Source organism: Cobetia sp. BL01 (assembly GCF_056493605.1).
In genome coordinates, this window is sequence record NZ_JBVBEE010000003.1 from 460,586 (window position 1) to 517,953 (window position 57,368).

General features: G+C 62.4%; 54 protein-coding genes (2 of these 54 running past the window's edge). 29 read left to right on the forward strand and 25 right to left on the reverse strand.

Going from position 1 to position 57,368, the window contains the following annotated elements; translation table 11 throughout:
• From ACZYGA_RS08295 to ACZYGA_RS08315, 5 genes are all read right to left on the reverse strand, one after another.
• Positions 1-538, reverse strand: partial view of an EAL domain-containing protein gene (locus ACZYGA_RS08295; RefSeq protein WP_404627087.1) — the 5' end (the start) only. It extends 2,231 nt beyond the left edge of the window; the window shows 538 of its 2,769 coding nt (coding positions 1-538); its start codon is at positions 536-538; its stop codon lies beyond the left edge, outside the window.
• A gap of 121 nt (positions 539-659) precedes the next feature.
• Positions 660-1,427, reverse strand: coding sequence for a TatD family hydrolase (locus ACZYGA_RS08300; RefSeq protein ID WP_404627088.1), 768 nt, complete (start codon positions 1,425-1,427; stop codon positions 660-662).
• Between the two features lie 135 nt (positions 1,428-1,562).
• Entirely contained in the window at positions 1,563-2,045 is a 483-nt protein-coding gene (gene mscL, locus ACZYGA_RS08305) for a large conductance mechanosensitive channel protein MscL (RefSeq protein ID WP_404627090.1), read from the reverse strand.
• 329 nt (positions 2,046-2,374) lie between these two features.
• Positions 2,375-3,964, reverse strand: a complete 1,590-nt coding sequence (locus ACZYGA_RS08310; protein ID WP_077375880.1) for a peptide chain release factor 3 — start codon at positions 3,962-3,964, stop codon at positions 2,375-2,377.
• A 132-nt stretch (positions 3,965-4,096) separates the two neighbouring features.
• Entirely contained in the window at positions 4,097-4,927 is an 831-nt protein-coding gene (locus tag ACZYGA_RS08315; RefSeq protein WP_404627092.1) for a helix-turn-helix domain-containing protein, read from the reverse strand.
• Between the two features lie 204 nt (positions 4,928-5,131).
• Between ACZYGA_RS08315 and ACZYGA_RS08320 the strand changes: the two genes are divergently transcribed.
• Together ACZYGA_RS08320 and ACZYGA_RS08325 are read left to right on the forward strand one after the other, a co-directional pair.
• A complete protein-coding gene (locus ACZYGA_RS08320) occupies positions 5,132-6,607 on the forward strand; it encodes a Na+/H+ antiporter NhaC family protein (RefSeq protein ID WP_479398853.1) in 1,476 nt (491 codons plus the stop codon).
• 107 nt (positions 6,608-6,714) lie between these two features.
• A complete protein-coding gene (locus ACZYGA_RS08325; RefSeq protein WP_404627095.1) occupies positions 6,715-7,455 on the forward strand; it encodes an aspartate/glutamate racemase family protein in 741 nt (246 codons plus the stop codon).
• An 81-nt stretch (positions 7,456-7,536) separates the two neighbouring features.
• Here ACZYGA_RS08325 and ACZYGA_RS08330 read toward each other — a convergent pair whose 3' ends face one another.
• Positions 7,537-7,932, reverse strand: coding sequence for a MerR family transcriptional regulator (locus ACZYGA_RS08330; protein WP_191237110.1), 396 nt, complete (start codon positions 7,930-7,932; stop codon positions 7,537-7,539).
• Positions 7,933-8,116: 184 nt separating this feature from the next.
• Between ACZYGA_RS08330 and ACZYGA_RS08335 the strand changes: the two genes are divergently transcribed.
• Complete coding sequence (locus ACZYGA_RS08335) at positions 8,117-8,899, forward strand: cation efflux transmembrane domain-containing protein (protein WP_404627099.1); 783 nt, start codon at positions 8,117-8,119, stop codon at positions 8,897-8,899.
• A 139-nt stretch (positions 8,900-9,038) separates the two neighbouring features.
• On the opposite strand, the gene maiA is transcribed toward ACZYGA_RS08335, so the two are convergent.
• The 3 genes from maiA to hmgA form a co-directional block, all read right to left on the reverse strand.
• Entirely contained in the window at positions 9,039-9,689 is a 651-nt protein-coding gene (gene maiA / locus ACZYGA_RS08340; protein ID WP_404627136.1) for a maleylacetoacetate isomerase, read from the reverse strand.
• A gap of 145 nt (positions 9,690-9,834) precedes the next feature.
• Complete coding sequence (locus tag ACZYGA_RS08345; protein WP_479398854.1) at positions 9,835-10,854, reverse strand: fumarylacetoacetate hydrolase family protein; 1,020 nt, start codon at positions 10,852-10,854, stop codon at positions 9,835-9,837.
• Positions 10,855-10,929: 75 nt separating this feature from the next.
• Positions 10,930-12,243, reverse strand: a complete 1,314-nt coding sequence (gene hmgA, locus ACZYGA_RS08350) for a homogentisate 1,2-dioxygenase (protein ID WP_479398855.1) — start codon at positions 12,241-12,243, stop codon at positions 10,930-10,932.
• Positions 12,244-12,490: 247 nt separating this feature from the next.
• Between hmgA and ACZYGA_RS08355 the strand changes: the two genes are divergently transcribed.
• The 5 genes from ACZYGA_RS08355 to ACZYGA_RS08375 all read left to right on the forward strand — a co-directional run bounded on the left by ACZYGA_RS08355 (position 12,491) and on the right by ACZYGA_RS08375 (position 16,802).
• On the forward strand, positions 12,491-13,009 hold the full coding sequence (locus tag ACZYGA_RS08355) for a MarR family winged helix-turn-helix transcriptional regulator (protein WP_404627105.1): 519 nt from the start codon (positions 12,491-12,493) through the stop codon (positions 13,007-13,009).
• Positions 13,010-13,126: 117 nt separating this feature from the next.
• A complete protein-coding gene (locus tag ACZYGA_RS08360) occupies positions 13,127-13,294 on the forward strand; it encodes a DUF2256 domain-containing protein (RefSeq protein WP_404627106.1) in 168 nt (55 codons plus the stop codon).
• Positions 13,281-14,849: a DASH family cryptochrome gene (locus tag ACZYGA_RS08365; protein WP_404627108.1), complete on the forward strand. Its 1,569-nt coding sequence runs from the start codon at positions 13,281-13,283 to the stop codon at positions 14,847-14,849. Before ACZYGA_RS08360 ends, ACZYGA_RS08365 begins: the two co-directional genes overlap by 14 nt.
• A 113-nt stretch (positions 14,850-14,962) precedes the next feature.
• The gene (locus tag ACZYGA_RS08370) at positions 14,963-16,234 is read left to right on the forward strand and encodes an ATP-binding protein (protein WP_404627110.1); all 1,272 of its coding nucleotides are present in this window, start codon (positions 14,963-14,965) and stop codon (positions 16,232-16,234) included.
• A gap of 31 nt (positions 16,235-16,265) precedes the next feature.
• The gene (locus ACZYGA_RS08375; protein ID WP_404627112.1) at positions 16,266-16,802 is read left to right on the forward strand and encodes a response regulator transcription factor; all 537 of its coding nucleotides are present in this window, start codon (positions 16,266-16,268) and stop codon (positions 16,800-16,802) included.
• On the opposite strand, the gene ACZYGA_RS08380 is transcribed toward ACZYGA_RS08375, so the two are convergent.
• The 7 genes from ACZYGA_RS08380 to ACZYGA_RS08410 form a co-directional block, all read right to left on the reverse strand.
• Positions 16,799-17,587 carry an enoyl-CoA hydratase-related protein gene (locus tag ACZYGA_RS08380; RefSeq protein WP_479398857.1) on the reverse strand — a complete coding sequence of 263 codons (789 nt, stop codon included), beginning with the start codon at positions 17,585-17,587 and terminating at the stop codon, positions 16,799-16,801. The two genes, ACZYGA_RS08375 and ACZYGA_RS08380, sit on opposite strands and share 4 nt — an antisense overlap.
• 318 nt (positions 17,588-17,905) lie before the next feature.
• Positions 17,906-18,679, reverse strand: coding sequence for a 3-hydroxybutyrate dehydrogenase (locus tag ACZYGA_RS08385; protein ID WP_404627116.1), 774 nt, complete (start codon positions 18,677-18,679; stop codon positions 17,906-17,908).
• Between the two features lie 251 nt (positions 18,680-18,930).
• A complete protein-coding gene (locus tag ACZYGA_RS08390; RefSeq protein WP_479398859.1) occupies positions 18,931-20,358 on the reverse strand; it encodes an ATP-binding protein in 1,428 nt (475 codons plus the stop codon).
• Positions 20,355-21,017 carry a response regulator gene (locus ACZYGA_RS08395; protein ID WP_404627119.1) on the reverse strand — a complete coding sequence of 221 codons (663 nt, stop codon included), beginning with the start codon at positions 21,015-21,017 and terminating at the stop codon, positions 20,355-20,357. The genes ACZYGA_RS08390 and ACZYGA_RS08395 overlap by 4 nt, the downstream gene beginning before the upstream one ends.
• A gap of 97 nt (positions 21,018-21,114) precedes the next feature.
• The gene (locus ACZYGA_RS08400) at positions 21,115-21,999 is read right to left on the reverse strand and encodes a hypothetical protein (RefSeq protein ID WP_404627121.1); all 885 of its coding nucleotides are present in this window, start codon (positions 21,997-21,999) and stop codon (positions 21,115-21,117) included.
• Between the two features lie 163 nt (positions 22,000-22,162).
• Positions 22,163-22,891 (reverse strand): LrgB family protein, encoded by a 729-nt coding sequence (locus tag ACZYGA_RS08405; RefSeq protein ID WP_404627123.1) that lies wholly within the window; start codon positions 22,889-22,891, stop codon positions 22,163-22,165.
• Positions 22,888-23,382 carry a CidA/LrgA family protein gene (locus tag ACZYGA_RS08410; protein WP_404627125.1) on the reverse strand — a complete coding sequence of 165 codons (495 nt, stop codon included), beginning with the start codon at positions 23,380-23,382 and terminating at the stop codon, positions 22,888-22,890. The genes ACZYGA_RS08405 and ACZYGA_RS08410 overlap by 4 nt, the downstream gene beginning before the upstream one ends.
• Before the next feature lie 255 nt (positions 23,383-23,637).
• On the opposite strand from ACZYGA_RS08410, the gene ACZYGA_RS08415 reads away from it, so the two are divergent.
• A complete protein-coding gene (locus tag ACZYGA_RS08415; RefSeq protein WP_404627127.1) occupies positions 23,638-26,814 on the forward strand; it encodes an EAL domain-containing protein in 3,177 nt (1,058 codons plus the stop codon).
• A 184-nt stretch (positions 26,815-26,998) separates the two neighbouring features.
• Here the strand turns inward: ACZYGA_RS08415 and ACZYGA_RS08420 are convergent, their stop codons facing one another.
• Complete coding sequence (locus ACZYGA_RS08420; protein WP_077375822.1) at positions 26,999-27,439, reverse strand: arsenate reductase/protein-tyrosine-phosphatase family protein; 441 nt, start codon at positions 27,437-27,439, stop codon at positions 26,999-27,001.
• 348 nt (positions 27,440-27,787) lie between these two features.
• Between ACZYGA_RS08420 and ACZYGA_RS08425 the strand changes: the two genes are divergently transcribed.
• Positions 27,788-29,170, forward strand: coding sequence for an NAD-dependent succinate-semialdehyde dehydrogenase (locus ACZYGA_RS08425; protein ID WP_404627128.1), 1,383 nt, complete (start codon positions 27,788-27,790; stop codon positions 29,168-29,170).
• Positions 29,171-29,357: 187 nt separating this feature from the next.
• Here the strand turns inward: ACZYGA_RS08425 and ACZYGA_RS08430 are convergent, their stop codons facing one another.
• Positions 29,358-30,197 (reverse strand): cation diffusion facilitator family transporter, encoded by an 840-nt coding sequence (locus tag ACZYGA_RS08430; protein ID WP_240704330.1) that lies wholly within the window; start codon positions 30,195-30,197, stop codon positions 29,358-29,360.
• Positions 30,198-30,607: 410 nt separating this feature from the next.
• On the opposite strand from ACZYGA_RS08430, the gene ACZYGA_RS08435 reads away from it, so the two are divergent.
• The 3 genes from ACZYGA_RS08435 (at position 30,608) to ACZYGA_RS08445 (ending at position 33,420) form a co-directional block, all read left to right on the forward strand.
• A complete protein-coding gene (locus tag ACZYGA_RS08435) occupies positions 30,608-31,537 on the forward strand; it encodes a DMT family transporter (protein ID WP_084208522.1) in 930 nt (309 codons plus the stop codon).
• Between the two features lie 94 nt (positions 31,538-31,631).
• Positions 31,632-32,738: an endonuclease/exonuclease/phosphatase family protein gene (locus ACZYGA_RS08440; protein WP_479398860.1), complete on the forward strand. Its 1,107-nt coding sequence runs from the start codon at positions 31,632-31,634 to the stop codon at positions 32,736-32,738.
• 181 nt (positions 32,739-32,919) lie between these two features.
• A complete protein-coding gene (locus tag ACZYGA_RS08445) occupies positions 32,920-33,420 on the forward strand; it encodes a YehS family protein (protein ID WP_479398861.1) in 501 nt (166 codons plus the stop codon).
• A 108-nt stretch (positions 33,421-33,528) separates the two neighbouring features.
• Here ACZYGA_RS08445 and ACZYGA_RS08450 read toward each other — a convergent pair whose 3' ends face one another.
• The gene (locus ACZYGA_RS08450; RefSeq protein ID WP_084208521.1) at positions 33,529-34,392 is read right to left on the reverse strand and encodes a PA4780 family RIO1-like protein kinase; all 864 of its coding nucleotides are present in this window, start codon (positions 34,390-34,392) and stop codon (positions 33,529-33,531) included.
• 150 nt (positions 34,393-34,542) lie between these two features.
• Complete coding sequence (locus ACZYGA_RS08455) at positions 34,543-35,613, reverse strand: NAD(P)-dependent alcohol dehydrogenase (RefSeq protein WP_077375804.1); 1,071 nt, start codon at positions 35,611-35,613, stop codon at positions 34,543-34,545.
• Positions 35,614-35,631: 18 nt separating this feature from the next.
• On the opposite strand from ACZYGA_RS08455, the gene ACZYGA_RS08460 reads away from it, so the two are divergent.
• The 3 genes from ACZYGA_RS08460 (at position 35,632) to ACZYGA_RS08470 (ending at position 38,491) form a co-directional block, all read left to right on the forward strand.
• A complete protein-coding gene (locus tag ACZYGA_RS08460; protein WP_479398863.1) occupies positions 35,632-36,066 on the forward strand; it encodes a hypothetical protein in 435 nt (144 codons plus the stop codon).
• Between the two features lie 402 nt (positions 36,067-36,468).
• Positions 36,469-36,963 carry an NYN domain-containing protein gene (locus tag ACZYGA_RS08465; RefSeq protein ID WP_404627424.1) on the forward strand — a complete coding sequence of 165 codons (495 nt, stop codon included), beginning with the start codon at positions 36,469-36,471 and terminating at the stop codon, positions 36,961-36,963.
• A gap of 175 nt (positions 36,964-37,138) precedes the next feature.
• Complete coding sequence (locus ACZYGA_RS08470; RefSeq protein ID WP_271302459.1) at positions 37,139-38,491, forward strand: MFS transporter; 1,353 nt, start codon at positions 37,139-37,141, stop codon at positions 38,489-38,491.
• Positions 38,492-38,686: 195 nt separating this feature from the next.
• Here the strand turns inward: ACZYGA_RS08470 and ACZYGA_RS08475 are convergent, their stop codons facing one another.
• Positions 38,687-39,457, reverse strand: a complete 771-nt coding sequence (locus ACZYGA_RS08475) for a UTRA domain-containing protein (RefSeq protein WP_404627422.1) — start codon at positions 39,455-39,457, stop codon at positions 38,687-38,689.
• Between the two features lie 574 nt (positions 39,458-40,031).
• Here ACZYGA_RS08475 and ACZYGA_RS08480 point away from each other — a divergent pair.
• The 7 genes from ACZYGA_RS08480 to ACZYGA_RS08510 all read left to right on the forward strand — a co-directional run bounded on the left by ACZYGA_RS08480 (position 40,032) and on the right by ACZYGA_RS08510 (position 47,102).
• Positions 40,032-41,120, forward strand: coding sequence for an ABC transporter substrate-binding protein (locus ACZYGA_RS08480; RefSeq protein WP_404627420.1), 1,089 nt, complete (start codon positions 40,032-40,034; stop codon positions 41,118-41,120).
• A 92-nt stretch (positions 41,121-41,212) separates the two neighbouring features.
• Entirely contained in the window at positions 41,213-42,037 is an 825-nt protein-coding gene (locus ACZYGA_RS08485) for an alkaline phosphatase family protein (protein ID WP_404627419.1), read from the forward strand.
• Positions 42,034-42,885 carry an ABC transporter permease gene (locus ACZYGA_RS08490; protein WP_404627417.1) on the forward strand — a complete coding sequence of 284 codons (852 nt, stop codon included), beginning with the start codon at positions 42,034-42,036 and terminating at the stop codon, positions 42,883-42,885. The genes ACZYGA_RS08485 and ACZYGA_RS08490 overlap by 4 nt, the downstream gene beginning before the upstream one ends.
• Positions 42,869-43,834, forward strand: coding sequence for an ABC transporter permease (locus tag ACZYGA_RS08495; protein ID WP_404627415.1), 966 nt, complete (start codon positions 42,869-42,871; stop codon positions 43,832-43,834). The genes ACZYGA_RS08490 and ACZYGA_RS08495 overlap by 17 nt, the downstream gene beginning before the upstream one ends.
• A complete protein-coding gene (locus tag ACZYGA_RS08500; RefSeq protein WP_404627413.1) occupies positions 43,834-45,033 on the forward strand; it encodes an ABC transporter ATP-binding protein in 1,200 nt (399 codons plus the stop codon). Before ACZYGA_RS08495 ends, ACZYGA_RS08500 begins: the two co-directional genes overlap by 1 nt.
• A 7-nt stretch (positions 45,034-45,040) precedes the next feature.
• Positions 45,041-45,742 carry an HAD family hydrolase gene (locus ACZYGA_RS08505; RefSeq protein ID WP_479398864.1) on the forward strand — a complete coding sequence of 234 codons (702 nt, stop codon included), beginning with the start codon at positions 45,041-45,043 and terminating at the stop codon, positions 45,740-45,742.
• A gap of 91 nt (positions 45,743-45,833) precedes the next feature.
• A complete protein-coding gene (locus ACZYGA_RS08510; RefSeq protein ID WP_404627410.1) occupies positions 45,834-47,102 on the forward strand; it encodes a GAK system CofD-like protein in 1,269 nt (422 codons plus the stop codon).
• A gap of 92 nt (positions 47,103-47,194) precedes the next feature.
• On the opposite strand, the gene chrA is transcribed toward ACZYGA_RS08510, so the two are convergent.
• The 4 genes from chrA to ACZYGA_RS08530 all read right to left on the reverse strand — a co-directional run bounded on the left by chrA (position 47,195) and on the right by ACZYGA_RS08530 (position 51,552).
• Entirely contained in the window at positions 47,195-48,403 is a 1,209-nt protein-coding gene (chrA, locus tag ACZYGA_RS08515; protein ID WP_479398866.1) for a chromate efflux transporter, read from the reverse strand.
• A 170-nt stretch (positions 48,404-48,573) separates the two neighbouring features.
• Positions 48,574-49,893 (reverse strand): organoarsenical effux MFS transporter ArsJ, encoded by a 1,320-nt coding sequence (gene arsJ, locus ACZYGA_RS08520; protein ID WP_404627406.1) that lies wholly within the window; start codon positions 49,891-49,893, stop codon positions 48,574-48,576.
• Between the two features lies 1 nt (position 49,894).
• Entirely contained in the window at positions 49,895-50,998 is a 1,104-nt protein-coding gene (locus ACZYGA_RS08525; RefSeq protein ID WP_404627404.1) for an ArsJ-associated glyceraldehyde-3-phosphate dehydrogenase, read from the reverse strand.
• 104 nt (positions 50,999-51,102) lie between these two features.
• Complete coding sequence (locus tag ACZYGA_RS08530) at positions 51,103-51,552, reverse strand: ArsR family transcriptional regulator (RefSeq protein WP_404627402.1); 450 nt, start codon at positions 51,550-51,552, stop codon at positions 51,103-51,105.
• Between the two features lie 374 nt (positions 51,553-51,926).
• On the opposite strand from ACZYGA_RS08530, the gene trxA reads away from it, so the two are divergent.
• The 6 genes from trxA to dkgB form a co-directional block, all read left to right on the forward strand.
• Positions 51,927-52,250 (forward strand): thioredoxin, encoded by a 324-nt coding sequence (gene trxA / locus ACZYGA_RS08535; protein ID WP_077375765.1) that lies wholly within the window; start codon positions 51,927-51,929, stop codon positions 52,248-52,250.
• Positions 52,251-52,442: 192 nt separating this feature from the next.
• The gene (locus ACZYGA_RS08540) at positions 52,443-53,561 is read left to right on the forward strand and encodes an L-dopachrome tautomerase-related protein (RefSeq protein WP_404627400.1); all 1,119 of its coding nucleotides are present in this window, start codon (positions 52,443-52,445) and stop codon (positions 53,559-53,561) included.
• A gap of 212 nt (positions 53,562-53,773) precedes the next feature.
• Positions 53,774-54,955, forward strand: a complete 1,182-nt coding sequence (locus tag ACZYGA_RS08545; protein WP_404627398.1) for an MFS transporter — start codon at positions 53,774-53,776, stop codon at positions 54,953-54,955.
• A gap of 108 nt (positions 54,956-55,063) precedes the next feature.
• Complete coding sequence (locus ACZYGA_RS08550; protein ID WP_404627396.1) at positions 55,064-55,978, forward strand: TIGR03571 family LLM class oxidoreductase; 915 nt, start codon at positions 55,064-55,066, stop codon at positions 55,976-55,978.
• Positions 55,979-56,051: 73 nt separating this feature from the next.
• A complete protein-coding gene (locus ACZYGA_RS08555; RefSeq protein ID WP_479398867.1) occupies positions 56,052-57,062 on the forward strand; it encodes an alcohol dehydrogenase catalytic domain-containing protein in 1,011 nt (336 codons plus the stop codon).
• A gap of 164 nt (positions 57,063-57,226) precedes the next feature.
• Positions 57,227-57,368, forward strand: the 5' portion of a protein-coding gene (gene dkgB / locus ACZYGA_RS08560; protein WP_213114452.1) for a 2,5-didehydrogluconate reductase DkgB. 665 nt of this gene lie beyond the right edge of the window; only the first 142 of its 807 coding nucleotides appear in the window; it begins with the start codon at positions 57,227-57,229; its stop codon lies beyond the right edge, outside the window.

The window sequence follows — 57,368 nt, forward strand, 5'->3', positions numbered from 1 at the left end:
AGAGCCCGTGCACGCCCACCAGCCAGGCCCGCCCGTTCAGCACCATCCAGGCGATGACGGATCGCGTCGGGGTCTGGCGAGCCTTCTCGATCAAGGGGGCCATGGCGCGGCGCCACGCAAGCGGCTGAGCCCCCTGCCAATCATCGGACTCAAGCCCCGGACGTCGCTCCTGCCAGACAGCGGCCTTGCCATTTCCTCTGATGGCCCCGACGAGATGGATCCCCGTATTGATCGAGAACTCGGGCCCGTACATGTAGTCCAGCCACTCAGGGTTCGGGGCAGGCAAACGCAGGAACTCCTCGGTGGCCTCTTGCCAATCACCATGCTCGCGCAACTGACCTTCCAGGGCTCGCTGGCTGGCCTGGGCCCACATGGTGACGCGCTGACGCGCCGCATCCTGCTCTCCTGCTCGCAGTTGCTGTATTTGACTGATACCCAGCCAGGCGGTGGCAAGAACAGAGGCAATCAGCAGAAGCGGTATCAGCCACAGACGATGGCGGGGCTCCCGGGGCGGGCCTTGCCTCAAGGAGGCGCGCACGGACTTGTCAGAATCCGGTCGCGGATGGGCAGACGTTCTACGAGGCATTGAGTTACCGATGATGACGCGATCTCCTGAATCCCGTGGCACAGTGCTGCCGAGGTGCTGAGTTCAGTCTAGATCAGGCGCTCAGTTGAAGAATACGCTGCACGGTGCGGCTGGTCGTCTCGCTGATGGCCTCCAGAGTGGACTCACGCAGCGATGCCACACTCCTTGCCACCTCCGCCACCCTGGCCGGTTCATTGCGTTGCCCCTGAAAGCCCTGCAACGGCATGTCGGGGCTGTCGGTCTCCAGCACAAAGCCATCCTCCGGCAGCGACGCCACGACTCCCCGCAGTTTGCGGGCACGCGGGTAGGTCACGCTGCCGCCCAGCCCCAGCACGAAACCGAGCTCGAGAAAGCGCTCAGCCTGAACCTGACTGCCCGCAAAGGCATGAATGATGCCGCCCCGGGTGAGGCGCGCGTTCTTGAGCCGCTTGGCCACTTCGTCATTGGCACGCACGCAATGCACGATGACAGGCAGGGAGAATTCGCGTGCCATGCTCAGCTGGGCCTCGAACAGCTGCCATTGGGCGTCATGATCGGCCAGTCGCGCATCGAAGCCGCATTCGCCCAACGCGACGATCTCGCCAGCATGCTGACCGAGGGCCTGATGAAGCTCCGCCAGCGCGCTCTCGCCATGCTCGGACAGAAAATAGGGATGCAGCCCCAGGGCACCGAAGATACGCGGGGATGACTGCACGAGTTCCAGCACGTCCGCGAAGCTGGCCACCGTGGTGGATGGCACCACGAACCTCGACACACTCTCATTCACGGCACGCGAGATGACCGCGTCACGATCCTGATCGAAGACGGGAAAATCCAGATGGCAATGGCTGTCGATCAACATGCAATATCCCGGTGATGGTCGTACTGCCATCGTGCTATATCAGCCAGTGACAGACAAACGAAGGGACCGGCCTGGTGGCCGGTCCCTTCGTTTGTCGATGTTGCTCTGTCAGCCATCGTGACTGGCAAAGCTGGCCTAGGTCGCCTCCACCGGCGCTACCGGCGCCAGCTCGGAGGTGCAATGACCACAACGGGTCGCCGCCAGCGGCACCTTGGAAAGACAGTACGGGCAGTCCTTGTCGGTGATCTCTTCCGGCGCTTCTTCGGCTTCCTTCTTGAGCTTGTTGATCTGACGGATCAACACGAAGACGGCCAGCGCCACCAGCGCGAAGCTGATGATGGCATTGATGAACAGTCCATAGTTCAGTGTCACGGCCCCCGCATCCCTCGCAGCCTCCAGACTGACATAGGGAGCCGCCTGAGCCCCTTCCTTGAGCACGAAGAAGAAGTTGGAGAAATCGACGCCCCCGATCAAGAGTCCGATCAAGGGATTGAGCATGTCACCCACCAGGCTCTTCACGATCAGCGTGAAAGCCCCCCCGATGATGATGCCCACCGCCATGTCGACGACATTGCCCTTGACCGCGAAATCGCGGAATTCCTTCATGAAACCGGCCATAGCCCCACCTCCTGATGATTGTTGTTGTCCTGTCGCGACCGACGCGTCCCTTTGGGTCATGCGTCTGTCAGGCCAAGGCATGCGCCCTGTGACTGCCTGCGTCGCTGGCCATCCCCATGTCTTTCGCAAGGGAGTATGCGGCCAAAGTCATCGATCTTGAGTTGGTGTGGCTAACGCTTGAGGACACGTTCAGCCCGAAAGCACGAACGCCGCCCCAAGGGGCGGCGCTCGTATCAATCCTGAATCGGTCAAGGGGCCTCGGAGATGGCCTCGTCAGGCACCAGAGCCACTCGGATGCGAGCCACTCGGGCATCCCCCCCTGAACCGTATCAATGCTCGCGGGTGGCGCGGAAGGTGATGTCCGGCCAACGCTCCTGCGTCAACTGCAGGTTGACGCGAGTCGGCGCGATGTAGGTCAGGAAGCCGCCGCCATCGTAGGCGAGATTGGCGCTGGCCTTGCGCTTGAAGTCCTCAAGCATCTTGGTGTCATCGCAATAGATCCAGCGCGCCGTCTGCACGTTCACCGCTTCATACATGCACTCGACCTTGTACTCTTCCTTCAGACGGTGAGCGACCACATCGAACTGCAGGGTGCCCACGGCGCCCACGATCAGGTCATTGTTGTCGAACGGCTGGAAGACCTGGGTCGCCCCCTCTTCGGAGAGCTGCTGAAGCCCTTTCTGCAGCGCCTTCATCTTCAGCGGGTCCTTCAGGCGTACCCGCTTGAACAGTTCCGGCGCGAAGTGAGGGATGCCGGTGAAGCGCATGTCTTCCCCCATGGTGAAGGTATCGCCGATCTGGATGGTGCCGTGGTTGTGCAGACCGATGATGTCACCCGGCCAGGCCTCTTCCACGTGGGAGCGGTCCGCCGCCATGAAGGTCAGGGCGTCAGGAATCTTGACGTCCTTGTTGATGCGCACGTGACGCATCTTCATGTTCTTCTCGTACTTGCCGGAACAGACGCGCAGGAAGGCCACGCGGTCACGGTGTTTCGGGTCCATGTTGGCCTGAATCTTGAACACGAAGCCGGTGAAGCGCTCGTCATGGGCCGTGACTTCACGGGTATCGGTATCACGCGACTGGGGCGGCGGCGCGTATTCGACGAAGCCATCCAGCATCTCGCGTACGCCGAAGTTGCCCATGGCGGTCCCGAAGTAGACCGGCGTCAGATCACCGCGACGATAGGCCTCGAGATCGAATTCGTGAGAAGCGCCGCGCACCAGCTCGACTTCCATGCTCAGTTCTTCGATGAGATCTTCGCCCAGCACTTCAATGGCTTCGGGGCTGTCGAGGCCCTTGATGCGCACATCATCTGGGATGCGGTTGCCCTGGCCCTGCTTGTAGAGATGGATCTCGTCATTGAGCAGGTGATAGACCCCCTTGAAACCCTTGCCGACGCCGATCGGCCAGGTCATCGGGGCACACTGGATGTTGAGGACCGTCTCGACTTCATCCATCACCTCGATGGGATCGCGCGTCTCGCGGTCCATCTTGTTGACGAAGGTCAGGATCGGCGTGGTGCGCAGGCGGCAGACTTCCATCAGCTTGATGGTACGGTCCTCGACACCCTTGGCACCGTCAATGACCATCAGCGCCGAGTCGACGGCCGTCAGCGTCCGGTAGGTATCTTCCGAGAAGTCCTCGTGCCCGGGCGTATCCAGCAGATTGACCATGCGGTCCTTGTAGGGGAACTGCATCACGGAGGTGGTCACGGAGATGCCACGCTCCTGCTCCATCTTCATCCAGTCGGAGGTCGCGTGGCGATCGGCCCGCTTGCTCTTGACCGAGCCGGCCATCTGGATGGCATTCCCGAACAGCAGCAGCTTCTCGGTGATGGTGGTCTTGCCCGCATCCGGGTGAGAGATGATGGCGAATGTACGGCGAACATCCGCCGCCTTGGCAATCTGGGAATCTGACATGGGCTGAAAGGCATCCGGCTCGACGTGAGGCACGCCGCGCGCACTGTTAGGTGAATAGCAGAACGAAACGAATGGCGCGCATTGTAGCGGCTGGCGAGGCTCGGCAACAGAGGCGGGCGCGATCAGCGGCCTTCAGTCATCCTTGCGTGCGCGAAAATGCCAGGGTCCCTCGCCCACCGGCGCCTGGTCATTGAGGATCTCGTTGTGGATGGCATCCTCGATCTCGTCGCTGTCCAGGGGATAGAGACCGCATTGCTTCAGCGCGCAGCGAACCCGGATGTCACGCCCGAGATATTCGAGCAGCACGCGAGTACTGGCCGGCGTGCGATCACCGCTTGCCGATACCCCGATTCGCAGCCCCTTGAGGCGTGACACACGGCTGGTAAAGGTCGGGTAGAGAATGGTCTGGGTGATCTCATTGCCGGTCATCGACTCGTAGTCGGTCATGAAGATGCGATCGCTCAGATAGAACGCCATCCCCTGATACTTGCAATGTGACACGCCGACACCGGACGACTCGCGCTCGACCAGGCGCTCAAGACGCTGGTAATAGACACCATCCTCGCGCTGGATGATGGACACCAGCCCCCGCAGTATCCGCCCCGGCGACGACATCGTCAGATAGTACTCATAGTAATGGCCTACATAGCGGCCCAACTCGGAGGCGCCCGAGCGTCTCAGCTGCGCCAGCGGCTCGCTCTCCACACGCGTGGCCTCACTCTCGCGCGGCTTGGGGCGCACCTGCACCAGACGCTGGAACTGACGATTGGGCAGCAGGATCTCGTGCTCCTCCACCCCGAAGAACTCACAGATCCGCCGCAGTGTATGTGCAGCGGGCCGGTATTGGCCGCTCAGGTATCGATTGAACTGTGGCCGACTGATCTCGAGCCGCCGACTCACCTCGGCGATGGATTGGTAGTAGCTGCACAGCAGCCGCAGATTGAGGGCCAGGTCTTCGTTCATGGGTCTGTCTCGCGCGGGATAAAGCCTCAGTCTACGCCGCCCACCCGCCATGACCCAGAGTGCGACAGGCGCAGCCTGCACCAGATAGTGCGTCTGAGTGCGCCACCTTGAGTCAGGTCGTCAAATTCCGCGGCTGACCAGCGAATGATGCAATGCAGAAGTCCCTCACACGCAGATAGTAACAACCATAAAAGAGGCTATCGCATGACTCCTGCATCAAAGCTCACGTTCCACGGCGGGCCCTGGGTCTCGTTCCTGCCCATCCTGTGCTTCATCACCACAGCCATTTATGTAGCCACCAGCCTGGAGGAGCCGGCCATCCAGGGCATGTGGGTCGGCATTCTCGCCGGCCTGCTGGTCACCTTCCTGTTTGCCCGTGACAAGTCTGTCTACAGCGACACCATCATGAAGGGCATGGCCAGCAAGGTGGCCATCGCCCCGGTGGCGGCGTGGATCTTTGCCGGCATCTTCGCCACGGTGCTGCGCTCCTCAGGACTGGTGGATGGCATTCTGTGGGCGGCCTATCACACCGGCGCCACCGGCACGGCCTTCCTCGTCGTGACCTTCCTCGCCTGCGCCCTGTTCGCTACCGCGGCAGGCACCGGCTTCGGCACCATCGCCGCGGGCATGGGCGTGCTCTATCCCGCGGGCGTCATGCTGGGAGCCGACCCGCTGTTGCTGGCAGGGGCCATCGTGGGCGGCGGTGCCTTCGGCGACAACCTGGCGCCCATCTCCGACACCACCATCTCCTCGGCGGCGAGTCAGGGCGCTGATATCGGTGGCGTGGTTCGTTCCCGACTGCCCTTCACGCTGGTGGCCGGCAGCATCACGCTGGTGGTGATGGTGCTGATCAGTCTGACGCAGCAAACAACGCCGCTGATCATCGCGCATGAACAGCTGGCCGAACACATGGACCCCAAGGGCCTGGTGATGTTGCTGCCCGCCCTGGTCGCCATCTACGTGGCCATGAAGAAAGGCGATGTGATCTTCGCCACCAGCGTGGGAATTCTGTCCGGCATGGTGGTGGCGATACTCACCGGCCTCAACACCCTGAGCGGTTTCGTGTCGGTCGAGAATGGTGCGCTGATCAATGGCGTGGCCGGCTGGATGGCAGACCTGTCGATTCTGGTGATCCTGCTGTCGGCGGGCATTCGTCTGATGCTCGATGGCGGTGGCAGTGAGAGGCTGATCAATGCGCTCAAAGGTGTCGTGCGCACACCGCGTGGCGCGGAAGCCTCCTCCGCCGGGCTCTCGCTGCTGATGTCCTCGCTGATGAGCATCAATGCCCCGGCGATCCTCGCGGTCGGCCTGTCCTACGCCAAACCGGTCGGTGAACGCTTCGGCCTGAGTCCTTACCGTCGCGCCAACATCATCGACAGCATGTCCTGCACCCTGGTCTATTCGCTGCCCTGGTCCGCCGCGCTGCTGTTCGCCTCCGGGCTGTCCGTAAAAGCCGCCGAAACCTTCCCCGGCGTGCCGGCCCTGATGCCGCTCGATCTGACGCCCTGGGTGCTCTACGCCTGGGTCCTGCTGGCCGTGATGTGTGTCTCCATCGCCACCGGCTGGGGTCGTCGTTTCAGCCCGGCGGACCAGGCGAGCGCTCAGGACGAGGCTGCAACCGAGGTGCCCGCTGGGCGGTCCTTACTGTCAGCGTCAGCCTCAAACTCAGTCTCAAGTTAAATCTCAAGCTCAGCCAGCTGATCTGCGCCTGACTGAGCTGCTCTTGACTGAGCTGCCCTCGACTGAACCTTCACCGCCTGCCCCGCAACAAGACGACGGACACCGCCATGCAAGATACTGAGCTGCGCCAACGCAACGTGATCGGCATCCTCACCGGCTCCGGCCCGGATGCCGGACTGGATCTCTGGAACAAGCTGCTGATCGCCAACAAGGCCCATATCGGGCCTGGCTACCGGGGAGATCTGGATGCCCCACACGTCCACCTGATCTCCCAGCCGGCGCTCGGGCTGTCCATGGAACTAGAGACTCATGACCAACAGGTGTGGGAGGCGCTGGCCGACAGCGCCCTCAAGCTCGCCGAGCATGTCGACTACTACGCCATCGCCTGCAATACGCTGAACTACTATCAGCCCCAGCTGGAGGCTCTGGCGCTGAATGTCCGGCTGGTGTCGTTCAGTGATGTCGTCATCGACAGGGTGCGGCGCGACGGCTTGAGCAAGGTGGCGCTGCTGGGCGCGAAGTCCGTGACGGACATGGGGGACTGGTCACCCTATCGGGTACTCACGGAGGTGGTGGAAGTCGAGGTACCCGCCGACCCACAACTGCTGCACCAGATCATCTATGACGTGAAGGCGCATGGGGGCGATGACCCGAGCGTGGTCCAGCGCTTTCATGCTCTGCTGGAGAGCCTGTCGGCAGACACCGTGCTGCTGGCCTGTACCGAGCTGCCACTGATTCCCGTCAACACCGTCAGCTCGTCAGACAACGACGCAGCCCCCGCCAAGACACTGATCGATGTCACGGAACTGGTCGCGGAGGAACTCGCTCGCAAGTCCTACGGCGTCTGATCCTCCTTGCCCCCGCCTGAACCCGCCTGACCTCCAACCCGTGACCCAGCCCTGGCGATAGATGAACTGTCTGTCAGGGCCTTACTCCTCGACCTCGGACAGTGTCTCGACGATATGGCACTGTGCCATCACCCCGCCGGCACAGCAGTGCGTCAGGCGCTGCAACTCTTCTTCCATGACGGCGAGGTCACGCTGGCGCTTGCGCACCTCGGCCAGCTGCGCCTCGATACGCGCGTCTATCTGATCGCAAGGCAAGGACTGCTGGTCCGCCAGGCCCAGCAAGGCGCGGATGTCATCCAGCGAAAACCCCAGTCGCCGACAACGGCGGATGAAGGTCAAACGCCTGAGCTGTGCATTGCCATACTCACGATAGCCATTAGGCGCACGCCGCTGCGGGGCCAACAGCCCCTGCTTCTCGTAGTAGCGGATCGTCACCGCCTGGACATCAGACGCCTTGGCCAGTTGGCCGATGCCCATCGTCACCTCGCCGTGCGATGACGTGGACGATTCCCCTTTCCGTGTGAAATCTCTTGCGGTCATCGATGACTTCTCCTCTCGCTATGTGTTGCATGTCGATGCATCAACCATTTCATCAGCCGACTTGACCTTATAGTGACTATAACCTCCATGCTGTCATCAACACGACAGGAGGCCAAGACCCATGAAAAGCTGTTGCGAAAGCAAATCCGGCGAGCTGGCAGAGCTCAGAGCCTCACAGGGCAAGGTCCTGAAGATTCTGCTGGCGCTGAATGCCAGCATGTTCTTCGTCGAATTCACCGCGGCCTGGTGGCTGGGTTCCACCGCGCTGCTGGGGGATTCCCTCGACATGTTCGGCGATGCCAGCGTCTACGCTCTGACCCTCTATGTCCTGCACCGCAGCGTACGCGCACGGGCGCTGAGCGCGCTGGTCAAGGGCGTCGTGATGCTGGTGCTGGGCGTGATCGTCCTTGGCGAGGCGGGACATCAGGCACTGCACGGCGAGGCACCGGCCGCCCACGGCATGGGCGCCTTCGCCCTGCTGGCACTGGTCGTCAATCTCATCTGCTTCGGCCTGCTGTGGCGCTTCAAGTCGGATGATCTGAACATGCGCTCCACCTGGCTGTGCTCGCGCAATGACATCATCGCCAATGCCTCGGTCTTCGGGGCTGCGATACTGGTGGGCTGGACAGGCTCTCGCTGGCCGGACGTGCTGCTGGGCGCTGCGATCGCCGCACTCTTCCTGCAATCCGCCTGGCAGGTGATTCGCGATGCACGAGTTGAGCTGCGCGAGGCGAAACAGGCCACAGACGCGCAGGCATCAGACAAGCAGGCAGCCAGCGATCAGGCATCGTCCTGCGCCACCCGCAGCTGTTGTGCATCGCCCACGGCTGCCACCGTGGTCGAACAGTCCCCCGCCAGCGGCTGCTGTTCCGGCAAGGGCGGTGGTGGAAACATCTCTATCTGACACGACTCAGGTGGTATTCCCGCCGCTCTGCCCAGCCACTGACATGCCGTCGAATGCCATCATCCGCGTGCAGTCCGCCTGAAACGACAGCGCCCCGTCGAGCTCGACGGGGCGCTTTAGTGTCTGGATATCGCCAGGGTCAGGGGGCCGGACAGTCGGGTTGACGCTCAGGATGCGCCTGCTGGAAAGCGTCCAGTGACTGGCAGGCCGCCTCGATAGCCAGAATCCTCGGGTAGTCCTCGAGTTCACACTCGAAGCGGCGCGCATTGTAGAGCTGGGGCATCAGGCAGGCATCCGCCATGCCCGGGCTATCGCCATGGCAGAAACGCCCTGCACTTTCCGCCAGCATCACTTCCAGACGCGCTAAACCTTCGGCGACCCAGTGGCGGTACCACTCAAGGCGCTGCGCCTGGGTGACCACAAGGCGATCTGTCAGATAATTGAGCACGCGCGGATTGTTGAGCGGATGCATCTCACAAGCCATGAACTGGCACAGTGAGCGCACCTTCGCACGCGCCTCCGGCGTTGAGGGCAGCAGCGCCGGGGCGGGCCAGCGCTCCTCCAGATATTCCATGATCGCGAGCGACTGGGTCAGGGCCGCAGGTGTTGGGGTATCTCCCACCATCAGGGTCGGCACCAGCCCCTGGGGATTGATGGCCAGATACTCCTCGCTGCGCTGTTCGCCCTTGAGCAGGTTGACCGGCACCTGAGCGACCTCAATCCCCTTGAGCGCCAGCGCGATTCTTACACGATAGCTGGTAGATGAACGGTAATAGCCATACAGGCTCATTGAACTCATGCTGCACTCCCCTGTGACGCGGTTGGAAGCCGGCCGCTCATTCGCACTGCCTCGCACCCAGTTGGCTTGAGGCTTACCGGCACACGACGTCTTCCCGAGACGTGTCTTCGAGAAGCTCTGCCTGATGAGGCCGCCTTCAGGCGTCCAACGGCGTCACCTGCTGATCAATGGCGCCGAAGATGCTCTGGCCATCGCGATCGAACATCTCGATGCGGATACGATCACCGAAACGCATGAAGGGCGTGCGAATCTCATCGAACAGGATCTTCTCGACCATGCGCACCTCCGCCAGACAGCTGTAGCCCACGCCCCCTTCGCTGATCGGCTTGCCGGGCCCGCCATCCTTGCCGGGATTGGATACGGTGCCGGAACCGATGATCGCGCCGGCCCCCAGCGGGCGAGTCTTGGCGGCATGCGCCACCAGCTGCGGGAAACTGAAGATCATGTCTGGCCCGGACTCTGGCTCTCCGAACGTCTCACCATTGAGATGCACGCTCAGCGGCAGATGCACGCGCCCCTGCTGCCAGGCATCCCCCAGCTCATCCGGCGTCACGGCGATGGGCGAGAAGCTAGACGACGGCTTGGCCTGAAAGAAGCCGAAGCCCTTGGCCAGCTCACCGGGGATCAACCCACGCAGACTGACGTCATTGACCAGCATCACAAGGCGGATGTGGCTCTCGGCCTGCTCTGGACTGACCTGCATCGGCACATCGTCAGTGATGACGGCGATCTCGCCTTCGAAATCGATGCCATGCTCCTCACTGACACACACGATATCGGCGTTGGGGGCCAGGAAGCTGTCGCTGCCGCCCTGATACATCAGCGGGTCGTGCCAGAAGGTCTCGGGCATCTCGGCGCCGCGTGCCTGACGCACCAGCTGGACATGATTCAGATACGCCGAGCCGTCTGCCCATTGATAAGCGCGTGGCAGCGGCGAATGCAGAGTCTTCATGTCCAGATCGAACGCATCAGCCAAGGTGCCATCATTGAGCGCTGCATAACGCTTCTCGAGCGCTGGCGCCAGCGAAGCCCAGTCCTCCAGCAGCACCTGCAGCGTCGTGGCGACATCCGCGACCTTCACGGCGCGGGTCAGATCACGGGAGACCAGCAGCAGTGTTCCATCGCGGGAACCATCCTGGTGAGTGGCGAATTTCATGACTGCCTCCTTGAGAAGCTTGAGAGATGAGAGAAAGTGGGTAGTCCAGAGCGGGATGACAGGCACATGCCAAGCTCAGCGCTTTCGGGGAGTGAAGTGAGACGCCAACCCCTGCCAGACCGAGCCGTAGTCGCGCTGACGAGCGCTCGACGACAGGGCCTGTGAGGTAGGCTGGAACAGATAGCGACTCTCGAACATGAAGGCGAGCGTATTGCCCTGATAGCGGGGGGCGAGTTCCGTTTGAGTGGCGGCCTCGAAGGTGGCAGCGTCAGGGCCATGCGGGGTCATGGCGTTATGCAGACTCGCGCCTCCCGGGTGGAAGCCTTCGCGCTTGGCGTCATATTCACCATGGATCAGTCCCATCAGCTCGCTCATCAGATTGCGATGGAAATATGGAGGACGGAAGGTGTTCTCGGCGACCATCCAGCGCGGCGGGAAGATCACGAAGTCGAGATTGGCGACCCCAGCGGTGTCCGATGGTGATGTCAGCACGGTGAAGATCGAGGGGTCCGGATGATCGAAGCTGACCGTGTTGAGGGTATTGAAGGTCGCCAGATCATATTTGTAGGGCGCGTAGTTGCCATGCCAGGCCACGACATCTAGTGGCGAATGATCCAGACTCGCGCGCCAGAAACTCCCGCCGAACTTGGCCACCAGCGTGAAATCACCAGCTTCGTCCTCGAAACGCGCCGATGGTGCGAGAAAATCACGCGGGTTGGCCAGTCCATTGCTGCCGATGGGCCCCAGAGAGGGCAATTCGAGAGGCGCGCCATAGTTCTCGGCCACATAGCCTCGACAGCCCTCCACGTGCCCCGCCAGCGGATTGAGCTGGAACTTGATACCGCGCGGAATCACCACGATTTCGCCGCTGGCGACTTCCAGCAGGCCCAGCTCGCTGCGCACCTCGATGGCGCCCTGTTGCGGCACGATCAGCAATTCGCCGTCGGCATTGTAGAAAAAGCGCTGCTGCATGCCGCGAGAGAAGGCATAGAGGTGCGTGGCACAGCCCTGCTGCGCCTGGGCGTCCCCATTGACCGCCAGCGTGATCAGGCCGTCCAGAAAGTCCCCTGTCGAGCATGTGATGGGGTCCCAGCGCATCGGATTGGGGTCCGGCACTCTCTCGGCCAACGGTGCAGTGGCGACCTGCGGCATCTCCATGGGCTGGTAGGCGCCCTGCATGACCGAGGGCCGAATGCGGTAAAGCCAGCTGCGTAGGTTGTGACTGCGCGGTGCCGTGAAGGCCGAGCCGCTCAACTGCTCCGCATACAGGCCATAAGGGCAACGCTGGGGAGAGTTCTGGCCCTGCGGCAAGGCGCCAGGCAACGCCTCGGTGGAGACATGATTACGAAAACCGGCGTGATAATGGCACTCAGCGTTGCGCTCGCACATGACGATTCATCTCCTTGTGGGCTCGCGGCTCCTGAAGATCTGGGGCATCCACGGCACGACATACCGCCAACGCCCTAACTGGTTACATATGAAACCATATAGACAGACCCATACCCTGGCAATCGCCGAATTGCTAGACTTTTGTCTTGATCGCTATCGAAGGTGGTAACATCGGTAACCTGATCCACCTGAAACGTTTCAATGCGAATCAGTATGCCAACCCTTTCACAGAGTCAGGTAACTTTTGATGCAACGCACTGATGACACCCCCGAAGCTCGCGATGCCCGTGACGGGGAACCCCCACAAGACACACCCCGCTGCGAGCTGGATCTTGACCAATTCCTGCCCTATCGCCTCAACCGTCTGGCAGAGCGAACCAGTGAGGCGCTGTTCGTCCGTTATGGTGAGCGCTTCGCCATCAATGTCGCCGAGTGGCGTCTGCTGGCCTGGCTGAGCCGTGGCTCGTCATTGACGGCCCAGGAAATCAGTCAGCGAACTCATATGGACAAGGTGCGCGTCTCTCGGGCCGTCAAATCTCTGGAAGCCCGTGAACTGATTCTGCGCCGGCCGAGCGAGCAGGATCAGCGTGCGCAGTTGCTCGCCCTCACCGCCGAGGGTGAGGCCATGCTCGCTGAGCTGATCCCCGAGGCCCGCCGCTTCGAGGATGAGTTGCTGAGTGCCGTCAATGCACGTCAATACCGGGATCTGCTGCTCACCATGCAGACCCTGGAGCGTCAATTGGATCAGCTGCCAGGCAACGACTGAGACTCGCGGTAGGCAGCAGGTGCGCCACCTTGTGCCCCATGAGATTCTCGACAGGACACTCGCACCTCGTACAAGTATGGTATAAATCACGTACTGGTTTTATGGAGTCGTCCCCGCATGCATCGCAAACCGCACCTGCCAAGCAAGTTGTGTCAGACCTGTCAGCGCCCCTTCACATGGCGCAAGAAGTGGCAGGACTGCTGGGAAGACGTACGTCACTGCAGTCAACGCTGCCGACACAATGCGCGTCAGGCAGCCCGGGAGACACACCATGACCAGCACTGATACCTGGCTTGTCTGGCTGGACGATGACCTACGTCTCGATGACAACCCCCTGTGGCAGGCCGCGCTCGAGGAACACCCGGCGCACCTGCTGGTGGTATACATCCTGCCGGAGACGACCTTCCAGCCCGTTGGCAGTGTCAGCCCTGAGGTTGCCAGGCTGCAGCCACTCAGCGTTGCACGTCAGCGCTTCCTGCTGGAGAGCCTCGAATCCCTGCAGGCAGGGCTTCAGACCCTGGGCAGTGATCTGCTGATCCTCCAGGGTGACGCTGCACATCTGATACCCGAACTCGCCAGGCAGCATGCGTGCCGAGGCGTCATCGCGCGACGGGCCACAGGTCTGGTGGAGCGACGCCAGCAGCAGGCAGTGGCCGCCAGCTGTCGCCTGCGGCAGGTCAATAGCGGCTTGCTCCTGGACGAGGATGACTTGCCCTTCACGCTCAATGAGCTTCCTGAAACCTTCAGCGCCTTTCGTCGCAAGCTGGAAAAGGCCTATCCGGATATCCAGGCCATGCCCGCTCCGGTGGCGGCGCCTTGCGCGCTGCCGAGCTGGCCGCAACAGGCGCCGCGTGGCGTGCAGGGCAACGCCAGACGACTCCATGCGGCCAGGGACTGGCAGACCGACCCGCGGGGAGAGCATGCCTTCCTTGGGGGTGAGCCCTCAGCGCTGCAGAGACTCGAGCATTATCTGAGTCCTGAACATGCCGGCCAGTACAAGACCACTCGCAATCGCCTCAGTGGGGCAGATTTCTCGACCCGTTTCTCTGCCTGGCTGGCACTGGGGTGTCTCTCACCACGACGCATACTCGACAGGTTGCACACCTTCCAGAAGACACTGCCTGAGCTCTGCGAGACCCCACAGGCGGCGTTCAAGGACAGCGACTGGATTCGCGTCGAGCTCTTGTGGCGGGAGTACTTTCATTGGGATACCCGCCAGCTGGGGAGACAGGTCTTTCTGGCAGGCAGGCCCGGTACAGACTCGCTGCGGCATGAGGCGTGCGCTGCGATACCGGATGCGCTTGCACGCTGGCAGGCCGGAATGACCGGCGTGCCCTGGGTGGATGCCGGCATGCGCGAGCTGGCCGCCACCGGCTGGCTGAGCAACCGCATGCGCCAGAACGTGGCGAGCTATCTGATCAAGGATCTTGGCGTGGACTGGCGGCTGGGTGCCGCCTGGTTCGAGCATCAGCTGCTGGATCATGATGTCGCGTCCAACTGGGGCAACTGGCGCTACCTGGCAGGCGTGGGACGCGACCCGCGTGCGGACCGTCATTTCAACATGATGAAGCAGGCTCGCCAGCACGACCCGCTCGGCCATCACGTCATCCGCTGGATACCCGAACTGGAAACGCTGCCGGCCGGCATGCAACGCCATGCTCCCTGGACTGCCTGGTCATTTCGCGTGACGCCCGGGGCATCGGGAGGCATCAACGGGACGACGCAGTCCGGCTACCCGCGCCAGCCATTGCACCTTGTCGATGCCTGGCAGCCCCACCTCAGCGACGTCACACCGACACGTGTGAAGCCATGGCTGAGTGGTTCCTTCGAACGGGGCTGAGAGGAGACTATCAGCGGACAGAAGCCGTCGGGCCATTGACGCTAACTGGCCGTCAGGACTGCACTTTACTGGCCTTATTCACTATCATGGCCGCATTCCTTGCAGGAGTCGTCATGAATCAACCGCTACCGCCGCCACTGTCCACACCGCACCGCAATCTCATTCGTCTGACCATCGCGCGCGGCATCACCTGGACAGGCTTCCTGATCCTGATCATCTTCGGGATCGAGATCATCGGCTTTCAGCTCAATGTCCTCCCCGTCATCTCGATCATCATCGCGATGGGCCTGGTCAATGTCGCCAGCTGGTGGCGTCTGGGTCAGACGCATCCGGTCACTGACACCGAGAACCTGCTGCATCTGCTGGTGGATATCGCCGGTCTGACGATGCTGTTCTTCAATACCGGCGGCTCCACCAACCCTTTCGTGCCCTACTATCTGGTGCCAGTGACCATGGCGGCCGCCACCCTCCCCTGGCGCTATGCCTGGATCATCGCGGCCGTCGGCATGGGCTGCTACAGCTTCCTGATGGTGTTCTACGAACCCGTACCGCAGCTGGCCACCTACGAACTCGGCGGGCGCATCAGTCTGCACGTCATCGGCATGTGGCTGAACTTCGGCCTGTCGGCATTGCTGGTGACCTATTTCATCTTCAAGATGGCTCACGCCCTGCGCACGCGAGACCAGGCGTTGTCCACCACACGAGAAGCGGCTCTGCGTAGCGAACAGGTGCTGGCAGTCGCCAGCCAGGCCGCCGGCACCGCGCACGAACTGGGCACCCCGCTCTCGACCATGGCGGTGCTGTTGAGCGAGATGCGCGAGGATGCCAAGGACAAGAACGACCCGCAGCTGGAGGAGGATCTTGCACTGCTGCGCAGCCAGGTCGACACCTGCAAGCAGCGCCTGCAAGCGATGGTGGCCGCGGCCGACCGTCGTCGCATGGAGCAGCCCCAGGCGCTCAACGCCGCGCGCTGGCTGGAGGAAATCGTGCAGCGCTGGCTGGTGGTACGCCCGGATGTGCAACATAGCGTCGAAGTGGATGCCTCCGCCCGCAAGGCTCAGATTCTGGTCGATACCACGCTTGAGCAGGCGCTGATGAACCTGCTCAACAATGCCGCGGATGCCTGCCCCGATGGCGTCGAGATCACCCTGGAACGGCGGGATGACGAGGTCACCATCGACATTCGTGACCATGGTGCAGGCGTACCCATGGCGGTCGCGGACCAGCTCGGTGAGACCTTCATCTCCACCAAATCCAAGGGGATGGGCATCGGCCTGTTCCTGACCCACGCCACCATCAATCGTTTCGGTGGCGGCGTCAGCCTGTACAACCACGAAGACGGCGGCACCTTGACGGAAGTGCGCCTCCCTCTTTATCTGAACTGATGGCGGCAAAGACCGCCCAAGTGAGCCCCTGATGAGCGAAGAAACCCGACTGCTGATCATCGACGATGACGAATTCTTCTGCCAGGTGACGGCACGTGCCATGACACGCCGCGGCTATGCCGTGGAGATTGCCCGGGACGAGGCACAGGCGCTGAGTATCGCGCGCAGCCATCGCCCCGAGCTGATCACGCTGGATCTGAAGCTCGAACAGAGCTCCGGCCTCAAGCTGTTGCCCGAGCTGATCGCCTTGTTGCCGGAAGCATGCATCGTGGTGCTGACGGGCTACTCCAGCATTGCCACGGCAGTGGAAGCCATCAAGCTGGGTGCCGTGAACTACCTGTGCAAGCCCGCCGATGCCGACGAGATACTTCACGCCTTCAAGCGCGAGGGAGGTGATCCGGAAGCCGAGATCTCCGACAACCCGCCCTCGGTCAATCGCCTGACCTGGGAACACATCCAGAAGGTGCTCAACGAGCACGACGGCAACATCTCTTCCACGGCTCGCGCCCTGGGGATGCACCGCCGCACGCTGCAGCGCAAACTGCAGAAGCGACCGGTGAAGCGCTAGCGCTTCATTCGGGCCAGCAGGGCCGCCACGGCAGCATGATGCTCCGGGTCCTGATGGCATTGGCCCTGAAAACTGGCACACAGATCCAGGAAGTCGTCCAACCGCATCTCGGGAGCACGACGCATCAGGCGCTTGGTCAGCCGTGTCGCCTGACGCGGCTGACTCGCCATCTGACGTGCCATCTCCAGGGCACGTGTCATCAGGTCTTTCTCTGCACAGACTTCCAGCACGATCCCCAGTGTCAGCGCTTCCTGCGCCGAGACGATACGCCCGCTGAAGGTCAGCTCACAGGCACGCTGATAGCCGATCAGACGCTGCAGCAGCCAGGCGCCCCCATCGCCGGGGATCAACCCCAGCGACAGGAACGTCTCGCCGAAACGTGCCTGGTCACTGGCCAGGCGAATGTCACACATGTTGGCGAGATCAAAGCCGGCCCCGATGGCCGGACCATTGACCGCCGCGATCACGGGCACCTCGATGTCCAGCACCGCAGGTGTCATTCGCTGGATACCGCGGCGATAGCGCGCCGCGACCTCGGCGGCATCTCCTGCAAAATCCCCCTTTCGCTGCGCCATGTCCTGCACATTGCCTCCGGCAGAGAAGGCGCTGCCCTCGCCGGTGATCACCAGGGCACCCACGCTGTCACAGCCATTAACCCATTCGGCCACTGCCAGCAGATCCTCCACCAGCGCAGTCCCCGTCAGGGCATTGCGCACGTCGTGACGGGCGAAGGTCATGACGGCGACACCGTGCTCGAGACTGAGGTGACTGTCGACAAGGGGCACGGGTACAGCCGCTGACCTCTGCCGGGCGCAGGAGGCGTCAGTGGAATCGCGTGGGGATGAGATGGCGTCGTGAGTAGCGTCGTGAGCAGCGGCGTGAGTCGTGTCATGTGGCGAAGCGGTCATGGCGGATTCCTGGCGTCATCGATGGCCGTCACGAGCGAGGGTCCTCAAGGGGGGCCTGTCGGCTCGCGCATACGAGAAGACCCTTGTCCTCCGTGCAGCGTCATGCGGCGGGAGAGACAAGGGCCTGTCGGTCTTGCCGGTGGTTCACGCAGCAGGCAGGCGGGCTGCCGACCCCCACGCGAGGTGTCACGCGACTTACTGTGCCGTCCAGCCGAGATCCATGTTGAAACTGGAGCCCGTCACCGAACCTGCCTTGTCGGAGGCCAGCCACACCGCCATGTCAGCGACTTCGGCGGGGTCGATCATGCGCTTGATGGAGGCCCCCTTGAGCATGATCTTCTCGATCACCTCATCCTCGGGCATGTCATTGAGCCTGGCCTGCTCGGCGATCTGCTTGTCGACCAGCGGAGTGCGCACATACGCCGGGCAGATGGCATTGGCCGTGATACCACTCTCGCCGCCTTCCAGTGCCGCCGTCCTGGTCAGCCCCATCAGACCATGCTTGGCGCTGACATAGGCCGCCTTGCCGGGCGAGGCGACATGCGCGTGAATGGAGGCCATGTTGACGATGCGGCCATATCCATTCTTCTCCATGTGCGGCCAGGCCGCCTGAATCAGCGTGAAAGGTGCCGTCAGCATCAGCGCGATGATCTGATCCCACTTGGCCTGCGGGAACTCCTTGATGCGCTCGACGTGCTGGATACCGGCATTGTTGACCAGGATATCCAGGCGACCGAAGCGTGACACCGCTTCCTCGACAGCGGCCCGACATTGCTCACCATCCGTCAGGTCTGCCTTGAAGAATGCAGCGCCTGCCTTGTCGGCGACCTCTGCCCCATCGTCACTGAAATCCACGGCAAGGACCTGATGACCGGCTTGGCACATCGCTTCCATGATGGCGGCGCCGATACCACTGGCAGTCCCCGTGACAAGGGCGACGCGGGTCGGGGCTGACTGTTGTTCACTCATGAAGGTCTCCTTCGGGCTGATGTCATGCCGCAGGAATGCCCGGCCCCAGACAAGGACAGGGACCGGGTGGCATCGGATGCTGCTCTGCAACATATAGTGAAGATAGCGCTAATAAAGCCACCTTCGCCACCCGACCATCGCCTTGTTGGCCTGCCGGCGACAGCATGCATGGCGTTGAACCGCCTGGAGCCTGCATGCCAGAGCCGTGATGCAACTTGCGCAACCGCCAGGGCGCAGCATGCAACGCGAGCTCAGCCGAAGTGCAATCGAGCTGACAGACCGGGCGACGCCGCACTCCCCAGCGGACTGTCATCCAGGGTCAGTTCCGCTCCCAGGCGCTCGGCCAGTTCATCGACGATCGAAAGGCCCAGCCCTGACCCCGAGGTGTTCTGCCCCGCCAGACGCACGAAGCGCTCCCGGACCCGCTGACGCTCACGGGGCGGAATGCCGGGGCCGGTATCCATGACTTCCATGATCAGACCACCGCCGAGAGAGGTCTCGCGGCGCCGAATGCTCAAACGCACTTCCCCCCCCTCAGGCGTATAGCGCAGCGCGTTGTCGAGAAGATTGCGCAGCAGCACATAGAGGCCGTTCTCGTGGCTGATCAACTGCGCGTCGGGCGTGACGTCGACAGACATCCCGACGCCACGCTGGCGCGCCATGGGGCCGAGATCCCGCGTAAGTTCATGCGCCAGATGCCCGAGATCGACGTGAATGCGCGGCACCTCGGCACCACTCTCCAGCCGCGACAGCGTCAGCAGTTGCTCCACGACACGCGTCATGCGATTGACACCATCGACGATCATGCGCGCCGAACGCCGCGAGTTCTCATCGGTGGCATCCGCCTCGACATTCTGGGCATGCACCTTGATGCCGGCCAGGGGCGTTCTCAACTCGTGAGCCGCATTGGCAGTGAAGCGACGTTCCTTGTCGAGCGTGTCGGCCAAGCGTCTCAGCAAGCCGTTGAGCGCATCCACCATCCCGCGAATCTCGTCCGGCGCCTCACTGGCATCAAGTGGCTCTAGATAGCCGGGCTGACGGGCGGTGATCTGTCGGCTGATACGCAGCACGGGACGGAATCCCCGAGAGACGGCGACACCGATCAGCAAGGCGATCACCAGCAGCCCGACCACCAGCGCCAGCACGTTGTGCAGTGCGATCTGCCCCGTCAATTCATCTCGTACGTCTTCCCGCTGAGCGGCCGTGACCCAGATGCCGCTGTCAGGGAAATACAGCGTGAAGGTGAACCAGTCGTGATGATCGGTGTGCTGCTTGGCATAGCCGGGCAACGGCAGATAGTCGAGCATGACCGAGGGGGTGGAGAGCCCCAGCAAGGGCTGACCGAGTGCATCCCACATCTGGAAGACCAGCTTGTCTTCATAGACATGACCGAGGGGCGACTTCTCGTGCCCATCCGCGAAGCTCAGGGATGGCGGTCGCAGACTGAACTGCCCCGAGGTCATCTCCTGAAGTCTTTGCTGACGCACCACCGGCGACAGCGAGGCCAGCTCGGATTGATAGAGGCGGCCCAGCATGCGGGCATTCTGGGCCAGCTGTGCATCGAACAGCTCATCGATCTGCTCACGGGCATCGAAGTAGCTCCAGGTGGCAGCTGCCCCCAGCACGATGATCACCCCCCCGATGAGGCTGCGCCGCAGAAAACTGCGTATCGACTTCACACGGACTCACCCAGTCGATAGCCGACCCCGCGTACGGTCTTCACCACGCCGGCCCCGAATTTGCGGCGAAGATGATGCACATGCACCTCGATGACATTGCTTTCCACATCCCCATCCCAACCGTATAGCTGCTCGACGAGCTGGTCCCGACTGAAGACACGACTGGGATGGAGGAGAAGAAACTCCAGCAGATCGAATTCGCGCCGCCCCAGCGTCACCTCGGCGCCGGCCAGGGTAACGGAACGACCGGCCTGATCAATGCTCAGGGCCCCCAGTTGCAGGCATCCGTTGGCCTGACCCGCATGACGCCTGACCAGCGCGCGCAATCGGGCCACCAGCTCGGCAATGTCAAAGGGCTTGACCAGATAATCATCCGCCCCGTTGTCCAGGCCACGCACTCGGTCACTGATATCATCTCGTGCCGTCAGAATCAGCACCGGCAGAGTGTGGCCCCGACGGCGCAGCGCGGTCAGCACCTCGAGACCGTCCATGTCCGGCAAGCCAAGATCCAGCACCAGGACATCAAAGGAGGAATGCTTGAGAGTGGCCACGACATCGCCCCCCACCCGCAACCATTCACTGCTCATGCCTTCACGACTCAAGGCATGACCGATACCTTCACCCAACAGTGGATCATCTTCCACGAGCAGCACGCGCATGGGCTCTCCTGATGACAAGCGATACGTGAGAGGGAACAGGGGATATCCCATGCCCCACTGATGACAGATGACGAGAGCGGGATGGCAGCATCATCGACTAGGCGCGATTCCCGGCTCTCTCCGCCCATGGCCTTTGCAAGCCCCATCCCCTGCCCCGTCGTCTTGCGCCGAGGACAGCGCGGCGCTCCTGGCGGCGAAACACGATGCGTTGAAGCGCTTCACGAATGGCCTCCAGGCCCGAGTCCAGCATGCGTTCCGGTTGGCCGAGAATGCGGCGCAATGCCCAGCCACCTCGAAGTCTCATGCGAGCCAACGCCCCCGGTGCTCGCAACAGGCAAAGCGGATACACCATCTGCTCGACCTGACGCTCGATGCTGATGGGGTGGCATCCTTGATGCCGCGCCAGTTGCATCAGTAGCGGGGACTCTTCCCCGGTGATCAGAGGGGGAACGTGAAGCCGGACATGCTGGTGGGCACAGGCGGAGGCCGGGGCGAACAAGTGGCCATCCGGCTGCAGTATGAACTCGACCAATTCCTCCCGCCCCGCCGTGACAAGAGAGGCCGGGAGACATTCCAGTACCCGCTGGCGCACGCCAGGCTGCCAGCCAGAGCCATGCAGAACATGCATGGCACGCCCTGCCTCCAGCTGCCACTCACCATCACCCGGCAAGCTCACCAGGGTGTGAGGACGCGACGCGGGCGTGATACTGAGCAGCTGCTCACACAGCGACCCGCCGGTGACGTCCGAGACGGCGAGGGTCAGACAGCGATGCCGTTGCCCCAGAGGAGTCGGCAGCAGCTGGCACAGAAGCGCGAGATCATCTCCAGGGCGCTCCACCAGTGTCAGCGTGGCGCCATGGCCCGCCAGCTGCCAGCATATCTCCCGGCAACTCGAGGCCATGGGCGCTTCGACGAGCAAGCGATGACCGGCCAGCCGAGAACTTTCGACAGAACCACCACGGGAGCGAAACGGACGGTACATGGCAACATCCTTGGTCGGGGCATCGTCGATTCGACCATGCCAGGCTGAATGACCTACACGATGCCGACCAACGCTTAACGAAAGATTAAGCAGCGACTCTTTCTTTGCCCTCTGACGGAAGACTTGATGTCCCTTGCCGGTGCCAGACGCCGATGCCCAAGGCTTACAACCCGAACAGATGGACCAGCGGCGGCAGAATGAAGGCTGTCAGGAGCCCCGTCAGACCCATGGACATGCCCGCGAAGGCACCGGCCAGGGTGCTGAGTGAAGAGAAGCAGTAAGCCGTGCCGATCCCATGGGCAGACAGGCCCATGGTAAAGCCCTTGACGGTATCATCACGCGCACCTGACAGCCGCAGCATCAGCGGACCGATCACACAGCCAAGCGTCCCGGTCAACAACACCAGTCCTGCCGTGAGTGAGGGAATGCCGCCGAGCTTTTCCGCGATCCCCATGGCGATCGGCGAGGTCACCAACTTGGGTGCCAAGCTCAACGCCACCGGAGTATGCGCCCCCAGGACCAGTGCCAGACCGAGCGTGGTGGTCACTGCAGTGGTGATGCCGACGCAACAGGCCGTCAGCAGAGGCCAGAGCATCTGCTTGACGCGGTCAAGATGATCGAACAGCGGCACCGCCAGTGCCACCGTCGCCGGCCCCAACAGAAAGTGGATGAACTGGGCGCCTTCGAAATAGGTCGCGTAGTCGGTATCCGTCAGCCAGAGAAAGCCGATGATCAAGGCAATCGACACCAGCACCGGATGGGCAAGAGACGCGCCACGAGCCAGGCGGTTGATCACGGTCGCCAGCAGAAAGGCCGCCAGCGTCAGCAATAGATGCAGCAGCGGAGAGGCACTGAGATAGACCCAGAGAGCATCCAGAGGGGCGAGATTCACTGTTCCCCTCCCTTGCCGGCCATCGGACCTTGCAAAGATGAACGACGATCTATCAGCCGCTGCAACAGCCAGGCTGTCACGAACTGCGTCACGGCGATGGATACCACCAGCGTCACCGCGATGGCGAGGAGATCCTGAGCGATGAGATCCAGATGCACCATGACCCCGACGCCTGCCGGGACGAACAACAGCGAGAGATGCGCCAGCAGGCCATTGCTGGCAAGCCTGAGACTGCCGGGCACTCGTTCACGCAACATGGCGCGGAGCAGCTGACGTTGGCCGGCATCGTTGTCCGAGATGCGTACGGCGTCACCTTCCCTGTCCGGCGACGGTATCAATCGCTTGCGCAGACGGCCACGCACCATCAGCGCCAGCAGCAGGATCAGCATGCCCAGTACCGGTCCAGGCACCGGCAATACGAGGGCTCGTCCCAGCACCTCGCCCACGAACTGACATGTCAGCAGAATGCAGAACCCCTTGAACAACTCCATCTCCGGCCAGCCTCCCCTATCAAGGCACTCATCTGACGTGCGGTAAAAGGCCGAATTGTACCATAGATGCCCAATCACGGCACGGTGATACCGGGCCGTAACCCGCCATGGGCGCGACGTGGCAGCACGGCGCAGTCCCGGGTGCACGTCGAAAGCCCGGCAGTGGCGGCAACGCTGGCTTATGGTAGTGTTCTGACTCGACTGAACCGCCACCTTCTCCGGCAAGGACACGCCTACGCGATGCCAGAATCCTTGATGCTTGATACTTCCATCACTTCGGAATGGGTCGAGACACTTCGACGCGAAGAGGACCATCAGGCCCGCATGCTGCTGGAGCTGGCAGCGGATCTCGCCGGGACTCCCCTCGCCTTGATCAGCTTGCGCAACGCACGTCATCTCAAGCGTTGGGTAAGCCTGGACGACAGCATTCCCGATACCCTTCCGCTGCACGATAGCCTGTGTGGTCTGGCCGTCATCAAGGGAAGGCCTCTGGTGACGCGCGATGCCTATCAGCATGCTGAACTGCGCGATACCTGTTCGGTGAAGGGGGATGGCATACGCTTCTATATCGGACTGCCACTGCATGATGCCACTGGCGCGGTGGTCGGATGCATGAGCATGTTCGACACCTCTCCACGCCAGTCGCTGCCCGACGATGACACCCTGGCGCGGCTTGATCAGCTGGGTGGAATGATCAGCGAGGCACTGAAGCGCCTCATGCAGAGTGCCCAGCTCAGTGCAGCCTTGCGCGACAGCTATACTCGCGCCAACTGGATACTGCGCAGCATTTCCGATGGCATCATCGAATGGCAGCTAGGCAATGAACGCCTGACGATATCGCCACGCCTGGAAATGCAGCTGGGCTACAGCGCCGGAACCCTGGACAGCCGACTCGAGGCGCTGCATGAAAGAGTCGCCCCCGAGATGCGCGAAGAGTTCCAGGCGCTTCTCGCGATACAGCGACTGCAGGAAACCCCGTTCAGCATCGAACTGCGCATCCGCACCCGCCAGGGAGACTACCGCTGGTTCAAGTTGCGTGCGCAGTTCCAGGTGCGTGATGACGCGCCCTATCGCTTTATCGGCTCTCTGCTCGACATCCATCAGCAGCACATGGCCGCCGTGGCACAGGCCGACAAGCTATGTCGCTACGAACGTCAGCAGGCCGTGCTGATACGACTCGGCAACGCCCACCATGCCGAGGGCACTCGGCTCGAAGACCTGATGCCATGGATCTGCCAGCAGGTGGCGGATGCCCTGCAGGTACGCAAGGTCAGCTTCTGGAAGATGAATCCCGAGGGAACCCGGCTGTCACTGAGTCATGTACACGATGGTGAACTGCCTGCCCCGCACGATGCGACCTCTCGGGCGACCCCCCGAGAGCTGTGTGACAGCCAACTGGGAGAGTATTTCACCGCCCTGAAATCCGAGCGCATCCTGGCGATCAGCGATACCCAGCAGGCCAGCAGCGGGCTGTTGTTCAATGGCTATTTCAGCACGGACCTCCAGGCAATCCTCGATAGCCCCGTGCGCATCTCCGGCAATATTCGCGGGGTGATCTGTTGCACGGAGTGTGGCGGTCCACGCGAATGGGCGGAGGATGAGCTCGCCTTCCTGAGCTCGGCCTGTGATCACGTCTCCCAGCTTGCCACCGAGCTTGAGCGTCACGCGACCCAGGAGCGACTGCGTGCCAGCGAGCGTCGCTATCGCGCCACCTTCGAGCACTCCGCCGTCGGGATGGCGCACATGTCCAAGTCGGGCCAGTTGTTGAGGGTCAACCAGCGACTCGAGGACATCCTCGGCTACCCGAGCACCACGCTCGAGGGCTGCTATATCCGCGAACTGATCGAGCCGGAAGACCTGGCATCGCTGCAACGACGCCACCTTGCCTTGATCGAGGGCGGTATCAGTCACTTCACCCAACGCTGCCGCTTCCTTCATGCACGGGGCAACACGGTGCATGCCGACGTCAGCGTTTCCTCCGTCGATACCACCCCGGTGCAGGACGGCTATACGCTGGTCGCTCTGGTCGACAAGACCCATAGTCACACCATGTCCCAGCGACTGATCCATGAAGCCAACCATGACAGCCTGACAGGGCTTCTGAACCGCGCCGCCTTCCGTCGCAGATTGACGCAGTTCTGTGACGTCGTGCGCGAGGACCACTCGCAACATTGCCTAGCCTATATCGATCTTGATCAATTCAAGGTCGTCAATGATACCTGCGGACATTCCGCGGGCGATGCCCTGTTGATCCAGCTAGTTGACGTCATCGGCAATGATCTGCGCCCACAGGATCTTCTGGCACGTCTCGGGGGCGACGAATTCGGTCTGTTGATGCCCGGCATGACATTGGACGAAGCGGAACCACTGCTGGAGCGACTGCGCCAGAGCGTGGCCAATTTCCGATTCATGTGGGACGACAAGCTGTTCAGCGTCAGCGCCAGCATCGGCCTGGTCAGCATCAGCAACGGCCAGAGTGATCCACATCATCTGCTCAGCGCTGCCGATGCCGCCTGTTATGAAGCGAAGGACGCTGGGCGCAACCGCGTGCATCGCCATAGCGTGAGCGGAGACGAAGTCACTCAGCGGATGGAGGAAATGCACTGGGTCGCCGAAATCACCGCCGCGGTGGAAGCGCAACGTCTCGTGCTCTATCACCAGCCCATCGCCAGCACACGCACCAGGCCGGGCACCCCTGATGAGCAGCACTATGAGGTGCTGGTGCGCATGCTGGGGCGTGACGGCAGCATCATCGCCCCCGGGGCCTTCCTGCCCGCGGCAGAGCGTTATGGGCTGGCTGCCACCATCGATGAATACGTCATCCGGCATTATCTGGCCTGGCTGCAGTCGCAACCTGCCCACCTGGCCAGCCTGACACGGGTGTCGCTCAACCTCTCGGGTCACTCTATCAGCAGTCCCAATTTCCGCGACATGCTGGTCAGTCTGGTACGTGACAGCGAGATTCCCGGCCACAAGCTGTGTTTCGAGATTACAGAAAGCGTGGCCATCACTCGCCTGGGCGATGCTCGCACCTTCTTCGATACCCTGGGGGAGCTGGGGTGCTACTTCGCACTGGATGATTTTGGCAGCGGCGTATCGTCCTTCGGGTATCTCAAGAGCCTGCCGGTGAATTATCTCAAGATCGATGGTGCCTTCATTCGCGACATGGACACCAACCGTGTCTCCTACGCCATCGCGCGCGCCATCGCCGAGGTGGCCCGCGAAATGGGCATGCAGACCATCGCGGAATTCGTTGGCAGCCAGGAGGTACTGGCATGCGTGACGTCCATCGGGGTCGACCACGTCCAGGGCTATGCCATCGGCAAGCCTTCCCCGCTAGTGGCAGAGAACTCGACGCTGGCTCACAAGGCTTGCGTGATGACGTCGCAAGGCATCGCCAACAACCGCCCGGGGACGCAGCTCACGTTTTGAGCGACGTTACCGATCACGCTCGCTGTGGTCCTTTCGATATCATGTGGCAGCACTCGACACGGCCCCTCTCTCGTGAAAGCGGAGTCTGGACGAACCTATAAAAGAGACTGACCGCATGGCAATCAGTCTCTTCGTCAGGGTTGTATAGTTGCTTGATCAGATATCAGCAAGAATTAGACCTTGGTTACGACAGTTTCTTGACCCACAGCGCCGCAGCGTCCACGAGTTTCTGGTGCGCGTGCCGGAAGGCCTCTTCACTCTTGCGATAGGGATCCGGAATCTCTTCGCCCTGCCCACCCGCCAGCCAGCGGCCGAACATCATCGTCTTGCCACTGACTTGCGGGGCCATCTGGTTGATGGCACGACGATGACCATCGCTCATGACCAGAATCAGATCCGCTGCCGTCAACATCTCGACCGATACCTGCCGCGCACGATGCCCATCAACCTCCAGACCGGACTCGAGAGCGAATCTAGCCGCCGTGGGTTCGACAGGATGATCGACCAATGCGCCCACACCCGCCGAGTGAACCGTCTTGCCCGGCAACGCTTGCTTCAGCAGTGCCTCACCGACCGGACTGCGACAGATATTGCCGGTACACACCACCAGAATATTGTTGAACACGCTGACTTCCTCTTCCTTGTGACGCTTGCACTCATGTCGATGGCCCGGGGGGGGAGACGCTTTCCCGCGCCCGGACACCAGAGGGCCATTGTCGCATGCTGGCAGCCCGTGCGGCAGGCTTGCGAGGCTCGGTGGACGCAACCTGTGACGTTTCAAGGGGGGACGCGCGTGCTCGAATGGCAACACTGAGATGACGCCAGATCGATCACCTCGGCTCTTGAAGGTCAGCGGCAGCATCTCCAACTCTTGTCGTGTAGCCAATGAGGTGGCTGATCCAAGGTCGATGTCGCTCATGTGACATCCGCCGCTCGGCCACTCGCTGAACCAGCACCCAGATAGGGAGGCAAGATGAGCAACAAGACACTGACCGCGACCAATCCGGCCAATGACAAGGTTCTCAATGAATACGCCACGCTGAGCAAGGACGAGGTTCAGCAGAAACTGGAACAGACGCGCACTGCCTATCCGCAATATCGTCAGCTTTCGCTGGAAGAACGTGCGAAACGTCTGCACGCACTGGCAGACCTGATAGATCAGCGCCAGCAGGACATTGCCACCTTGATCGCCCATGAGATGGGCAAGCCGTATCAGCAGGGCATCAGCGAGACACAGATCTCCTCCAGCATCGCGCGTTTCTACGCCGACAACCTGCCCACGTTGATGGAAACCGAGCAGCGCGACGTCGAGGGTGCCGTCAGAGCGAAGATCGTCAGGGACCCCATCGGCGCAGTGCTGGGCGTGATGCCGTGGAACTATCCGCTCTATCAGGTCATCCGCTTCGCGACCCCGGCACTGGCAGGTGGCAACGTCTGCCTGATGAAGCATGCCTCCAACGTCCCGGGTTGCGCTGAGCTGATCACCCAGCTGTTCCACGAGGCCGGTTTCGAAGATGGCGTCTTCACCTGGCTGCCGGTAGGCTCCGAGATGATCGAAGACATCATCAATGATCCTGTCGTGCAGGGCGTGACCCTCACCGGTAGCGAGGAGGCAGGCCGCAAGGTCGCCGAGCAGGCTGGTGCGGCGCTCAAGCCCAGCGTGCTGGAACTGGGGGGTATCGATCCATTGATCGTGCTGGATGACGCCGACATCGAGCGCGCGGTGGATCTCGCCATCGCCGGACGCTTCGACAATACCGGCCAGAGCTGTGCCGCCTCCAAGCGCTTGATCGTCGACAAGTCGATCGCCGAAGACTTCTCCAGACGTCTGATCGAGAAAGTGAAGGACATGCGCATGGATGACCCGCTCAGCGAAGGGGTCGACATCGGTCCGATGTCACGCAAGGACCTGCGCGATGACCTGCATGATCAGGTACAGCGTGCCATCAAGGCTGGCGCCAAGCTGGAATGCGGTGGCGAAATTCCGGATCGCGAGGGTGCCTGGTATCCGCCGACGGTGCTGACCAACGTCACCCAGGGCAATCCGGCCTTCAATGAAGAGCTGTTCGGCCCGGTCGCTTCCGTGGTGGTCGCGGACAACGAGGCACATGCCATCGAGCTCGCCAACGACTGCCCCTACGGTCTGGGCAGCACGGTGGTGGCCAAGGACGACGAGCGCGGCGAGCGTGTCTCGCGTCAGCTGGAAGCCGGCATGAGCTTCGTCAATCGCCCGACCACGCCCTTCGCCCAACTGCCCTTCGGCGGTGTCAAAGGCAGCGGCTATGGTCGTGAGCAAAGCGAATATGGCTTCGGTGCCTTCATGAACATCCGCACCGTCTATGTCGCCAAGCACTGAGGTGACACGTCATCGACATCCTTGAGCACTGAGCTCTCGAGGCATCGATGTCGCGACATCAGGCAGCCCATGGGCTGCAATCAACAACGCCCCGCTTTTCAGCGGGGCGTCTTGCGTCAGAAGGCTCCCAAGCTCTGCACGAGCGCCGGCATCACTTGTCCTGCCTGCGTGCCGCCAGCCGTCTCCTTCAACGAGACACGCACCCCTGCAGACAGGCTTCGCCTTCCAGCTGCACCGTGACGTGCGAGATCGCGTGGGTATCGAGCAGATAGGCCTGGACCCGCTCAAGCACCTCGCCGGGAATGCCGGTATCGGCCACCACCACATGCAGGCTGGCAACCGGGGATTGAGGCGTCAGGCCCCACAGATGGAGATCATGCACGCCATCCACTCCCTCCAGTGTCAGCAGACCCGCCTGGATTTCCTCGTGGTCAAGTTGCTCCGGCGTCCCTTCCAGTAAGGTATGCGCCGAGCGTTTCACCAGCGACCAGGCACCGCGCAGTATCAGTACCGCTGCGAGCATCGACAGCAACGGGTCAGCCTGATTCCAGCCGGTGGTCATGATGACCAGCGAGGCAATGATGGCCGCCACGGAACCCAGCAGGTCGCCCATGACATGCAGCAGGGCGCCGCGGAGATTGAGATTGTCCTGATCTCCCTTGTGCAATATCCAGAATGCCGCGATGTTGACGACAAGTCCGAGCACGGCAATCGCCAGCATCGGCCCTGCCAGCACCTCAGACGGCAGCCACAGGCGCTTGAGGGCAGCCATCACGATCGCGACCCCGATGACCAGCAATGTCAGGCCATTGACGAACGCGGCGAGCACCTGAAAACGCGCATAGCCGAAGGTCAGCTTGCGGGTCGCCGCGCGATGTCCGAGGCGAAACGCTCCCCACGCCAATGCCAGCGACACGGTATCACTGAGCATATGGCCGGCGTCCGCCAGCAAGGCCAGAGAGCCCGCCACCAGTCCGCCGACGACTTCCGCCAGCATGAACCCGCCGGTCAGCCACATCGCCAGCATGACCCGCCTTTCGCTGTCAGCGGTCACCTCAGGTGCATGGTCATGATGTCCATGACCATGTGAATGACCATGTGAATGACCATGTGAATGGCCGTGTGAATGACCATGGTGATTACCGTGTGAATGACCATGCGCATGCACGTGCCCGGATTCATACCCCTGATCTTTCGATGTCGTGTCCTGCGACGGTGTCGCCATCCAGCCTCCTGACCACCATTCCTGCATTCGTGAAAAGCCGCGAGATCAATCGCTGCAACGCTATCGATTCCCTCTGCATTAGGCTTATCCTGCCACGGAATTCAAGCTCCATTGTTGAATTTGCAAGTTCCGATATATGACAGCACCGCCTGTATCAGCTTGTTAGGATAGAGATCAGACATCCCCACGCCCAAAGGAACCGACGCCACCCCATGAGCACCACTACCGAGACGACGCCTTCACGCTCGCCTTTCAAGGCCGATCTGTTGCTTCTGCTGGTCACCATCATCGCCGCCGCAGGCTGGATCTTCTCCAAGGAAGCCATGGCCGGTATGCCTCCGCTACTGTTCATCGGCAGTCGCTTCCTGCTGGCAGGCCTCATCCTGGCGATCTTCGACGCTCGCTCGCTGAGACAGCTCTCCACTACTCGCAAGCTGCGCGCCAGCGGAGTCGGCGTCCTGTTTGGCGGCGCCATGGCCTGCTGGTCATTGGGGGTGGCACTGTCCGAGCAGCTCGGCGTGATCGCGTTCATCAACAGTTTCGGGATTCTGATGGTACCGGTGCTCGCCCGCCTGCTGTTCAAGGACAGGCCGCCGATGAGCACCTGGATCGCCCTGCCCACCGCCCTGCTCGGTTTCGCGCTGTTGGGCATGGGACAACCCGGCGCTACGGAAAGCTTTCATATCGAACCGGCACAATGGCTGATCTTCGGGGCTGCCTGCCTGTTTGCCCTGGTCTTCAACTTCAATTCGCGTCTGGTGCGCAATATCCCGGCCCTACCGCTGACGGCCATCCAGCTGATGACCACCGGCGTCACCTGCCTGGTGCTGTCGGCCATCAGCGAAAGCTGGCCGGCCGGCATCAGTCTCGACATCCTGAGCTGGTTTCTGGCCAGCACTCTGATCGCCAGCACCCTGCGTTTCTTCCTGCAGATTTACGCACAGAGCCTGACTACGCCCAGCCATGCCTCGGTCATCCTGATGCTCGAAGCGGTCTGGGCAGCCCTGATGTCGGCGGCCTGGTTCGGAGAGCGCATGACCCTGATCCAGATGACAGGCTGCGGACTGATCTTCATGGCCCTGCTGATCAATCGCTGGCAATGGATCGCGCGTCTCTGGCGTCAGCGACGGGTTGCCTCGTGAGTAAAGCGTCCTGACTTGAGTGTCAGGCATCTCGCCACCATGTCTGACGCTTGAGCGTTTGATTTCCCGCCCCATTCCTGTCACCGGAGCCCCCATGACCCCCACGCTACTCGGCGTACTCACGCTGCTGATGGCAGCCTTCACCCTGCTGCCACTCACGCGCCTGCGGCATTGGTCCGTCCGCATCATGGACTTTCCCCGCCTGCAGCTGGCGGTACTCTGGGCGGCCCTGCTGGTGGCCGACCTTCTCGTCGGCGAGCTCGCGATAGGGCTGCGGCTGACGCTGGCTTTCATCGCACTGGCAGGGCTCATCTACCAGGCGCAATGGATCATTCCCTACACCCGGCTCGCCCGCTGTGAATCGGGCGTCGCGCAGCACAGTGATCCCGCACGTCATGTGCGTCTGTTGACCGCCAATGTGCTGACCAGCAACCACGACAGCGACGCCCTGCTGGCGATCGTCAGGCGCGAGCAACCCGACGTTCTCGTCACTCTGGAGTCCGATGGCTGGTGGGAAAGCCGCCTGGATGTCCTGGAGGGAGATGAGCCGGAGCATGGCTACCGGCATACACTCAAGTGCCCGCTGGACAACCTCTACGGTATGCATGTCTATTCTCGTCTGCCCCTGCACGACGCCAGCATCGACTACCTGGTCGAAGATGACGTGCCCTCGATGCATGCCCATCTGGAGCTCAAGAGCGGCGATCGCATACGCGCTCATTTCCTGCATCCCGCGCCGCCCAGCCCGACCGAAAACGAAGAGTCCAGTGAACGAGACGCGGAGCTTGTCATCGTGGCCAAGAGCGTGGCCGAGAGCGAGCAGCCCATCATCGTGACAGGAGATCTCAACGACGTGGCCTGGTCTCGCACCACACGCCTGTTCCGCAAACTGTCCGGCCTGCTGGACCCACGCGTCGGCCGTGGCATGTTCAATACCTTCCATGCCAGCATTCCCTTGCTGCGCTGGCCGTTGGACCACCTCTTCCATAGCCGGCATTTCAGCGTGGTGCGCGTGGCTCGCATGGAAGCCTTCGGCTCCGATCATTTCCCGCTGCTGACGGAGCTGGCACTGACCCCGAACCAGAAGACGAATCACGTCGATGAAAGGCCCGAGCCTGACGCGGAGGATCACGCTGAAGCATGCGAGACCGCGGAAGACGAAGACGTCAGTCATCAGGATGTCCCGACGCCCGGGCGTTGATCACCGAAGTCGGCTAGCGGCTCTGCCTGCCGCCCTGGCTCACGCCCTGTCTGCCCCCCGGCCGGGAAGCGCGCCGGGATGGAGCGGCACCCCACCCTGATCTGGTATGCTGCGCGCCATTGACGCCATGCATGGCGCGCCACGCAACTTCAAGACACCCTCAAAGACCGGACCCACGCCCGTGACCAACAACGACATCATCCGTCGCCTGCGCTACGCACTCAATCTCTCCGACAGCGACATGATCAACACCTTCGCCGCCGCCGACCACGAAGTCACCCGCGCCCAGGTCAGTGACTGGCTCAAGCGCGATGACGACGATGCCCAGCAGCGCATCAAGGACATCGATCTGGCCAGCTTCCTCAATGGCCTGATCAACGTGCGGCGGGGCAAGCGCGAGGGTGCTCAGCCCGCACCGGAAAAGCGTCTCGACAACAATCTGATACTGCGCAAGCTCAAGATCGCCTTCGAGCTCAAGGACGATGACATGCTGGATCTGCTGGCGCTGGCCGGTTTCGAGATGATCACCAAGTCGGAACTGTCCGCCTTCTTCCGCAAGCCGGACCATCGCCACTACCGCGAATGCAAGGACCAGATCCTGCGCAATCTGCTCAAGGGCATCGAGCTGCGTCACCGTCGCCACGACCCGGAGACCGAGCAGCACGCCGTCGACCCCACCTGAAGCCTCAGCCAGCCAGACACGACAACGCCGCTTCATCGTGAAGCGGCGTTGTCGTGTCTCAAGGCATCATCACCGGGCCTGATGCCCGGCGCTCCACCCGTTCAGCGTCTAGTCATCATCGCCGTCTTCGGCACTCTTCAGACGCGCCTTGCGTTCCTGCTCCTCTTCCATGGCGGCCATGATGTTCTCGAGCAGCGCATCCACGTCCGGTGCCTCGGGGTCATCCTCGAAGAGACCCGTCAGCTCGACATCCGGGTCCATGTCACCGGCCTCGAACAATGCCCATATCTCATCAGCGTAGCGAGTCTGGGCAAGTTCCGGAGCGAACATCGCGTAGTAGGCAGTGATGTTGGCGACATCGCGCGCCAACATGCTCTTGGCATTGTTGTTGGCCGCTGCGTCCACCGCCTGCGGAAGATCGATGATCACCGGGCCGTAGTCATCGACCAGCACATTGAACTCGGACAGATCCCCGTGCACCAGGCCGGCATGCAACATGCGAACGATGTAATGCATCATCAAGGCGTGGTCTTCACGCGCCTGTTCCGCCGACATCGAGACATCATTGAGGCGCGGTGCCACATTGCCATCGTCGTCGGTGACCAGCTCCATCAGCAGCACACCGTCAAAGCAGCCGTATGGCTGAGGCACGCGCACACCGGCATCGGCCAGACGATAGAGGGCATCCACCTCGGCGTTCTGCCAGGCGGCTTCCTGCTGGTCGCGTCCGAAACCGGAGCCCTTCTCCATCGCCCGCTGACGACGGCTGTTGCGTACCTTGCGGCCTTCCTGGTAGAGCACGGCCTGCTTGAAGCTGCGCTGGGCAGCATCCTTGTAGACCTTGGCGCAGCGAATCTCTTCTCCGCAGCGCACCACGTAGACCGAGGCTTCCTTGCCACTCATCAAGGGGCGAAGCACTTCATCGACCAGTCCGTCATCTATGAGCGGCTGGATTCTCTTTGGCGTTTTCATCGCGTTCTTATACGCGTTTTCGCCTCGATCGGGAATCACCCCATCACAATTTTGTGACATGACAGACGCGAAAGCCCCCGACATCCAGAAGGATACCGGGGGCTTTTTTCATGCCACCACACCAGACTTGGCATGGTATGACGACAGGTGTCAGGCGTTCTTCAAGCTCTGCATGTCGATGACAAAGCGGTATTTCACCTTGCCCTGCTGCATGCGCTCCCACGCCTCGTTGATATTCTGGATGTCGATCATCTCGATATCGCAGGTGATGTCATGCTCGGCACAGTAATCGAGCACTTCCTGGGTCTCCGGCATGCCGCCGATCAGCGAGCCCGCCAGCACACGACGCTTCATGACCAGATTGCCGCCCTGCAGTGCGGGATCCACCTCCTGCACCAGCCCGACGAGAATATGGGTACCGTCGTACTTCAGGGTATTGAGGTAGGGGTTGAGATCGTGCGGCACCGGTACCGTATCGAGCAGGAAATCGAAGGTTTCGGTCGCGGCGGCCATCTGCTCATCGTCGCTGGACACGATGACGTGATCGACGCCATTCTCGCGCGCTTCCGCCACCTTGGCTTCACTACGCGTGAACAGGGTGACTTCACAGCCCATCGCCTTGGCGAACTTGATCCCCATGTGGCCCAGGCCACCCATGCCGATCACGCCGACCTTGTCGCCGGACTTCACGCCATAGTGGCGCAGCGGAGAATAGGTCGTGACACCGGCACACAGCAGCGGCGCGGCCACCGCCGGGTCCAGCTTGTCAGGAATGGACACCACGAAGCGCTCGCTGACGACGATCCTGTCGGAATAGCCGCCTTGCGTAAGGCTGCCATCGTGGCGATCCGGGCTGCCGTAGGTCATGGTCATGCCCTCGAGGCAATATTGCTCGAGCCCCTCGTGACAGGCGCTGCACTCACGGCAGGAATCTACCATGCAGCCGACACCGACCATGTCACCCACCTTGTACTGGCTGACATCATCGCCGACCTGGGTGACTCGCCCGACGATCTCGTGGCCCGGCACGATGGGGTACTGGGTGAAGCCCCAGTCATTGCGACCGACGTGCAGGTCCGAATGACAGACACCGCAATACAGAATCTCGATGGCCACATCATCCGGGCGCGGCTGACGGCGCTCGAAATTCCATGGCGCCAGATCGGCGGAATCGGACTTGAGTGCGTAGCTTCGGGTGTTGCCGTCAAAGGTGTTCGCCATGCCAGCTCTCCTTGCATCATGAAAAATATCAACGTGAAGAAGGAGATGTCGCCGCCTGGATCACTTTTCAACGCCCTGACTCCCTGTCTTCTGGCATCTCTGTGTTGGTGTGATCGCAACAGCGCTGCTGTCGTCTCACGACATCACGAACATATCACGCAGCGAAATCACCACTTCTTAATTACTTCTGACGCGATCAAGCAGGAAAAACGCAGTCGTGTTATCATGCTCTTCCACCCCTCACGTCTCGGAACGGAGTCCCGCATGGCCAACACTCGTACTGCTGCCAAGAAGAAAGCACCCGCTGCTGTTGAAACATCCGCCTCGCTGGAAGCCCAGATGCAAGCCTTCCTCGATCGTGGCGGCAAGGTTGAAGTGATTGAATCCGGCGTCAGCGGTCAGATCATCGGCCACAAGCCGACCAAGCCCTCCAATCCCGCTGCCGGCAACTGATGCTTCCATCAGGCCCAGACTTGGCCTGATCGTGGCAAGCTGTCATAAGATCGCCAGCCGCTGCTCGCCATGATTGGCAGCGGCCGGTCTCTGCCCTCCTCTCGAGATGGCGCGACCTGGAACAGCTCTGCTTTCAACTGATAGCACCAGACAGGTCAGGGTAGACAGATCAGAGCAGACAGGTCAGAGAAAGACAGATCCGCTCTCCTTGCATGGTGTCAGCAGCACAGCACTCATCGTCGGAGCCAGGCGCAATGCCTGAGTCATCCCGCGACACCTGAACGACTCCCACGTAGCACGCGCCTCCAGTACCTGCCTGCTCTGTTTCAGGCACATCATTCAGCCTTCCGGTCCCTGTGACAGCCAATGTCGAACTCTCCCACGCCCGCAATCCAACCGTCCTTGCCGACATCCAACTCGCCCAAGCGCCTCGCCGTCTTCATCGATGTCCAGAATATCTATTACACCACCCGCGACACCTTTGGCCGGCAATTCGATTACCGCCGACTGTGGGCCGAGCTGGAATCCCTGGGCAGCATCACGCATGCCTACGCCTATGCGATTGACCGTGGTGACCCCAAGCAGCAGCAATTCCAGCAACGCCTGCGTGAGATAGGGTTCGAGGTCAAGCTCAAACCCTTCATCCAGCGAGGAGATGGCTCAGCCAAGGGTGACTGGGATGTCGGCATCACGATCGATGTGATGGAAGCCGCCCCCAGCGTCGACGAGATCATCCTCGCCTCCGGCGATGGTGACTTCGCCCTGCTGCTGGAGCATGTGGCAGCGCGCCATGCCGTCACGACGCGTGTCTACGGCGTTGAGGCACTCACTGCCCTTGCCCTGATGCGCAGCGCTGATCACTTCCGCGAGATAGATGACACGCTGCTGATGCGCTGAAACCTCGCGTCAACTGCCAGAAGATGACCTTCTGTCGTATCAAACATTAATGATGTCGCATTCAACACGCTCGAGAGAGATAGAGTTGCGCAGGATGAAGGATCCAGGCCCCACGCCAGATGATGCCCTCTTCGAGAAGGCCTTACGGTGGGCCTAACCTTCGCGGAGTCCTCTGATGAATAACAACAACATGTCTGACAGCAGTGCGGTATCACCTGCCACGCTCCGGCGTGTCCTTGCTGCTTCTACCATCGGCAATTTCATCGAATGGTTCGACTTTGCCATCTACGGCTTCATGGCAGTGATCATCTCGCAACATTTCTTCCCGCAAGGCGATCCAACCCTCGCTCTGATCCAGACCTTTGCCGTCTTTGCCGTCTCCTTTGCACTGCGCCCACTAGGCGGCATCTTCTTCGGCACTCTGGGGGATCGCATCGGTCGCAAGAATGTACTGGCCATCACCATCATCATGATGGCAAGCGCCACCGCCTTGATCGGTCTGCTGCCGACCTATCAGAGTATCGGCTTGCTGGCACCGCTATTGTTGACCCTGGCTCGCTGTGCCCAAGGTTTCTCGGCAGGCGGTGAATATGCCGGTGCGTGCGCCTTCGTGATGGAGCACGCGCCCGATGACAAGCGCGGATGGTATGGAAGCTTCATCCCCGTCTCTACCTTCAGCGCCTTCGCGACAGCCGCAGCGCTCGGACTTGGCCTGAACAGCCTGGTATCGGAAGCGACCATGCAGGAATGGGGCTGGCGTGTCCCCTTCCTGATCGCCGCGCCATTGGGCCTGATCGGCTTGTACATGCGTCTCAAGCTGGATGACTCACCTGCCTTCCGTTTGGTCCAGCAAGAGCACAACGCCACCAGCGCTCCGCTCATGGAAACGCTGACAATCCACGGCAGTACCATCATCAGCTTGATGGCATTCATCTCTGCCACCGCGCTGTCGTTCTACATGTTCAGCACCTATTTCGCGACCTACATGCAGGTGGCAGGAGGAGCCTCGCGCCAGACCGCCCTGCTGGCCAGCCTCGGTGCTCTCATGATGGCAGCTCTGTTATGCCCTGTGGCTGGCTACTACTCGGATCTGGTCGGTAGGCGTAATACGATCATCACCGCTTGCGCCAGCCTCGCCATTGCCGTCTTTCCCGCGTATTCACTCGCTGCCAGCGGCACCTTGTGGGCCTCGATGCTCGGTGCGTCATTGATGGCAGTCGGCGCAGTCTTGTGCGGCGTGGTTACCGCCTCGCTGCTCTCGGAACAGTTTCCCACTCGTGTGCGCTATACCGCTTCGGCACTCAGCTATAACGTGGCCTATACGATCTTCGGCGGCACCGCACCGCTGGTTGCCACTTGGCTTATCGACTTGAGCGGCAACCATCTGGCACCCGCCTGGTACTTGATCGCGATAGCTGGAGTCGCCTTGATCGGTGGTCTCAGACTGCCTGAGACGAGTGGCATTTCCCTTGCCGACATGTCGAAGCCCCCTGCTTCCAGTAAATCTGCACCTCTGCCGACGGCATGAGCCGGAAGCTGTCAACTGAACCCACAAGCCTCGCAGGATTGCCACGCACCCACTGATGTCACGCCCAGATCGCTACTGGATGAGGCCATTACCACAACGCCCGCAAGCCTTCCCGTCAGAGGAGGACTTGCGGGCGTTTTCGTCGAGTTGAAGGAAATTCCCGGAGACTGGTGGCGTGTGTCCCCAGATTGCCCTCTAGCGTTGTGGTGCGGCGGATAACGTCAACTCGATGGCATCATGACGCCAGTGTTCATCATCGCAGTCCACTGCGCGGCCATTCTGATCGAAGTTGATCCGCGTGATGCGCTGCGCCGGACTACCCGGTGCCGCATTCAGGGCGACGGCCGTCTCGGCGTCGAACACGCTGGAGGCCAGCTCGAAGCTCACGCGCCGGATGCGAATGGCGTACTGGTGAAGGTAGAGCGTCGTCAGCGAATGCACCGAGAGGTCGAAATCGAGAATGCCCGGGAAGCAGTCGCGTCGCAGGTGATGACAGACATGCAGCACCCGCCGGCCATCGATGCGCCGCACTCGCGTGATGCGATAGACCCCGGCACCCCGTGCAATTTCCAGACGCTGGGCGATCACCTCATCAGCGGGAACTTCCTGAGCGGACAGCACCTCGGTGGAAGCGACCCGCTGCTGCGACTGCACCATCTCGTGAAAAGGCAGACATGCCAGCAGGTCATACCTGAGGCGCGGCGGCGAGACGAACCAGCCGCGGCGGTTCTCGCGATAGATTCGCCCTTCCGCTTCCAGCTGCAGCAAGGCATCTCGCAAGGTGACTCGCGTGGTGCCGAACCGCTCGATCATCTCACGCTCAGACGGCAGACGCTGCGAGGCATGCAGCGGCGCTGCCTCAAGATGGTTCAGCAGCCTGCCCTTGAGCCCGGTGACGGGCAAATCCGCCGTGCGCGTCAGGGAAGTTGCGTCGTCACCTGTGGGCTCGATCGATGATGAAGGCATGCGAAGTTCCTGAAAGATAACGAAAGAGAGCGATTTCTGGCGAGTCACTTGCATGTCATCCAAGGTGTCCATCATGACAAGGCCCGAGAATCGCGATCGCTGTGGTCTAGTGTAGACGTCGCCAGGCGAATCAGCCCACGCTCGCCGAGCACCATGACACAGGCATGACGATCCGGTGACAGCGCAAGGCCATCCTGTGTGATGCGCGTGAGAATCCGAGGCGGATGCCTATCACCGGGACACGCTTTCATGCAGGTAATTGTCAGAAAATCAGCCGGCACCACGCAGCGTTGCGTCAAAACATGTAGCGCTGATGGCTGATGGCTCATTGCCACGACACTGACATCACGACACTGACATAGTGACGACACGCGACTGTCACAACCGCTGCGTAAAGTCATGTCAGCCCCGATACTGAACTAGACCACAGAAATTGAGGTGGCAAGTCTCAGGGAAGACTGCGCAGGACAAGAACCAGCTTTGACCCCATCTCGCCTGCCTGCTCGCCTCGGCGACTCGCTGGCCAGGAATGCACTCTCGCATCCGTTGATTACCCCGTCTGGGAGGATTGTCATTGAAGTCGTTCACCGCTACCTCGCCCCGTACCGCCGGTCTGATGGTCTCGGCCCTCATGGCCACCCTGCTGAGCAGCGCCTCCGTCAGTGCCGCTGAAGTGCCGGACGCACTGCTCAAGGCCGCCCAGGCAGAAGGCCGCGTCGACAGCGTCGGCATGCCGGACAGCTGGGCCAACTGGAAGGACACCTGGGCAGACCTCGAGTCGAAGTATTCCATCGCGCACAGCGATACCGACATGAGCTCCGCCGAGGAAGTCGCCAAGTTCAAAGCCGAAGGCAAGAACGCCACGGCAGATATCGGTGACGTGGGCTTCGCCTTCGGCCCCATCGCGGTCAAGCAGGGGGTGACTCAAGCCTACAAGCCGACCACCTGGGACGAGATCCCCGACTGGGCCAAGGATGAAGATGGCGAGTGGATGCTGGGCTACACCGGCACCATCTCCCTGATGATCAACAAGACACTCGTCAGTGAAGATCAGCGCCCCGCTTCCTTCGCGGATCTCTCCAATGGCGATTACAAGGTCTCCGTCGGCGCGGTCGGCAAGGCCTCCCAGGCCAACAACGCCATCCTGGCCGCAGCCTTCGCCAATGGCGGCAGCGAGTCAGACCTGACGCCGGGTCTGGAAGTGTTCGCCGAACTGGCCCGCCAGGGACGCCTGTCACTGGCCGAGCCGAGCATCGCCAACCTGGAGAAGGGCGAGGTGGAGGTCGCACTGCTGTGGGACTTCAACGCGCTCAACTATCGCGATCAGATCAACCGCGACACCTTCGAGGTGGTCATCCCCTCGGATGCCTCCGTCACCTCGGGCTACGCCACCATCATCAACAAGCATGCCGCTCACCCGAACGCCGCCAAGCTGGCGCGTGAGTACATCCTGTCAGATGCCGGCCAGCTGAACCTGGCGGCAGGTTACGCACGCCCGATCCGCGCCGAGCACCTGACCCTACCGGAAGACATCGCCGCCAAGCTGCTGCCCAACGAGCAGTACGCCAATGCCCGCCCGGTACAGGACTTCGCCGGCTGGGAAGCCAGTGCCCGACAGCTGCCGCGTCAGTGGCAGTCCCAGGTACTGATCCACCAGCAGTGACCCCCGGCCTCTGTCCAGAGCGGATAGAGCGCGCACAATCCTGACAGACGGCACCGTCCACACGGTGCCGTCTTGAGCTTCACGGAGTCTTCATGTCCCAGCGTGTCATTCTTGTCGTACTCGATGGCCTCAACCATGCCGTGGGTCGGCATGCCATGGGCTATCTGAGCGCCTTGGTCGAGACCGGTCGCGGGCAGTACCAGTCGCTGGAGTGCGAACTGCCAGCGATGTCGCGACCGCTCTATGAGTGCCTGTTGACCGGTGATCTGCCCGTCGACTCCGGCATCGTCACCAATGGCATCGTGCGACGCTCGCGTGGCGTGAGCCTGTTCGACCTCGCCAGTCAGCAGGGGCGACGCACCGCGGCAGCCGCCTATCACTGGGTCAGCGAACTCTACGTCGCCGCCCCCTTCGTGCCGGCCAGACACCGGCTGCTAGACAATCCCGAATCCGCCATCCAGGCGGGCATCTTCTACTGGCAGGATCACTACCCGGACGACCACGTCTTCAGCGATGCCGAGATGCTGAGACTGCGTCACGACCCGGACTTCCTGCTGGTGCACAGCATGAACATCGATGACGCCGGCCACCGCCACGGCGGTGAGTCCGCGCAATATCGCAATGCGGCGCGTCATGCCGATGTCGCCTTGGCCGACTACCTGCCCTGCTGGCTGGAGGCTGGCTATCAGGTGATGGTCACCGCCGATCACGGCATGAACGCCGACCGCTCACATTCCGGCCTTCTCGAAGAAGAGCGCCGTGTGCCGCTCTGGACCTTCGGCAGCGCCTTCGCCCGCAGCCCCGCCCGCAACCTTCGCCAGCGCGAGCTCTGCGGCACTCTGGCTAGCGTGCTGGGACTGGAGCACGACAAGGCCAGCAACACATCCCTGCTGGCAGGCCCTGGAGGGGACGCATGATGCCGACATTCCTCAGGCGAGTGCTGACCAGCCCCGCGATGTGGCTGCTGCCCTTCGCCATCCTCTTCTTCGCCTTCCAGATCGCCCCGCTGATCTGGGTGATGATCAGCGCCTTCAAGACCCCCGCAGGCTGGGGGCTGGCCAATTTTCAGGAAATCGCCACCTCCCCCTTCTTCCGCCAGGCCATCGGCCGCAGTCTCGAGATCTCGCTGATGTCCAGCGTGCTGGGACTGGCGATCGCCGCCGTGACCTGTCACAGCATGCACCGCTGCGGGCCGGGCCTGACGCGCGCGATGATCGCCTTCACCAACATGACCAGCAACTTCGCCGGCGTGCCGCTGGCCTTCGCCTTCATCATCCTGATGGGGGCCAACGGCATGCTGACCTTGATGCTGGAGCGCCTGGGCATCATCGATGACTTCAATCTCTATTCACGCACCGGCCTGATCGTCATCTACACCTGGTTCCAGATCCCGCTGGGCATCCTGCTGCTCTACCCGGCCTTCAGCACGCTCAAGGGCGAGTGGCGCGAAGCCGCCAGCCTGCTCGGCGCCAACCGTCTGACCTACTGGCATCACATCGGCCTGCCCGTGCTCTGGCCGTCGCTGGCTGGCACGCTCACCGTACTGTTCGCCAATGCCATGGGCGCCTATGCCACCGTCTATGCGCTGGTGAACACCAGCTACAACCTGATGACCATCCGCATCGCCAATCTGGTCTCCGGCGACCTCTTCCTGCAGCCGGAACTGGCCAGCGCACTGGCGATGGTACTGGTGGTCATTCTCGTCATCGTCACGCTGATCCAGCAGTGGCTCATGCGTAGGAGCTACCATGTCACTTCCCGCTGAACTGCCGTATCGCCATGGCAAGCCGCTGCTGCCCAGCCTGATGGCGCGTCTGCGCGGGCTCAATCCCTACAGCGTGGTGGTGGGCAGCGTCTTCACGCTGCTGGCACTGCCGCTGGTGGCCACGCTGTTCTACGCCCTTGCCACCCGGTGGGGCGCCAGCCTCACGCCCGATGGCCTGACGGTGAAGTGGTTTCTGGAGCTGTGGACCACCCCCCGCTTTCTCGCCGCATTCGGGCGCTCCCTGCTGGTCGCCGTCGGCGCCCTGATCCTGTCACTGCTGTTGATCGTGCCGGTGGTCTTCCTGGCCCATACCCGCTATCCGCGCCTGGATGGCTGGATGAATGGCCTGATCCTGCTGCCCTTCGCCGTGCCACCCATCGTGTCCTCGGTCGGTCTGCTGCAGCTGTATGCCGGCGGCCCACTGCCGATCATCGGCACGCCCTGGATCCTGATTCCCACCTATTTCACCATCGTGCTGCCCTTCATGTACCGAGCGCTGGCCAACAGCCTGCGAGCGCTGGATGTGGCATCGCTGATGGAAGCCGCCCAGTTGCTGGGCGCCAGCCCGCTGCAGGCCTTCTTCCAGGTGATCCTGCCCAATATCCGGGTCGGCATCCAGATCGCCGTCTTCCTGGCCTTCTCGTTTCTGGCCGGTGAATTCGTGTTCGCCAACATGCTGGTCGGCACCCGTTTCGAGACGCTGCAGGTCTACCTGAACAACATTCGCGGGGCCAGCGGCCACTTCACCAGTGCGCTGGTCATCACGCTGTTCGTGTTCACCCTGATTCTCACCTGGCTGGGCAACCGCCAGCCCGCCGAGCAGGCGATGCCGGAAGATGACCCCGAGGAGGCGCTGGCCACCGCCATGACGGAAGGTCTCCCCGCCACGCCCGCGAAAGCTGGCCCTGCCGCCCCCCATTCCCGTACCGATTCACGAGGGCACCGCTGATGCTTGCCACCGATATCCCGCAGACCCACTCTCGCCACGACACCGATGGTTTGCTGACAAGCGCGTTGCGTGAACAGGCCGCCGACCAGCAGTACCTGACGCTCAAGGGCCTGGCCAAGCGTTTCGGCAAGGCGCGCGTGTTCTCCGACATCGATGCCGAGATCGCCCGTGGCGAGTTCATCACCCTACTCGGGCCCTCTGGCTGCGGAAAATCCACCCTGCTGCGCGCCATTGCCGGGCTCAACGACGTGGACAGCGGCGAGATCATCGTCGATGGTCACGACATCACCCGTCTGCCGCCCCAGCGGCGCGGCATCGGCATGGTCTTCCAGCACTATGCGCTGTTCCCCAACATGCGCGTGGCGGACAACGTCGCCTTCGGCCTGCGCATGAAGAAGGTGCGCCCCGAGGAGCGCGAGCGCCGCGTCACGGAAGTGCTGCGACTGGTGGAGCTGACCGACCAGGCACAGCGCTATCCACATCAGCTGTCCGGTGGCCAGCGACAACGCGTGGCACTGGCGCGCGCGCTGGTGGTCGAGCCCCAGATCCTGCTGCTCGATGAGCCGCTCTCGGCGCTGGATGCGCGCATCCGCCGTCATCTGCGCGATCAGATTCGCGACATCCAGAAGAGTCTCGGCCTCACCACCCTGTTCGTCACCCACGATCAGGAAGAGGCCTTGCTGCTCTCGGATCGCATCTTCCTGATGCATCAGGGCAGCATTCTCCAGCAGGGCAACGCAGCATCGCTCTACACCCGACCGGTAGACGCCACGGCCGCAGGCTTCATGGGCCATTACAATCTGATCGGCAGCGAGCTTGCCCGCCCCCTGCTCGGCTACCTGTGCGATAGCCCGCAGGTCGCATTGCGGCCGGAGGCGCTCTATCTGCAGCCGGATGAGATGACACGCCCCCTCCTCCCCGGGCACCTGGAGGCTGGTCTCGACTTCCCGCTCCAGCCATTGCCGGCCAATGTGGGGCCAGCGCTGCCCGGCGTCATCCTGCGCCATCAATTGCTGGGCAACATCGTGCGCTACGAGGTGGATTGTCAGGGACTGCGTCTCAACGTCGATGTGCTCAACCGCAGTGCCCGCCAGCTGCTGCCCGACCATCTACGCGTGCAGGTGCATGCCGATCTCGACGAAATCCAGGCGCTGGGCACGCACGACACTGGCGACAGATCACGGGTGGCAAATGGGTGAAATGCACATGAGTGAAGTGCCTGGGGGGGAAGTGCGCGGGCTGGCCATCTTCGATCTCGATGACACCATGCTGGATGGCGACGCCACGGGGCTGTGGACCGAGTGGCTGATCCAGCTGGGCTGGATCACGGACCCCGAGCGATACCGCGCCATCTGGACGCAACAGATGGCAGACTACGCCGCGGGCCGACTCGACATGGAAGCGCACCTGAGCCATCTGCTCTCCCCGCTGGCCGGTCGCACCGTCAGTGAAGTCGAGGCCGAGGTGGGCACCTTCCTCGATACCGAACTGCTGCCGCGCCTCTACCGTGAGGGTCGCGAGCGCATCGCCTGGCATCGTGATCAGGGCCATCAGGTCGTGATCATCTCAGCCTCGACAGCCCAGCTGGTGGCACCGCTGGCAGAGCGACTGGCATTGGATGCCGCGCTGGCGACTCGCCTGGAGGTCAAGGATGGCTGCTACACGGGACGCGCCCAGGGCATCCGTACCTTCCGCGATGGCAAGCTTACGGCCTTGACGCACTGGCTGGCAGAGCATCTCGGCCCCGATGGGCACAGCCTCCCCACCTGGGGCTATTCAGATTCATGCAATGATCTGGCGTTGCTGGAGTTCGTCGATCACCCGCATGCCGTCTGTGCCGACCCGACCCTGGAAGCCATCGCCACGCAGCGCCACTGGCCGCGCCTGCGTTGGCAAGGTTACGACTGAGGGACTGAGCGCTTTCACTCCCGAAACAGGCGACGACTGACGCAAAAAAAGGCACTCTATGCCCAAGACGAAAGGCAAAGGAAGCCGTAACATGGCAGAGGTCAGGGTCAGTCGGACCGCAAGGGTCCCGGATCCATTACGCGTCAGGCGTTATCACAAGGCACCGGAGGTCGGCCCCCGTGTGCTGTTCTTCAGCGGCGGCACGGCGCTGACGGGCATCTCGCGCACCCTGACGCGCTATACCCATCACAGCATCCATCTGGTGACGCCCTTCGATTCCGGTGGCAGCTCCGCCAAGCTGCGTGACGCCTTCTCGATGCCGGCCATCGGCGACCTTCGCTCACGCCTGATGGCGCTGGCCGATGACAGCGTGCTGGGGCACCCGGAGATCTACCGGTTGTTCACGCACCGTCTGCCTGCCGAAGCACGCCCGGAGATGCTGCAGGCCACTCTGCGGGAACTGGCGGCGGGCCGTCATCCGCTCAGCATGGCCGTGGCGGAGCCCATGCGCACGCTCATCTGTCATCAGCTGGGCTTTCTGATCGAGGCCATGCCGGCAGGCTTCGATCTGCGCGGCGCCAGCATCGGCAATCTGATCATCGCCGGCGGCTACCTGAACCATCATGAGCAGCTCGACCAGATCATCTTCCTGTTCTCCAAGCTGGTGCATGTACGCGGGACGGTGCGCGCCATCATCAATGCCGACTGCCATCTGGCCGTCACCCTGGAAGATGGGCGCAGAATCATCGGCCAGCACCAGATCACCGGCAAGGAAGTCGCGCCACTGGAGAGCCCGATCGCGCGCATTCAGCTGGTCGAGGCCAGCGCGAAGGCCAGTGCGAAGGACAATACGACGGACAGCACCACAGAGCGAGACACGCACAATGACGGCGGTGCCATCGTGCCCGTGCGGCCTGCGCTGCACCTCAACAACCGCCAGCTGATCGATTCCGCGGAACTGATCTGCTTTCCGCCGGGCAGTTTCTACTCCAGCGTCATCGCCAACCTGCTGCCCTGCGGGGTGGGACGCGCGATACTGGCCAACCCCTGTCCCAAGGTCTACATCCCCAACTGCAGTCCGGACCCGGAGCAGACCGGCAAGACACTCGAGCAACTGGTCACGACCCTGATCGACACCCTGTGTGCGGACCTGGATGTCTCGCGCAACGACTGTCCCAACGAGCATCTGCTCAACATCGTGCTGCTGGACAGTCAGCGTGGCGACTACCCCGGCGGCGTCTCTGTCCCCGCGCTGGAGCGCATGGGACTGACCGTGATCGACACTCGCCTGATCAGCGAGCAGAGCGCGCCCTACTACGACAACGAACTGCTGGTCACCGCCCTGCTGTCACTGGTGTGACGACCGCCTCGTATGAACAGAACGCCCCCGCCTGCCAGCTTGCAGACGGGGGCGTTCGTTTTCTAGGCTGTGCTCTGAACGAGAGGCCAGGCTTACATCACCCCACGTACCGCCCCGAGAATCACCATCGCCAGCACCAGCTTCCAAGGAGCCAGCGCGAAGCGGGTCAGCGCGATGAAGGCCGCCAGCGCGATGACGACGTCCAGACGGCTCAGCACACTGGTAGTCCACAAGGGGTCATACAGCGCCATGCCCAGCACTCCAACGACCGCCGCATTGGCGCCCGCGAGCGCAGCGCGTGCTGCGGGCCGTGCACGCAGGCGCCCCCACAGGGGGGCCACGCCGATCAACAGCAGAATCCCCGGCAGGAAGAGACTCAACAGCGCAATGATGGCACCGAGCACTGCCGAATCCCCGCCCACCTGGGCCATGCCCGCTCCCAGCCAGGCGGCGAAGGTGAACAGTGGCCCGGGCACCGCCTGCGCGGCCCCATAGCCGGTGAGGAAGGTATCGGCCGCGATACGCCCCGTCTCGACGGTGGAGGCCTCCAGCAGCGGCAGCACCACATGCCCGCCCCCGAATACCAGCGCCCCGGCACGGTAGAAGATCTCGACCAGACTGCCGGAGGCCAGCAGCGGCAGCGCGATCAACAGCGCGAAGAAGGCGATCAGACAGGCGCGAGCCAGGCGCGTCGAGACCGGCAGCGACAGCCCCGCTGCTCCCGCCTGCTGGCGAACAAGGGCCGCACTGTCATCACGACACAGCAGGCTGCCGAGCACTGCACCCATCGCGATCACTCCGACCTGCGTCCAGGCGGCCTGCGCCAGCGCCAGGCCTAGCATGGCCAACAGCGCCAGCCCGGCGCGCCGTCGGTCCGGGCACAGCGTGCGCGCCATGCCCCAGATCGCCTGGGCAACGACCGCCACCGCCACCAGCTTCAAAGCGTGGAACACCCCGGAAGCCAGTGGCCCTTCGAGGCTGGCCGCCACCAGCGCCAATGCCAGCAGTGCCAGCGCAGAGGGCAAGGTGAAGCCAACCCAGGCAATCACCCCACCCATCACCCCGCCACCACGCACCATGCCCAGTGCAAAGCCGACCTGACTGCTGGCCGGCCCCGGCAGGAACTGGCACAGCGCGACCAGCTCGGCGTAGGCCGTGTCACCCAGCCAGCCGCGCCGGCGGACCAGCTCCGCGTGGAAGTAGCCCAGGTGCGCGATCGGCCCGCCGAAGCTGGTCAGCCCTAGCGTGAGGAACGTGAGCAGCACGTCCCGATATCGCTCGCGAGAGGATACGGCGGTCACACCGTCGGCCTCGTGCGGCGCCTGCCTGGTTGAAACACGATCGTGACTGGATGACATGTGGCGTCTCTGTAGAAGGTGGCGCTGGGTGCATGGACAGGCGTCGGGGGATCAGGAAGTGATCCCTCAGGCGACACCTTGCAAGGTACTCAGGTACTCAGGTACTTAGGTACTTAGGTACTGCCGGCAGGCGAATCGGACGTTGCGTGTGACACCTGCGGCAAGGCTAAGGCCATCACGGCACTCGCCGCCACCAATCCGGCCGACCACCACAGGCAGGCTTCCAGCCCATAGGCCTGATAGAGCCAACCGGACAGCAGCGTGCCCAGCAGACGCCCCATGGCATTGGCCATGTAATAGAAACCGACATCCATCGACACGCCTTCACTGCGCGCGAAGCGCACGATCAGATAGCTGTGCCAGCTGGAATTGACCGCAAAGACGGCCCCGAACACCAACAGGCCGATGATCAACCATTCCAGTGGCGCCAACCCCAACAGGATGGCACCACTGATATCGGCCGCCTGAGGCGCATCCAGCGGCAGGCTGGCCATCAGCGCCGGCAGCAGTGCCAGGCCGGCCGCCAGCGACACCGTGATCCAGCGGACGCCGGTGGCGCCGTTCAAGCGGCGTGAGAACGGACCGGTGATGCGTGGCGCCTGGGTCTGGACACCGCCATAGCCGATCACCCAGGCGGCCATGAGCACACCGACCGTCCAGAAATGCCAGCCATGCACCTCGGCCAGATAGACCGGCAAGGCCACCACGAACCAGACGTCACGTGCCGAGAACAGGCACAGTCGAGCCGCCGAGAGTACATTGACCGCCCGCGAGGTCGAGAACATCTCACGGAATGCCGGCTTGCGACTGGCCTTGCTCTGCCCCAGTGATGCCGACAGCTTGCGCAGTGACAGCACCAGCACGCCTGCCAGCATCAGCCACATGGCCATGACGGTGCCCTGGAAGCCGATGAGACTGAGCGCCGCCCCGCCCAGGAAGAAGCCCAGTCCCTTGAGTGCATTCTTGGAGCCGGTGAGCAACGCGACCCAGCGATACAGCGCGCTCTGCGATTCCTCTACCGGCTGCCCCTTGGGCACCAGCACCTTGATGGCGCTCTTGGCGCTCATCTTGTTGAGGTCCTTGGCGATGCCCGACAACGCCTGGGCGATCATCACCCAGATGACCGTCAGCATGGGTTCCGGCACCAGCAGCATGCCGAGCGCCACCAGCTGCATCGCAAGCCCCGCATTCATGGTGCGATTGAGGCCGAGCCGTGCCCCGAGCCAGCCGCCGACCAGATTGGTGACGACACCGAAGGCCTCGTAGAACAGGAACAGCATCGCCACGTCCAGCGCCGAATAGCCCAGCGAGTGGAAGTGCAGCACCACCAGCATGCGCAGCGCGCCATCAGTCAGCGTGAAGGCCCAATAGTTGCCGGTCACCAGCAGGTACTGGCGCACCTCATGGGGCAGCTCTCGCAGGCGGGCAAGCATGTCAGCGCTCCTGTGTGCTGGGGTCGGCCAGATCACCCAGGCCGACTTTCAGTGCCAGTTCCGCGGTGCGATTGGCGTAGCCCCATTCGTTGTCGTACCAGGCGTACAGCTTGAGCTGGGTCCCCGCGACCACCATGGTCGAGAGCGCATCGATGATGCTGGAGCGGGAATCGGTACGGAAATCGATCGACACCAGCGGGCGTGTCTCATACCCCAGCACCCCGGAAAGCTCGCCTTTTGCCGCAGTTTGCAGCGCCTGATTGACCTCCTCCACCGTCACTTCGCGATCGAGCTCGAACACCATGTCGGTGAGAGAGGCATTGGCCAGCGGCACGCGAATGGCGTGGCCGTTCAGGCGGCCTTCCAGCTCCGGGAAGATGGCGCTGATCGCCTTGGCGGAGCCGGTGGTCGTCGGAATCAGGCTCATGCCGCAGGCCCGCGCACGGCGCAGATCCTTGTGCGGCGCATCCAGAATCGTCTGGGTATTGGTGATGTCGTGCACGGTGGTCATGGAGCCATGGCGAATGCCGAACTGCGACTGGATCACCTTGATCACCGGCGCCAGGCAGTTGGTGGTACAGCTGGCCGCCGTCACGATGCGATGCGTCTGGGCATCATAGAGATGATCGTTCACGCCCATGACGATATTGAGTACGCCCGCTTCCTTGACCGGCGCGGAGACCACGACACGCGCCACGCCCTGTTCAAGATAGGCATTGAGCACCTCGGTGCTCTTCTTCTTGCCGGAGGCCTCGATTACCACATCGCAGCCCGACCAGTCGGTGTCACTGATCTCACGCTGGCTGGAGAACGTCGTGCGCTGACCATCGATGATGATGCTCTCATCGTCACTGGTGATTCCCACGCCCGGCGACCACTGGCCATGTACGGAATCGAATTCCAGCAGATGGGCGAAAGTTGCGGCATCGCCACCCGGGTCATTGATGCGTACCACGTCCAGTGCGACATCCTCGCGCAGCTTCCACAGCGCGCGCAGCGCAAGCCGACCGATACGGCCGAAGCCATTGATACCGATTCGCAGAGGTGGCAGACCAGCGGGCAGCGTCAGTGAAGCGCTGTAGGACGGAGCCTCATGAGCAGGCATCGTAATTTCCTCGTGAGGGTCAATGTAGGATCAGGGGTGTGACGTGTTTCAGGCGGGGGGCTGGGCAGACGCCTGCCTGCCTGCGATGGATAGGGGCAAGCGCGTCATTCGGCGCAGCGCTCGGGACGATTGGGCATGGCCACCAGCCACTGACGCCAGCGCGCCACCTCCTCCTGCTGTGCCTCGCAGGCCGCCATCAGGATCGCGTGCCGCCAGCCCTGCATGGCGGGGCTCAGCCGGTAATACACCCACTGGCCGCGTCGCTCGCTGCTCAGGAGTCCGCAGTCGCGCAGCTGTGCGAGATGGCGGGAGACCTTGGGCTGCGAGATGCCGGGGCGCTCTCCACCTGCGTGGGGCGTCTCGTGTGCCGGCATGTCCTGCTCACGCCGCTCCAGCAGCCAGATCAGCTCGCAGACACACAATTCTCCCGTCTCGCTCAGCAATTGCATGATGGTCAAGCGGGTATCTTCGGCCAGACATTTGAATATCCCCAACGGGGTCAGGGAAGCGGCAGCGCCATCCTCCAGCGCCGCATCGCGACTTGACGACTTCATGACAGCTTCCTTGGGCAGAGTGCGAGAGACGCGAGATCGGTGACGATCTGATATATGGAAAATCATATATACGTTTTTCCATATATCAAGTGACATTCTCATGTCAGGCGCGTGACGGCGTGCATGTCACACGCTGGCGTCACTCGCTGGGCTCGTTCGGTATCAGAACGGAAGAGAAGAGAAGACAGGCGGAAAATCCTCCTCGCCAGCGGTCGCCGCAAGCCTCCACTGTTGCTTGATCGGCACGCATATGTTTCTGCTGACATGGGAGAATGCGCTTGCGAACGAAAGTCCCGGGGCGTTAGTGTGTGCCCATCCGGCACGTGCGGTGCCAATCTGAATCACGCATCCTCAGGGATGCACAGGAGAGTCAAATGGCTGATTTTGCGCAAGTGGTAGACAGCAACTACACCCAGGAAGTCATCGAGAGCGAGCAGCCGGTGCTGGTGAAGTTCTGGGCGCCGTGGTGCGGCCCGTGCAAGATGCTCGACCCGATCGTCGAATCCATCGCCGAAGAACAGGGTGACGCCCTCAAGGTCGTTGCCATCAATGTCGACGATGCACCGGATCTCGCCGCGCAGAATGGCGTCCGCGGCCTGCCGACCATCGCCCTGTTCAAGTCCGGCGAGAAGATCGAAGCCCTGACCGGCGTGCAGCCGAAGGAAAACTTCGATGCCATGATCGCGCGTCACGCCTGATCACATCAGCGCCGGATCTTCCCGGCCTCGAAAACGCCCTCTCGCAGGGCGTTTTTTTTGGACAGCACTGTGACTTGCGTTACCTTACCTGTTTGATTTCATTGATAATTGTAGGCGATGAAACATGCCGTCTCCCGAAACGAGACGCTGAAGACGACCGACACAACCGCCTCACCATACAAGGAAGCATTGATGCACAACGCCGTCCGTTCGACCCGATATCTGGGCGTGTTCGCCCTGCTCTCAGGCCTGCTGACGGGCTGCGCCACCGGCCATTCCACCCTGCCCGCCACCACCTCATCCCTCAAACCCGGCCCGGCCTACGGTGAGATGCGCTCGGTGGCCGTGATGCAGATACGTCCCGGCAACGTCGCCGTGACACCCGCTGGACGAGTCTTCGCGACCATCCACCCGATGGATGGCGATCACGACGTGCAGCTGGTCGAGATAACCGGCCAGAACAGCTATCGTGCCTGGCCCTCACCCGCCTTCCAGACCCACGCCGGCCGCTACAGCGACGCCACCATCGACTCCCCGCTGGGCATCTATCAGGACGGCCAGGGAGGCCTTTGGATCACCGACATGGGCCTGCATCTGGGCAAGACCCGCCTGTGGGGCTTCGACATTGCCTCGGGCAAGCTGATCACCAAGCTGACCCTGCCCACTGATATCGCCCCCGAAGGCAGCTTCGTGCAGGACCTGGCAGTGGATCGCAGTCGCGGCGTGGCGTATCTGGCCGATATCGCCAACCCGGGCCTGATCACCGTCGATCTGGCCTCCGGCGAGGCGTCCCGATTCAGCCAGCACGCCGCAGTGCAAGCCGAGCCAGACGCCACCCTGAAGATCGATGGCCGTGACATCCCGTTCAATGGCAAGCCTGCCAAGGTGGGCGTCGACCCGATCACCCTGTCCGATGACGGCGAGACGGTCTTCTTCGGTGCCATGACCGGCCACAGCTGGTACAGCGTCCCGGCCAGACTGCTGCGTGAAGGTGCCGATCACGACACCATTGCCGCCGCCATCACGCGCGTCGGCGACAAGCCCATCTCGGACGGTGCGGATACCGCCGGGGGCATCCACTACTTCACCAACCTCAATCAGCATGGGCTGGATGTGCTGGGGGCGGACGGCAAACTGACGCCGCTGGTCCGCGACGAGCGCCTCGACTGGCCGGATGGCGTGCGCATGGCCGCTGACGGCTGGCTGTATGTCACCGTCAATCAGCTGGACAGCACGCCGCCCTTCGCAGGCGGAGAGGACGAGGGTCAGCCGCCCTACCATATCTACAAGGTCTGGCCGACGGACGACTGAGCCAGCAGCCTCTCGACACGACAACGCCCGTGCTCCTTCAGTGGAGTGCGGGCGTTGTCGTGTTGGTCCCCTGAACGGCGGGAGCCATGTCCACACGCGCATATTTACAATAATCACAAAGGTCTTTTGCGAATCACTCCGTTTATCGCAAAACTCAACCACGGCAGACTGCACAGCATCCAAGACCCACCCATTGCTGATGGAGAACTGCCATGCCTCTTGCCCTGCTGGCGCTGACGTTGAGCGCCTTTGCCATCGGGACCACCGAATTCGTGATCGTCGGACTGGTGCCCACCATCGCTCAGGATCTGAGCGTCTCTCTGCCTTCCGCTGGCCTGCTGGTCAGCCTATATGCCGTCGGTGTCGCCATCGGCGCCCCCGTGCTGACCGCCCTGACCGGCCGCTTCAATCGCAAGCTGGTGCTGCTGGGACTGATGGCGCTGTTCATCGCCGGCAACCTGCTGGCCTGGCAGGCACCAAGCTACAGCTCGCTGATCACGGCGCGTATCCTGACCGGCCTCGCCCACGGGGTGTTCTTCTCCATCGGCTCCACCATCGCGACAAGCCTGGTGAGCAAGGACAAGGAAGCCAGTGCGATCGCCATCATGTTCACCGGCCTGACCGTGGCACTGGTCACCGGCGTGCCGCTGGGCACCTGGATCGGTCAGCACTTCGGCTGGCGCGCCACCTTCCTCGTGGTCTCGGTGCTCGGCGTGCTGGCATTGATCGGCAGCGCCATTCTGGTGCCCAACAATCTCAAGAAGAACGTACCGGCCACCTTCGCCCAACAGCTCAAGGTGCTGACCCATCCGCGCCTGCTGCTGGTCTACCTGATCACCATTCTCGGCTACGGCGGCACCTTCACAGCCTTCACCTATCTGGCCCCGCTGCTGCAGGACGTCAGTGGCTTCAATGAAGGCGCCATCAGTCTGATCATGCTGGTCTACGGCGTCTCGGTGGCCATCGGCAACATCCAGGGCGGCAAGCTGGCTGACCGCATGGGCCCGATTCGCGCCCTGCCCCTGATCTTCGGTGGCCTGATCGTCATCCTCGGCGTGCTGACCTTCACTGCCGCCAACCCGATCACGGCCGTGATCACCATCCTGATCTGGGGTGCCTTCGCCTTCGGCAACGTGCCGGGACTGCAGGTCTACGTCGTGCAGCAGGCCGAACGCTTCGTGCCGCAGGCCGTTGACGTGGCCTCCGGCCTCAACATCGCCGCCTTCAACATCGGCATCGCGCTGGGCTCCATCGTCGGTGGCCAGGTGGTCTCCAGAATGGCACTGACCGACACCGCCTGGATCGGCGCGCTGATCGTCACCGCCGCCCTGCTGCTGACCCTGCTGGCTGGCCGCCTCGACAAGCGTCACGCGTCTTCCATCGCGACCGCCTGATCCGCCCCGCAGCCTACCGCCACCACGACGTGCTCCCGATTCCGACAGCTCAGCCTGCTGGCTCGGGGGCACCGTCGTCTGCACACCTGCTTGCTGAAGGAGTCCACCATGATCTCTCCGACCCGCCCGCTGGATCGCCTCACCCAGGGCCCCCTGACCCTCGGCGTCGAACTGCCCCTGGACAATGACTGGGTGCGGACTGACAGAGCCCCCTCCACACCCTTCGGCGTCCCTGACATGCGCGCCCATGCCGAGCTGATCGGCAAGGTCGACAGGCTCGGCTTCCGCGCCGCCTGGCTGCGTGACGTGCCGCTGTTCGACCCCGCCTTCGGCGACGCCGGTCAGGTCTTCGAGCTGTTCACCTATCTGGGCTATCTGGCCAGTCACACCGACAACCTGCTACTGGGCACCGCCGCCGCGGTGCTGCCACTGCGCCAGCCGTGGCTGATGAGAAAGGCCGCCGCCAGCGTGCAGGCCCTGAGCGGAGACCGCCTGCTGCTGGGTGTCGCCAGTGGCGACCGACCGGCGGAATACCCGCTGTTCGGTGAGGAGTTCACCACCCGCGGTGCCACCTTCCGCCACGCGGTGGACGTCATCAAGGGCCAAGCGGACGACGCCCTGAGCGACGGTCAGGCCATCCTGCCTACCGCGACGCGTCCGCCGCTGTTGAGCGCCGGGCTCTCTCAGCAGACGCCCGAGTGGATCGGTCGCGAGATGGACGGCTGGCTGGCCTACCCGGGCACGCCACAGGATCACATCTGCCGCGTGGCGCTCTGGCGTCAGGTCGCCGGCGACAAGCCCTACGTCAGTTTCATCCACCTCAATCTGGAAGACGACCCGCACGCCCCGGTGCGTCGTCACCGCTTCGGGTTGTCGAGTGGCCGCCTTGCCCTCATGGAAGAACTGTCGGCCATGCAGGATGCCGGGGTGAATCACATCGGCTTCCACCTGCGTCGCAATTGCCGCCCGCTCACGGAAACCCTCGAGGAACTGGGCCGTGAGGTGCTGCCGCACTTTTCATGAGGGCTGACGGGTCGCACTGACCTGTCCCCGCCATGGCGGAAAGGATTCACCATTCACGCTTGAAGGAGATCCCATGTCAGATTCCACGGAAACCACCACCCCGCAAGACATCCGTCACGGCACCACCCGAGCGCCCGCCTGGGTATGGCAGGGGCCGGGAGAGCCTGAGGCGCTCGAGCAGACAGAGGTGGACATCGGCGCACCGGGAGATGACGAGGTACTGGTCGCCACGCGTGCCATCGGCCTCAATCCCGTCGACTGGAAGTTCATGGCGATGGACAGCGAGCTGTGGCAAGCCGGTCAGATTCCCGGGGTCGATGCCTCGGGTGAGGTGATCGCCTGCGGCGCGAATGTCACCCACGTCTCCCCGGGAGACCGCATCGCGGTCCACACCACCCTGGCGGGGCCGGGTACCTTCAGCAAGCGTCTGCGGGTCCCAGCGCGGGCCGTGATGCGCCTACCCGTTACCCTAGGCTTCAATGACGCCGCCGCCTTCCCCTGCCCGGCGCTGACCGCATGGCTCGCAATCGAGAAGCTGCCAATCAAGGCCGGTCAACGCCTGCTGATCACTGGTGCCTCCGGCAGCGTGGGCCGCTGGCTGATCCAGCTGGCCCGACAGCGCGACTTCCATGTCATCGCCGCCGCCTCCATGAAGCGCCACGCGGACCTCAAGACGCTGGGCGCCGTCGAGACCCTGACGGACGCCGAGCAGCTGGACGCCCCGGTCTACGCCGTGATCGATACCGTCAATGGGGATCACGCCCGCAAGATGACCCGCCACCTGGGGGCCAACGGCCATATCGTCTGTATCCAGGACCGTCTGGAGCAGGCGGCCGCGCCGGCCTTCGATCGCGCCATTTCGCAGCACGAAGTCGCACTCGGAGCACTTCACTGGGCGGGTGACGACGAGGACTGGGCACGCCTGGTCGCAGCAGGGGAAGGTCTTCTGGAAGCGATCGCCGATGGCTCCCTGAACCAGCCGGCGCCCTGTATCGAATCATTTACGGCGCTGCCAGCCTGCCTTGCCGAGCTGAAGCGTGGTGAGCGCCGAGCGCTGAAATTCGTGATTACCGCCAACGAGTAAGGTGCATGGCAAAGTCCACGCGACTGTTACGTTAGTGTAAAAAAGCTAATGCAAAGTCGTAAGGTTGACGTCGCAGTATGCAAGCCTCATATAGGAAGGGCAAAAATGGATATGCGCCCATCATTCACGACTAAATACCGGGCGCGCTTAACAGGAGTTCTAGAATGTCGACTACCCTACCAAATCCCGGCTTTGGGACTTACCGTATCGAGGGCGAAACGCTCCGTGACAGCCTGAACACCGCGCTTGAGATCGGTTATCGTCACTTTGATACCGCGCAGTTTTACGGCAACGAAGCCGAAGTCG

Coding starts and splice junctions, on each gene's coding strand:
- ACZYGA_RS08300 (WP_404627088.1), bottom strand. CDS start 1,427: ATGTTGATCGACAGCCATTGCCATCTGGATTTTCCCGTCTTCGATCAG.
- mscL (WP_404627090.1), bottom strand. CDS start 2,045: ATGGCCGGTTTCATGAAGGAATTCCGCGATTTCGCGGTCAAGGGCAAT.
- ACZYGA_RS08310 (WP_077375880.1), bottom strand. CDS start 3,964: ATGTCAGATTCCCAGATTGCCAAGGCGGCGGATGTTCGCCGTACATTC.
- ACZYGA_RS08315 (WP_404627092.1), bottom strand. CDS start 4,927: ATGAACGAAGACCTGGCCCTCAATCTGCGGCTGCTGTGCAGCTACTAC.
- ACZYGA_RS08320 (WP_479398853.1), top strand. CDS start 5,132: ATGACTCCTGCATCAAAGCTCACGTTCCACGGCGGGCCCTGGGTCTCG.
- ACZYGA_RS08325 (WP_404627095.1), top strand. CDS start 6,715: ATGCAAGATACTGAGCTGCGCCAACGCAACGTGATCGGCATCCTCACC.
- ACZYGA_RS08330 (WP_191237110.1), bottom strand. CDS start 7,932: ATGGGCATCGGCCAACTGGCCAAGGCGTCTGATGTCCAGGCGGTGACG.
- ACZYGA_RS08335 (WP_404627099.1), top strand. CDS start 8,117: ATGAAAAGCTGTTGCGAAAGCAAATCCGGCGAGCTGGCAGAGCTCAGA.
- maiA (WP_404627136.1), bottom strand. CDS start 9,689: ATGAGCCTGTATGGCTATTACCGTTCATCTACCAGCTATCGTGTAAGA.
- ACZYGA_RS08345 (WP_479398854.1), bottom strand. CDS start 10,854: ATGAAATTCGCCACTCACCAGGATGGTTCCCGCGATGGAACACTGCTG.
- hmgA (WP_479398855.1), bottom strand. CDS start 12,243: ATGTGCGAGCGCAACGCTGAGTGCCATTATCACGCCGGTTTTCGTAAT.
- ACZYGA_RS08355 (WP_404627105.1), top strand. CDS start 12,491: ATGCAACGCACTGATGACACCCCCGAAGCTCGCGATGCCCGTGACGGG.
- ACZYGA_RS08360 (WP_404627106.1), top strand. CDS start 13,127: ATGCATCGCAAACCGCACCTGCCAAGCAAGTTGTGTCAGACCTGTCAG.
- ACZYGA_RS08365 (WP_404627108.1), top strand. CDS start 13,281: ATGACCAGCACTGATACCTGGCTTGTCTGGCTGGACGATGACCTACGT.
- ACZYGA_RS08370 (WP_404627110.1), top strand. CDS start 14,963: ATGAATCAACCGCTACCGCCGCCACTGTCCACACCGCACCGCAATCTC.
- ACZYGA_RS08375 (WP_404627112.1), top strand. CDS start 16,266: ATGAGCGAAGAAACCCGACTGCTGATCATCGACGATGACGAATTCTTC.
- ACZYGA_RS08385 (WP_404627116.1), bottom strand. CDS start 18,679: ATGAGTGAACAACAGTCAGCCCCGACCCGCGTCGCCCTTGTCACGGGG.
- ACZYGA_RS08395 (WP_404627119.1), bottom strand. CDS start 21,017: ATGCGCGTGCTGCTCGTGGAAGATGATCCACTGTTGGGTGAAGGTATC.
- ACZYGA_RS08400 (WP_404627121.1), bottom strand. CDS start 21,999: ATGTACCGTCCGTTTCGCTCCCGTGGTGGTTCTGTCGAAAGTTCTCGG.
- ACZYGA_RS08410 (WP_404627125.1), bottom strand. CDS start 23,382: ATGGAGTTGTTCAAGGGGTTCTGCATTCTGCTGACATGTCAGTTCGTG.
- ACZYGA_RS08415 (WP_404627127.1), top strand. CDS start 23,638: ATGCTTGATACTTCCATCACTTCGGAATGGGTCGAGACACTTCGACGC.
- ACZYGA_RS08425 (WP_404627128.1), top strand. CDS start 27,788: ATGAGCAACAAGACACTGACCGCGACCAATCCGGCCAATGACAAGGTT.
- ACZYGA_RS08430 (WP_240704330.1), bottom strand. CDS start 30,197: ATGCTGGCGATGTGGCTGACCGGCGGGTTCATGCTGGCGGAAGTCGTC.
- ACZYGA_RS08435 (WP_084208522.1), top strand. CDS start 30,608: ATGAGCACCACTACCGAGACGACGCCTTCACGCTCGCCTTTCAAGGCC.
- ACZYGA_RS08440 (WP_479398860.1), top strand. CDS start 31,632: ATGACCCCCACGCTACTCGGCGTACTCACGCTGCTGATGGCAGCCTTC.
- ACZYGA_RS08450 (WP_084208521.1), bottom strand. CDS start 34,392: ATGAAAACGCCAAAGAGAATCCAGCCGCTCATAGATGACGGACTGGTC.
- ACZYGA_RS08455 (WP_077375804.1), bottom strand. CDS start 35,613: ATGGCGAACACCTTTGACGGCAACACCCGAAGCTACGCACTCAAGTCC.
- ACZYGA_RS08460 (WP_479398863.1), top strand. CDS start 35,632: ATGAAAAATATCAACGTGAAGAAGGAGATGTCGCCGCCTGGATCACTT.
- ACZYGA_RS08470 (WP_271302459.1), top strand. CDS start 37,139: ATGAATAACAACAACATGTCTGACAGCAGTGCGGTATCACCTGCCACG.
- ACZYGA_RS08475 (WP_404627422.1), bottom strand. CDS start 39,457: ATGCCTTCATCATCGATCGAGCCCACAGGTGACGACGCAACTTCCCTG.
- ACZYGA_RS08485 (WP_404627419.1), top strand. CDS start 41,213: ATGTCCCAGCGTGTCATTCTTGTCGTACTCGATGGCCTCAACCATGCC.
- ACZYGA_RS08490 (WP_404627417.1), top strand. CDS start 42,034: ATGATGCCGACATTCCTCAGGCGAGTGCTGACCAGCCCCGCGATGTGG.
- ACZYGA_RS08495 (WP_404627415.1), top strand. CDS start 42,869: ATGTCACTTCCCGCTGAACTGCCGTATCGCCATGGCAAGCCGCTGCTG.
- ACZYGA_RS08500 (WP_404627413.1), top strand. CDS start 43,834: ATGCTTGCCACCGATATCCCGCAGACCCACTCTCGCCACGACACCGAT.
- ACZYGA_RS08505 (WP_479398864.1), top strand. CDS start 45,041: ATGAGTGAAGTGCCTGGGGGGGAAGTGCGCGGGCTGGCCATCTTCGAT.
- ACZYGA_RS08510 (WP_404627410.1), top strand. CDS start 45,834: ATGGCAGAGGTCAGGGTCAGTCGGACCGCAAGGGTCCCGGATCCATTA.
- arsJ (WP_404627406.1), bottom strand. CDS start 49,893: ATGCTTGCCCGCCTGCGAGAGCTGCCCCATGAGGTGCGCCAGTACCTG.
- ACZYGA_RS08525 (WP_404627404.1), bottom strand. CDS start 50,998: ATGCCTGCTCATGAGGCTCCGTCCTACAGCGCTTCACTGACGCTGCCC.
- ACZYGA_RS08530 (WP_404627402.1), bottom strand. CDS start 51,552: ATGAAGTCGTCAAGTCGCGATGCGGCGCTGGAGGATGGCGCTGCCGCT.
- trxA (WP_077375765.1), top strand. CDS start 51,927: ATGGCTGATTTTGCGCAAGTGGTAGACAGCAACTACACCCAGGAAGTC.
- ACZYGA_RS08540 (WP_404627400.1), top strand. CDS start 52,443: ATGCACAACGCCGTCCGTTCGACCCGATATCTGGGCGTGTTCGCCCTG.
- ACZYGA_RS08545 (WP_404627398.1), top strand. CDS start 53,774: ATGCCTCTTGCCCTGCTGGCGCTGACGTTGAGCGCCTTTGCCATCGGG.
- ACZYGA_RS08550 (WP_404627396.1), top strand. CDS start 55,064: ATGATCTCTCCGACCCGCCCGCTGGATCGCCTCACCCAGGGCCCCCTG.
- ACZYGA_RS08555 (WP_479398867.1), top strand. CDS start 56,052: ATGTCAGATTCCACGGAAACCACCACCCCGCAAGACATCCGTCACGGC.